General features: G+C 36.4%; 54 protein-coding genes and 1 tRNA gene (2 of these 55 running past the window's edge). 32 read left to right on the top strand and 23 right to left on the bottom strand.

All coding sequences use genetic code 11. The annotated features are described in order from the left end of the window. On the bottom strand, positions 1-780 hold the 5' portion of the coding sequence (locus SKC38_RS06035; protein WP_377976014.1) for a glycosyltransferase. It extends 312 nt beyond the left edge of the window; only the first 780 of its 1,092 coding nucleotides appear in the window; its start codon is at positions 778-780; the stop codon falls past the left edge of the window. 81 nt (positions 781-861) lie between these two features. Here SKC38_RS06035 and pheA point away from each other — a divergent pair, with 81 nt between their 5' ends. After that, positions 862-1,941: a prephenate dehydratase gene (gene pheA, locus SKC38_RS06030; protein WP_377976012.1), complete on the top strand. Its 1,080-nt coding sequence runs from the start codon at positions 862-864 to the stop codon at positions 1,939-1,941. Here pheA and SKC38_RS06025 read toward each other — a convergent pair. Genes SKC38_RS06025 through SKC38_RS05990 form a run of 8 tightly spaced genes read right to left on the bottom strand, consistent with a single transcriptional unit; the run spans position 1,915 to position 7,712 of the window. Beyond that, positions 1,915-2,856: a bifunctional riboflavin kinase/FAD synthetase gene (locus SKC38_RS06025; protein WP_377976011.1), complete on the bottom strand. Its 942-nt coding sequence runs from the start codon at positions 2,854-2,856 to the stop codon at positions 1,915-1,917. The genes pheA and SKC38_RS06025 overlap by 27 nt on opposite strands. Further along, the gene (gene truB / locus SKC38_RS06020; RefSeq protein WP_377976009.1) at positions 2,840-3,538 is read right to left on the bottom strand and encodes a tRNA pseudouridine(55) synthase TruB; all 699 of its coding nucleotides are present in this window, start codon (positions 3,536-3,538) and stop codon (positions 2,840-2,842) included. The genes SKC38_RS06025 and truB overlap by 17 nt, the downstream gene beginning before the upstream one ends. Beyond that, the gene (locus SKC38_RS06015; protein WP_377976007.1) at positions 3,523-4,314 is read right to left on the bottom strand and encodes an undecaprenyl-diphosphate phosphatase; all 792 of its coding nucleotides are present in this window, start codon (positions 4,312-4,314) and stop codon (positions 3,523-3,525) included. The genes truB and SKC38_RS06015 overlap by 16 nt, the downstream gene beginning before the upstream one ends. After that, positions 4,314-4,529 (bottom strand): DUF3098 domain-containing protein, encoded by a 216-nt coding sequence (locus SKC38_RS06010; RefSeq protein ID WP_377976005.1) that lies wholly within the window; start codon positions 4,527-4,529, stop codon positions 4,314-4,316. Before SKC38_RS06010 ends, SKC38_RS06015 begins: the two co-directional genes overlap by 1 nt. Before the next feature lies 1 nt (position 4,530). After that, a complete protein-coding gene (locus tag SKC38_RS06005; RefSeq protein WP_377976003.1) occupies positions 4,531-5,403 on the bottom strand; it encodes a cell division protein FtsX in 873 nt (290 codons plus the stop codon). Between the two features lies 1 nt (position 5,404). After that, positions 5,405-5,977, bottom strand: a complete 573-nt coding sequence (locus SKC38_RS06000) for a bifunctional nuclease family protein (RefSeq protein WP_377976001.1) — start codon at positions 5,975-5,977, stop codon at positions 5,405-5,407. A gap of 53 nt (positions 5,978-6,030) precedes the next feature. Beyond that, the gene (locus tag SKC38_RS05995; protein ID WP_377976000.1) at positions 6,031-6,978 is read right to left on the bottom strand and encodes an electron transfer flavoprotein subunit alpha/FixB family protein; all 948 of its coding nucleotides are present in this window, start codon (positions 6,976-6,978) and stop codon (positions 6,031-6,033) included. Continuing rightward, positions 6,975-7,712 (bottom strand): electron transfer flavoprotein subunit beta/FixA family protein, encoded by a 738-nt coding sequence (locus SKC38_RS05990; RefSeq protein ID WP_377975998.1) that lies wholly within the window; start codon positions 7,710-7,712, stop codon positions 6,975-6,977. Before SKC38_RS05990 ends, SKC38_RS05995 begins: the two co-directional genes overlap by 4 nt. Before the next feature lie 48 nt (positions 7,713-7,760). On the opposite strand from SKC38_RS05990, the gene SKC38_RS05985 reads away from it, so the two are divergent. Next, positions 7,761-8,069 carry a hypothetical protein gene (locus SKC38_RS05985; RefSeq protein ID WP_377975996.1) on the top strand — a complete coding sequence of 103 codons (309 nt, stop codon included), beginning with the start codon at positions 7,761-7,763 and terminating at the stop codon, positions 8,067-8,069. Here the strand turns inward: SKC38_RS05985 and SKC38_RS05980 are convergent. Further along, the gene (locus tag SKC38_RS05980; protein WP_377975994.1) at positions 8,066-9,940 is read right to left on the bottom strand and encodes a DNA topoisomerase IV subunit B; all 1,875 of its coding nucleotides are present in this window, start codon (positions 9,938-9,940) and stop codon (positions 8,066-8,068) included. The two genes, SKC38_RS05985 and SKC38_RS05980, sit on opposite strands and share 4 nt — an antisense overlap. Positions 9,941-10,080: 140 nt before the next feature. Here SKC38_RS05980 and SKC38_RS05975 point away from each other — a divergent pair, with 140 nt between their 5' ends. From SKC38_RS05975 to SKC38_RS05940, 8 genes are all read left to right on the top strand, one after another. Beyond that, entirely contained in the window at positions 10,081-12,702 is a 2,622-nt protein-coding gene (locus SKC38_RS05975) for an SLBB domain-containing protein (protein WP_377975992.1), read from the top strand. 4 nt (positions 12,703-12,706) lie between these two features. Next, on the top strand, positions 12,707-13,798 hold the full coding sequence (locus SKC38_RS05970) for a hypothetical protein (protein ID WP_377975990.1): 1,092 nt from the start codon (positions 12,707-12,709) through the stop codon (positions 13,796-13,798). Further along, positions 13,791-14,585: an ABC transporter permease gene (locus SKC38_RS05965; protein ID WP_377975988.1), complete on the top strand. Its 795-nt coding sequence runs from the start codon at positions 13,791-13,793 to the stop codon at positions 14,583-14,585. Before SKC38_RS05970 ends, SKC38_RS05965 begins: the two co-directional genes overlap by 8 nt. A 3-nt stretch (positions 14,586-14,588) precedes the next feature. Further along, positions 14,589-15,806 (top strand): ABC transporter ATP-binding protein, encoded by a 1,218-nt coding sequence (locus tag SKC38_RS05960; protein ID WP_377975986.1) that lies wholly within the window; start codon positions 14,589-14,591, stop codon positions 15,804-15,806. 3 nt (positions 15,807-15,809) lie between these two features. Beyond that, positions 15,810-16,877, top strand: a complete 1,068-nt coding sequence (locus tag SKC38_RS05955; protein WP_377975984.1) for a DegT/DnrJ/EryC1/StrS family aminotransferase — start codon at positions 15,810-15,812, stop codon at positions 16,875-16,877. A 7-nt stretch (positions 16,878-16,884) separates the two neighbouring features. Then, entirely contained in the window at positions 16,885-18,885 is a 2,001-nt protein-coding gene (locus SKC38_RS05950) for an ArnT family glycosyltransferase (protein ID WP_377975982.1), read from the top strand. Between the two features lie 88 nt (positions 18,886-18,973). Further along, positions 18,974-20,212, top strand: coding sequence for an ABC transporter permease (locus tag SKC38_RS05945; RefSeq protein WP_377975980.1), 1,239 nt, complete (start codon positions 18,974-18,976; stop codon positions 20,210-20,212). An 87-nt stretch (positions 20,213-20,299) separates the two neighbouring features. After that, positions 20,300-20,383: transfer RNA gene (locus SKC38_RS05940), tRNA-Leu, on the top strand. Positions 20,384-20,418: 35 nt separating this feature from the next. Here SKC38_RS05940 and SKC38_RS05935 read toward each other — a convergent pair. After that, a complete protein-coding gene (locus SKC38_RS05935) occupies positions 20,419-21,897 on the bottom strand; it encodes a xylulokinase (RefSeq protein WP_377975978.1) in 1,479 nt (492 codons plus the stop codon). Positions 21,898-21,911: 14 nt separating this feature from the next. Here SKC38_RS05935 and SKC38_RS05930 point away from each other — a divergent pair, with 14 nt between their 5' ends. Continuing rightward, positions 21,912-22,670, top strand: a complete 759-nt coding sequence (locus SKC38_RS05930) for an ATP-binding cassette domain-containing protein (protein WP_377975976.1) — start codon at positions 21,912-21,914, stop codon at positions 22,668-22,670. Here the strand turns inward: SKC38_RS05930 and SKC38_RS05925 are convergent. Then, positions 22,654-23,424, bottom strand: coding sequence for a TatD family hydrolase (locus SKC38_RS05925; RefSeq protein WP_377975974.1), 771 nt, complete (start codon positions 23,422-23,424; stop codon positions 22,654-22,656). The two genes, SKC38_RS05930 and SKC38_RS05925, sit on opposite strands and share 17 nt — an antisense overlap. Further along, a complete protein-coding gene (locus tag SKC38_RS05920) occupies positions 23,421-24,050 on the bottom strand; it encodes a polysaccharide deacetylase family protein (protein ID WP_377975972.1) in 630 nt (209 codons plus the stop codon). Before SKC38_RS05920 ends, SKC38_RS05925 begins: the two co-directional genes overlap by 4 nt. An 11-nt stretch (positions 24,051-24,061) precedes the next feature. Here SKC38_RS05920 and ruvC point away from each other — a divergent pair, with 11 nt between their 5' ends. Next, positions 24,062-24,637: a crossover junction endodeoxyribonuclease RuvC gene (gene ruvC / locus SKC38_RS05915; protein ID WP_377975970.1), complete on the top strand. Its 576-nt coding sequence runs from the start codon at positions 24,062-24,064 to the stop codon at positions 24,635-24,637. Here the strand turns inward: ruvC and SKC38_RS05910 are convergent. Then, positions 24,630-26,552, bottom strand: coding sequence for a thioredoxin domain-containing protein (locus tag SKC38_RS05910; protein WP_377975968.1), 1,923 nt, complete (start codon positions 26,550-26,552; stop codon positions 24,630-24,632). The two genes, ruvC and SKC38_RS05910, sit on opposite strands and share 8 nt — an antisense overlap. Before the next feature lie 44 nt (positions 26,553-26,596). On the opposite strand from SKC38_RS05910, the gene SKC38_RS05905 reads away from it, so the two are divergent. From SKC38_RS05905 to SKC38_RS05890, 4 genes are read left to right on the top strand one after another with little or no spacing between them, the layout of a single operon-like run. Then, positions 26,597-28,168 (top strand): NAD(P)/FAD-dependent oxidoreductase, encoded by a 1,572-nt coding sequence (locus SKC38_RS05905; RefSeq protein WP_377975966.1) that lies wholly within the window; start codon positions 26,597-26,599, stop codon positions 28,166-28,168. A 1-nt stretch (position 28,169) separates the two neighbouring features. Continuing rightward, positions 28,170-28,733, top strand: coding sequence for an NUDIX hydrolase (locus tag SKC38_RS05900; protein WP_377975965.1), 564 nt, complete (start codon positions 28,170-28,172; stop codon positions 28,731-28,733). Positions 28,734-28,742: 9 nt separating this feature from the next. After that, on the top strand, positions 28,743-31,514 hold the full coding sequence (locus tag SKC38_RS05895; protein WP_377975963.1) for a DNA gyrase/topoisomerase IV subunit A: 2,772 nt from the start codon (positions 28,743-28,745) through the stop codon (positions 31,512-31,514). Between the two features lie 2 nt (positions 31,515-31,516). Beyond that, a complete protein-coding gene (locus SKC38_RS05890; RefSeq protein WP_377975961.1) occupies positions 31,517-32,824 on the top strand; it encodes an MFS transporter in 1,308 nt (435 codons plus the stop codon). Here SKC38_RS05890 and SKC38_RS05885 read toward each other — a convergent pair. Then, on the bottom strand, positions 32,811-33,734 hold the full coding sequence (locus SKC38_RS05885) for a hydrogen peroxide-inducible genes activator (protein ID WP_377975959.1): 924 nt from the start codon (positions 33,732-33,734) through the stop codon (positions 32,811-32,813). The genes SKC38_RS05890 and SKC38_RS05885 overlap by 14 nt on opposite strands. A gap of 109 nt (positions 33,735-33,843) precedes the next feature. Between SKC38_RS05885 and SKC38_RS05880 the strand changes: the two genes are divergently transcribed. Together SKC38_RS05880 and SKC38_RS05875 are read left to right on the top strand one after the other, a co-directional pair. Continuing rightward, complete coding sequence (locus tag SKC38_RS05880; protein ID WP_377975957.1) at positions 33,844-34,392, top strand: peroxiredoxin; 549 nt, start codon at positions 33,844-33,846, stop codon at positions 34,390-34,392. Positions 34,393-34,439: 47 nt separating this feature from the next. Continuing rightward, positions 34,440-35,012 carry a carboxymuconolactone decarboxylase family protein gene (locus SKC38_RS05875; RefSeq protein ID WP_377975955.1) on the top strand — a complete coding sequence of 191 codons (573 nt, stop codon included), beginning with the start codon at positions 34,440-34,442 and terminating at the stop codon, positions 35,010-35,012. Positions 35,013-35,050: 38 nt separating this feature from the next. Here the strand turns inward: SKC38_RS05875 and SKC38_RS05870 are convergent, their stop codons facing one another. From SKC38_RS05870 to rpe, 4 genes are read right to left on the bottom strand one after another with little or no spacing between them, the layout of a single operon-like run. Then, positions 35,051-35,800, bottom strand: coding sequence for a glycosyltransferase family 2 protein (locus SKC38_RS05870; RefSeq protein ID WP_377975953.1), 750 nt, complete (start codon positions 35,798-35,800; stop codon positions 35,051-35,053). Beyond that, positions 35,800-36,924: an acyltransferase family protein gene (locus SKC38_RS05865; RefSeq protein ID WP_377975952.1), complete on the bottom strand. Its 1,125-nt coding sequence runs from the start codon at positions 36,922-36,924 to the stop codon at positions 35,800-35,802. Before SKC38_RS05865 ends, SKC38_RS05870 begins: the two co-directional genes overlap by 1 nt. After that, the gene (locus SKC38_RS05860) at positions 36,921-38,945 is read right to left on the bottom strand and encodes an OmpA family protein (RefSeq protein ID WP_377975950.1); all 2,025 of its coding nucleotides are present in this window, start codon (positions 38,943-38,945) and stop codon (positions 36,921-36,923) included. Before SKC38_RS05860 ends, SKC38_RS05865 begins: the two co-directional genes overlap by 4 nt. Before the next feature lie 4 nt (positions 38,946-38,949). After that, a complete protein-coding gene (rpe, locus tag SKC38_RS05855) occupies positions 38,950-39,606 on the bottom strand; it encodes a ribulose-phosphate 3-epimerase (RefSeq protein WP_377975948.1) in 657 nt (218 codons plus the stop codon). 80 nt (positions 39,607-39,686) lie between these two features. Here rpe and ligA point away from each other — a divergent pair, with 80 nt between their 5' ends. From ligA to SKC38_RS05835, 4 genes are read left to right on the top strand one after another with little or no spacing between them, the layout of a single operon-like run. Continuing rightward, positions 39,687-41,687 (top strand): NAD-dependent DNA ligase LigA, encoded by a 2,001-nt coding sequence (gene ligA / locus SKC38_RS05850; RefSeq protein WP_377975946.1) that lies wholly within the window; start codon positions 39,687-39,689, stop codon positions 41,685-41,687. Positions 41,688-41,690: 3 nt separating this feature from the next. Beyond that, positions 41,691-42,590: a 4-hydroxy-tetrahydrodipicolinate synthase gene (gene dapA, locus SKC38_RS05845; RefSeq protein ID WP_377975944.1), complete on the top strand. Its 900-nt coding sequence runs from the start codon at positions 41,691-41,693 to the stop codon at positions 42,588-42,590. Beyond that, positions 42,590-42,892, top strand: a complete 303-nt coding sequence (locus tag SKC38_RS05840; RefSeq protein ID WP_377975942.1) for a Dabb family protein — start codon at positions 42,590-42,592, stop codon at positions 42,890-42,892. Before dapA ends, SKC38_RS05840 begins: the two co-directional genes overlap by 1 nt. Beyond that, on the top strand, positions 42,873-43,325 hold the full coding sequence (locus SKC38_RS05835) for a hypothetical protein (RefSeq protein WP_377975941.1): 453 nt from the start codon (positions 42,873-42,875) through the stop codon (positions 43,323-43,325). Before SKC38_RS05840 ends, SKC38_RS05835 begins: the two co-directional genes overlap by 20 nt. Here the strand turns inward: SKC38_RS05835 and SKC38_RS05830 are convergent. Next, the gene (locus SKC38_RS05830) at positions 43,291-44,721 is read right to left on the bottom strand and encodes an alpha-L-fucosidase (RefSeq protein ID WP_377975939.1); all 1,431 of its coding nucleotides are present in this window, start codon (positions 44,719-44,721) and stop codon (positions 43,291-43,293) included. The genes SKC38_RS05835 and SKC38_RS05830 overlap by 35 nt on opposite strands. Then, positions 44,711-47,170: a M14 family zinc carboxypeptidase gene (locus tag SKC38_RS05825; RefSeq protein ID WP_377975937.1), complete on the bottom strand. Its 2,460-nt coding sequence runs from the start codon at positions 47,168-47,170 to the stop codon at positions 44,711-44,713. The genes SKC38_RS05830 and SKC38_RS05825 overlap by 11 nt, the downstream gene beginning before the upstream one ends. A gap of 92 nt (positions 47,171-47,262) precedes the next feature. Between SKC38_RS05825 and fucP the strand changes: the two genes are divergently transcribed. From fucP to SKC38_RS05775, 10 genes are all read left to right on the top strand, one after another. Beyond that, on the top strand, positions 47,263-48,600 hold the full coding sequence (fucP, locus tag SKC38_RS05820) for an L-fucose:H+ symporter permease (protein ID WP_377975935.1): 1,338 nt from the start codon (positions 47,263-47,265) through the stop codon (positions 48,598-48,600). Then, positions 48,590-48,928: an L-rhamnose mutarotase gene (locus SKC38_RS05815; RefSeq protein WP_377975933.1), complete on the top strand. Its 339-nt coding sequence runs from the start codon at positions 48,590-48,592 to the stop codon at positions 48,926-48,928. Before fucP ends, SKC38_RS05815 begins: the two co-directional genes overlap by 11 nt. Position 48,929: 1 nt before the next feature. Next, complete coding sequence (locus SKC38_RS05810) at positions 48,930-50,576, top strand: UxaA family hydrolase (RefSeq protein WP_377975932.1); 1,647 nt, start codon at positions 48,930-48,932, stop codon at positions 50,574-50,576. A gap of 90 nt (positions 50,577-50,666) precedes the next feature. After that, positions 50,667-51,404 (top strand): SDR family NAD(P)-dependent oxidoreductase, encoded by a 738-nt coding sequence (locus SKC38_RS05805; RefSeq protein ID WP_377976598.1) that lies wholly within the window; start codon positions 50,667-50,669, stop codon positions 51,402-51,404. A 4-nt stretch (positions 51,405-51,408) separates the two neighbouring features. Beyond that, a complete protein-coding gene (locus SKC38_RS05800; RefSeq protein ID WP_377975930.1) occupies positions 51,409-52,086 on the top strand; it encodes an SGNH/GDSL hydrolase family protein in 678 nt (225 codons plus the stop codon). 3 nt (positions 52,087-52,089) lie between these two features. Continuing rightward, a complete protein-coding gene (locus tag SKC38_RS05795; protein ID WP_377975928.1) occupies positions 52,090-52,935 on the top strand; it encodes a fumarylacetoacetate hydrolase family protein in 846 nt (281 codons plus the stop codon). Continuing rightward, positions 52,935-53,753: an amidohydrolase family protein gene (locus tag SKC38_RS05790; RefSeq protein ID WP_377975926.1), complete on the top strand. Its 819-nt coding sequence runs from the start codon at positions 52,935-52,937 to the stop codon at positions 53,751-53,753. The genes SKC38_RS05795 and SKC38_RS05790 overlap by 1 nt, the downstream gene beginning before the upstream one ends. A gap of 1 nt (position 53,754) precedes the next feature. Next, positions 53,755-54,534 (top strand): L-fucose dehydrogenase, encoded by a 780-nt coding sequence (locus tag SKC38_RS05785; RefSeq protein ID WP_377975924.1) that lies wholly within the window; start codon positions 53,755-53,757, stop codon positions 54,532-54,534. Further along, positions 54,531-55,586: an alanine racemase gene (locus SKC38_RS05780; protein WP_377975923.1), complete on the top strand. Its 1,056-nt coding sequence runs from the start codon at positions 54,531-54,533 to the stop codon at positions 55,584-55,586. The genes SKC38_RS05785 and SKC38_RS05780 overlap by 4 nt, the downstream gene beginning before the upstream one ends. A gap of 1 nt (position 55,587) precedes the next feature. After that, positions 55,588-56,646, top strand: coding sequence for a dipeptidase (locus tag SKC38_RS05775; RefSeq protein ID WP_377975921.1), 1,059 nt, complete (start codon positions 55,588-55,590; stop codon positions 56,644-56,646). On the opposite strand, the gene SKC38_RS05770 is transcribed toward SKC38_RS05775, so the two are convergent. Both SKC38_RS05770 and SKC38_RS05765 read right to left on the bottom strand, forming a co-directional pair. Beyond that, positions 56,643-57,395, bottom strand: a complete 753-nt coding sequence (locus tag SKC38_RS05770; RefSeq protein ID WP_377975919.1) for an SDR family NAD(P)-dependent oxidoreductase — start codon at positions 57,393-57,395, stop codon at positions 56,643-56,645. The two genes, SKC38_RS05775 and SKC38_RS05770, sit on opposite strands and share 4 nt — an antisense overlap. After that, positions 57,395-57,671, bottom strand: the 3' end of a protein-coding gene (locus SKC38_RS05765; RefSeq protein ID WP_377975917.1) for an IlvD/Edd family dehydratase. Its footprint extends 1,436 nt past the window's final position; the window shows 277 of its 1,713 coding nt (coding positions 1,437-1,713); its start codon lies beyond the right edge, outside the window; it ends in the stop codon at positions 57,395-57,397. Before SKC38_RS05765 ends, SKC38_RS05770 begins: the two co-directional genes overlap by 1 nt.

Here is a 57,671-nt window from a genome sequence, read left to right as displayed (position 1 = left end):
ACTTGGGAGCGAAATAATAACTACATGTTGAAATTTGGGCAATAGAAGTTTAAGTTTAACCCATTCTGAGTACGCTGATTCATCGAATTTACCAAACCAATACAAGGTAAACTTATCAGCATCTAATTTTTCGGCAATTTCTAAAAAACGATCAAATCCTTTACGATAACAAATTGTTCCAGCGCATGCAATTTTATATTTTTGAGAGCCTACCAAGTGATCATTTTCTAAAAGGCCATTTAAATCAAAGTTTTTAAAGCTGGGAACTGAATTTATTTGATTGATTTTTTTTGTATATATATCTCCATACAGATTTGTGACTAAATCAGAGCAAGTAACTAATTCATCTGTCAGAAGAATCATGTTAGAAAAATCCTTTTTATCTAAGGAATTTAATCCCATTAACAGTTCATGTATATGAAGGATTTTTACAAGGTTAAATTGAGAGATATAGGGTAATAAATATGCATTATTTACGGTGTTTAAATATGCTATATCGGGAGGTAATCCGCTAAATAGTTTCATTAGCTTATACTTAAATACATTTACCCCGACCTTGAAAAGTACCCTTTCTACGAAAGAAAAATCCTTATTAAAAGACTTAAATACAATATCATTTGTTAATTCTAATTCAGACTTAGACTTTTTACTAGTAGTAACAATAAATATTTTATAGCGATTATCTTTACTTAAATCAGAAATAAATTGACTTAACAATGTCTCAGAACCAGTTAAACCAAAATCATTTACAAAAAAATATATCCTTTTTCTCCTCATCATTCCTTTTAATATAAATGTTACATTTAACCAATATTTAGGCCAAATGTACTAATTTTGTTAAAATATAGCACATAAAAATTAATGGACAATATAAATTCTCTCCGTGAAAAAATAGATTTAATCGATGATTCTATTTTACAATTATTAGTTAACCGGATGAATATTGTTGAAGAAATCGGAAGTATTAAAAAACAAAATAGTACCGCTATATACCATCCTGATAGAGAAAAAGAAATAATCGATCGATTAGCAAGTAAGCCAACAGGGAAATTAAAAAAAGAGGCGATTGAAGCTATATTTTTAGAAATTTTCGGCGTATCTCGAAATTTAGAACTTCCAGAAATAATTAGTTTTTTAGGGCCCGAGGGTAGTTTTACGCATCAGGCAGCTGAGTCCAGATTCGGAGCGGTAGCTGATTACATTTCTTTACCTTCCATTAAGTCCATTTTTGATTCTGTAGACTCAGGTAGAGCCAAATATGGTATTGTTCCTATTGAGAATAATCAAGAGGGCATGGTCAAGGAAACACTTGATTTGCTAAACGAAAAATCACTTTTTATAATATCGGAAATCATTATTCCAGTTAATTTTTGTTTGGCAACGAAGGAACACGATATTAACGCCATCTCGCGTATATATTCTAAAGATATTGCGTTCAACCAATGTCAAGGTTTTACGCAAGATTACTTTGCTGCGAAATCTGATGACTTTTTTGTTCAAGTAGACTCAACATCCAAAGCTGCTAAACTAGCCTCTGAAAATCCAGGTACGGCTGCTCTTTGCTCGCACATAGCCGCAAAGATTTACCATGTACCCATTTTGTTTGATAATATTCAAGATAACGATAGTAACCAAACACGCTTCATTATCATTTCTAAAGTTGAAAACTTAAAGAAAACCAATCGAGATAAAACGACTTTAGCTGTCAAATTAAAGGATGATGATAAGCCGGGAACTCTATTGAAATTATTAAAGGAGTTTGAAGAAAAGAAAATCAATTTATTGAAAATTGAATCGAGACCTCAGAAAGATACCAATGAATTTAAATTCTGGTTCTTTATCGACGTAGAGGGAAATAAATTAGATGAAGAAATCAATACTATTTTGCAATCAAAAGCTGATGAAATTAAATTTCTAGGAAGCTATATGAATTTGTGCTAACAACGCTTTGGCGTGTATTTGATCCTTCTTTAATTGGTCAACTAAAGCAGGGAAGGAGTCAAATTTCTTTTCATCACGTAGTCGGTCGAGAAATTCAACTTTGATATGCTCTCCGTAAATTTCCATTTCGAAATCAAATAAATGTGTTTCGATTCTAAGTTCCCGACTATTTGTTACTGTCGGGCGAACTCCTATATTGGTCATACCAAAATATTCTTGTCCTAAAATAAAGGATTTAGTCAAGTATACACCAAATGCGGGAATCAATTTTTCAGCATTTGAAAGTTGCATATTTGCTGTAGGAAAGCCAATAGTTCTACCTAATTGATCTCCTTTTATAATTTGGCCAGCTATTGAATACGGATAATTCAATAAAACTGCAGCTTGACTTACCTCGCCTAGGCTAATTTTAGTTTTAATTAACGAGCTACTAACAACTTCATTATTTAGAATTGATTCCTGAATTCGATGAGTCTTTATGTTCGGGAAATTTGAGTCAATATATGACTTTGAACCCTCTCTATTTTGCCCAAAATGATTATCGTAGCCGAAAACAATATTACTGACATGCAATAAGTCGATCAAGATAGAAGTGGTAAACTGATTAGCGCTCAAGCTGGCAATAAAAGAATCGAATGGAATTGCGATAAGAAAGTCAATTCCTAATGCCGCTAATCGCTCCGTTTTTTCTTCGAGATTTGATAATGAACTAATCGGAGCATTCGGATTAAAGAATGATTGCGGATGATTAGCGAAACTTAAGACAACAGAAGGAATATTATTTAACTTGCTAATTTCTAAAACTTTATTCAATACACTCATGTGACCAAGGTGTAAACCATCAAACATACCTACGGTGATGACACAATCAGTGAACTCGACATCAATTTCGTTCAGATTACGATAAACTCGCATAAATTTCTTTATTAAAGGATTCGACTGATTGTGCATTCTTTACATCATATTCACCAATTTTGGTTCGAACAAGTTTCTTTAAATATGCTCCTGATTGCAATAATTCACCTAAATCACGTACGATAGAACGAATATAGGTCCCTTTAGAACATTCAATTTCAAAGTCAATTTCAGGGAAATTTGCCGTATTAATGTCAAATCTGTAAATACTAGCATCGCGAATCTTGATGTTTAATTCTTCCTCTTGAACCCCTTGTCGCGCATGAGTATACAAGCGCTTTCCATCCAATTTAATGGCCGAATAAATAGGAGGGACCTGCTTAATATCTCCACTCAGTTTCGTTGCAATTATATGCTGAATCAATGATGTATCAATATGATCGACAGGGAATTCTCCATTGAAATCCGTTTCTAAATCAATAGAGGGAGTAGTTTTTCCTAAGACCAACGTTCCAGTATAGGTTTTAGGTAAACTTTGAAAATAATCGATTTTCTTTGTGTGCTTTCCTACACAAATAATCAACAAACCTGTAGCTAAGGGATCAAGCGTTCCAGCATGACCAATTTTTTTGAACCGGCCTAGATTTTTCAACTTTTTAACCACATCAAATGATGTCCACGTAAGTGGTTTATCTATCAAATAAAATTGGTTTTCTATTCGTTCCTCTACAAGTTCATCCATAATGCTAATCCAAGAAGAACGCCAGCTATTATTCGGTAATAGCCAAAATATTTAAATCCATATTTTGAAACAATATTTACCATAAAGCGTATGGTCAATAATGCAATGATAAAACTAATCACAAAGGAAATACCTAATACAGGCAAATGATCTAAGTCTAAGAATTGCGGTACATCAGAACGATAATCCCAAATTTTCTTCGCACAGGCCCCAAGAATAGTGGGAATTCCCAATAAGAAAGAATATTCAACCGCAGCTTGGTGACTTAATCCTGAAAGCCGAGCTCCTACAATGGAAGCGCCTGATCTAGATACCCCAGGAATCATTGCAATACACTGATAGAATCCAATTTTGGCCGCTTGAATTATACTTAACTCTGTCACATCAATACAAGATGGCTTTTGATTGCGCATCCAAAAATCAATTCGCAATAAAATTATTCCACCTACTACCCAGGAGACCGCAATAAAGTAATATCCTTGAAATAGTGATTCTAATAAATCATCAAAGGCAACTCCTAGTATTATAGCTGGTATAAATGAAATACTGACAAAACGATAGATTGCAAAAGAACTCGTGAGTCGTTTAAAATACAAAAAAGGAACAGCTGCAATTGCTCCAAGTTGGATAAAAATGGTTAAAAAATTCAAGAAATTACTTGGGGGAATTTCCATGAAATACTCACCTATAATCAGGTGCGCAGTCGATGAAACAGGTAGAAATTCAGTTAGTCCCTCTATAATTCCTAAAATGATTGCTTCAAAATTATTAACCATTACTTCCTAATTCTAAATAACGCGAAAATCGGAATAATTACGCCTGCTAATACCAAAATAGGTCCCAAGGTTAAACCTAAAAATCCAAAGCCGAATGGCTCTTTATCTAAAGTCATAATGTAGAAACCAATAAACATGATGCTAATTCCTGTTAATAAAATACAAATGCTCTTTGTATCTAAAGGGAAAGCGGAATGGTTTGAATTTTTATTCATCTTAATAAAGGTTTGACCCAGATATTTTTAAATACTTATTTAAGGTTAACAATGTGCTCAATAAACTGAAAATAACTGCAATGACAAGGGTTCCAATCAGTATAATGACTTGATTAGTAACATTAAATAGATAAATGGTTAATTCTGGAATTTGATTATTAATGTAAAAGTAAAATACATTCGTTATTAAATAACCCAATATAGCACCTAGCAACCCTAGAATAACAGATTTTAACAAATAGGGTTTCATGATAAAACCATTTGTAGAACCTAATAATTGCATTGATTTAATCAATGTCCGATTGGCATGAATATGCAATTTCGTGTAGTTGCTAATTTGAAAATATACAATCAAAGCTATTAAACAGATAAAAATGATTGCAGCACTCGATATTACTTTAATTTTAGGAATGATTAGATCTAAATAGTTTTCTGGATAAGTAACTTCGTAAATACCCGTAGAACCTCTTAGTTCTGTTGCCAATTTTTCAAAACTTACTTTATTTCTGAATGATGGTTTTAATTCTAAAATAATTGAATTTTTAAAAGGGTTTATATCCCCCAATAATTCATCAAAATTTTCATGCGTTGTATTTAAGAAGTCTTTTGCAATAATTTGTTTATCAACAAATTGAATTTTTGCCGCATTGATTTCATTCCTTTTTTTAAGAACCTGAATTGTAGAATCTATTTGATTTGTTTGTAGAGAGTCATCCAAATAAACATATACTTTCATTTGTGATTGAATACTCTCACTCCAAGTATAAGCACCGCTTAGGAGTTGAAAAAGTAAAGAAATAATCACCGACAAGCAGGCAATACTGATTACGATAATTTGATTAGTCGCCTGAGCTTTCCCTTTCGAGTAACGCATATTATTTAGTTAATTGATTTAATTGGTCTCTTAAACGAGCTGCTTCCTCATAATTTTCCTCTGCTAACGCTTTTTCTAATGAAAACTCTAGTTCAGCCGTTATTTCACTTAAAGACTTCGTATTTATTTCTAAAATTTCATCATCATCTGAATGGAAAACATCCATCGGAATGGCAATTTCGGATAGCAAAGATTCAGAAATATAGATACCAACATTTAATCGTAAGCCAAGAGCTATAGAATCGGATGGTCTAGCATCAAGTATAAATTCACCATTCGTTGACTTCGCATGAATTTTAGCAAAAAATACACCATCATGAAATGATGTAATTTCAATAAATGAGAGTTGTATTGAAGATTCTTTGATAAAATTGGCAAACAAATCATGAGTCAAGGGTCTAGCAGGTACAATTTCTTCCATGAACATTGATATTGCCTGAGCTTCTGTCAAACCAATAACCATTGGAAATCCTAAATGCTTTCCTTCATCAGCTTGTAAAAACAAAATATAAGAGCTTGCTCCAGCAGCACTCGGACTTAATGAAACAACCTGCAATTTTATAAGCTCTCCCAATGTATTTTGATAAAATACAAAGATAAGCAAACAAATGCCTTATAAAGCCTCTTTTAAAGATTTTTTACAATTTCAGGAATAACATCAAATACATCTCCTACGATACCATAATCTGCATATTTGAAAAATGGTGCTTCCGGATCATTGTTAATAACTACAATTGTTTTTGAACCATTTACTCCTGCCAAATGCTGTATCGCACCTGAAATTCCGCAAGCGATATATAGTTTAGGCGCTATTTTAATTCCAGTTTGACCTACGTGTTCACTGTGGGGCCGCCAATTGATATCAGATACAGGTTTTGAGCAAGCTGTAGCTGCGCCTAATTTAGCGGCTAATTCCTCAATCATGCCCCAATTACTTGGATCCTTCAACCCTCTTCCTGCACCTACTACATAATTAGCATCACCTAAATTAGCGCCCTGAGGAACCTTATTGATGGTACTCACGGAAAATGAAGTTGAGTTGGGCAATGTTAACTTAACACTTTCAACTTTCATTAAAGACTCATGGAGAGGTTTGTACGCAAAAGATGGATTTAATTGTAGAACACTCGCATATCCTATTTTCAAATTACTTAAAGCTTTTCCACTAAAAATACTTTGTTTAATCATCATTTCAGATGGTGCCAAATTGATCGATACAATTTGGGGGATTAAAGGCAATTTTAACTCGGCACTTGCCCGCGCCATAATGGAATCCACAAGCGTAGATTTATATCCTAATAGTATATCATAAGCTTCACTACTAAATTTTGATATAATAGTATCCATTTGGTTTTTGGATAATATGCCAGAATCATTCAAATTAACTATTTCATGCAAAGAAACAGAGCTTACTGTGGGAATCTCTATTTGATCAATAGGACTGAACACGTATAAATCTACCTTAATCGGTGTTTCACTAACTTGCTGAAATCCTTGAATCAAATGAATTATTGACGCGGAACGTGAACTTAATTTTCCAGCGTTAATGTCAATGAATGCTGCTATATTTTTCATGCTCTTACCTCTTTTTTAATAATTTCAATTAATTCATTTAAGTTCTCTCGTTGGAACATTTGACCTTTTCGCTGTTGGTCATTAACCTCATCATTAATATAGGCTAATCCAAAACCAAATTGAGGTTCTCTTAAAACAATATTCTTTGCCCTTGCGGCCATAATTCCACGCATTGAAGGAATTTTCCATTCAGCGATCGGTTCTTGACAACCTAGTACGAGGGGTAAATCACTCGATAATTGAACCGTACCAACAGAAGATTCAACTTTAATGTTGCAAGTTGAATTATTGCTAATATCCAAATTCATGACAGGACTAAAATGATTCCAACCAAGTAGGGAAGCGGTATATTGATGAACGAGTCCCGTATTGTAATCAATAGACTCTTTACCCATTAATATCAAATCAACCGAATTTTCTTTGACGAAACTGGCAATTTCTTGAGCTACTTGAAATGAATCATTCGCTTTTGTATTAACTCGAACAGCTGAATCAGCACCTAATGCAAGACATTTGCGAATAATGGGTTCAGATGAATCCAGTCCGACATGAAATATCACAATTTCAATATTATTGGGATCAGCTTCTTTAATTTCAATAGCTCTTGATAAAGCATAATCCTCATAAGGACCCGAAATTAATGTCAATCCGTCAAGGTTAACAAAATTATTCGAACTTAAACTTATCTTTGAAGTTGTGTCCGGAACAGCGGAAATACAAACTAATATTTTCATAGGCATCAAATTGTTATGCAAGCATACTAAATTCTTTCTATTAAGACAATGAATCGGAGTGAATTTATTTTAAACGAAATCAAGGAAGATCCTCAAAATCCATTGAATTACTATTTTTTAGCAGTTGAGGAACGATCAATAGGGAATACGGAATCATGCATTTTGATTCTGGAGGATCTAATAAAGAACCATCCGGATTATCATCCAAGTTATTATACATTGGCTGAACTATTTTACAAACTTGATCGGATAGACGAAGGAACACATGTGGCGGAACTTGGCATAAAAAAAGCAAAAGACCTTCAATTGCTGAAGGTCTTGCACGAATTAGAACAGTTAATTTTGATAAATGATTAGGTTAAAAGTACTTCTTCCAAATCTTTCTCGATTACTAAGTTCTCAATAATGAATTTTTGACGCTCAGGTGTATTTTTACCCATATAGTAAGTCAACAACTGAGGAATAGTAAAGTCTTTCTCTAAAATAACGGGTTCAATCTTAATATTTTCGCCAATAAATTCACCAAATTCCTCTGGTGAGATTTCTCCTAATCCCTTAAATCGTGTGATTTCCGGTTTGGGTCCCAATTTTTCGATGGCATTTCTACGTTCTTCGTCTGTGTAACAATAGATGGTCTCTTTCTTATTTCTTACACGGAATAGGGGAGTCTCCAATATATATAAATGGCCATTACGTACTAGATCAGGAAAAAACTGCAAGAAAAATGTGAGGATAAGTAATCGAATATGCATCCCATCTACATCGGCATCTGTTGCAATCACAATTTTATTGTAACGTAAATTGTCTAAGCTATCTTCAATATCTAGCGCATGTTGCAACAAATTGAACTCTTCATTTTCGTAAACGATCTTCTTAGTCAGTCCAAAGCTATTTAAAGGTTTACCTCTTAAACTAAACACGGCTTGCGTTTGTACATCACGTGACTTGGTAATACTACCACTGGCCGAATCCCCTTCGGTAATAAAGAGTATTGTTTCTTGTCGAGCTTCTGCTTTATCATCTGTTAAATGGACCCGACAATCACGTAATTTTTTATTGTGTAAGTTGGCTTTTTTAGCCCGCTCATTCGCAAGCTTTTTAATACCTGCGATGTCTTTTCTTTCCCTTTCCGACTGCAAAATGCGTTTTAACATGGCATCAGCCACAGCAGGATTTTGATGGAGGTAATTGTCAAGTTCCGTTTTAATAAAATCACCAACGAAAGTACGAATGGAAGATGAAGATGAATCAGGTGAAATATTTGTTGACCCTAATTTAGTTTTCGTTTGTGATTCAAATACCGGCTCCTGAACACGAATAGCAATTGCTCCCACGATACTTGCGCGAACATCTGAAGGATCAAAATCCTTTTTGAAGAATTCTCGAACAGTTCGTACAATAGCCTCACGAAATGCCGCTAAGTGCGTTCCACCTTGCGTTGTATTTTGACCATTGACAAATGAATAATATTCTTCTCCGTATTGGTTATTGTGCGTAATTGCTAATTCGATATCATTACCCTTTAAATGAATAATTGGGTAGCGATTTTCTTCCGCATTTGTTTTCTTAGATAATAAATCCAACAATCCATTTTGGGAATAATATTTTTCCCCATTAAAATTAATTGTAAGCCCAGCATTAAGAAATGCATAGTTCCAAAATAAATTGTCAAGAAACTGTGGGATAAAATGATAATTCTTAAAGATGGTATTATCGGGTTCAAAACAGATAAAAGTACCACTCTTACTTGATGTGCTTTCTAATCCTTTGGATTCATTAATTAATTCACCCTTGCTGAATTCCGCCCATTTAGTCTGTCCATCACGATAAGATTGTACCTTGAAGTAGTTTGATAATGCATTTGTAGCCTTCGTACCTACACCATTTAACCCGACAGATTTTTGGAAAGCGCCTGAGTCGTATTTCCCTCCGGTGTTAATTTTTGAAACGCAATCAATGACCTTACCTAAAGGAATTCCACGACCGTAATCCCGCACTTCGACCTTTTGATCCGAAATTTTAATATCAATGTTTTTACCATTGCCCATCATGTGTTCGTCAATGGAGTTATCCATGATTTCTTTTACAAGGACATAAATACCATCGTCAACAGATGAACCATCTCCTAATTTACCAATGTACATACCTGGGCGTAATCGGATATGTTCTTTCCAATCAAGTGACCGAATACTGTCGTCGTTATAAATAGGTGTATTATTGCTATCCATTGATATGATTTAAAAAATGATTTTAAATTCAAATATAGCGCATTTTGAATAAATATTTTATGCTAACGCATGAATGAAAAATTGTTTTTTTTGAGTTACTTTGCGGACTAATTTGCTAAAATACTTTATTGAAAGACGAAATGAAAAAAATTCTCATTACAATATTTGTTTTGATTTACACGATTAATGTGTGGGCTCAATTGATGCCTTTCAATTCTCCCATTAATACAGCTAATCAAGGAACTAATGGAATCTATCAGCCTAAATCTCCTAGCAAATCAGCGAGGAGAGAAGTAATATATGCGCCTAAAGAACGAGTTACAAACGATAGCATTTCAAATGCAAGGTTATCATCGATTCAAAAAGCAAATGAATTAACAAAGTCCGACACTGCTATAATTAATTTAAGAAAAAAGATCTTCGGTTATTCAATTTTTAATAATAAGGGAGGAACTTTTGAGCCAAATTTAAAGATTGCAACTCCTCAAAATTATGTTGTAGGGCCTGATGATGAGATTATCGTTGATATTAATGGGTATTCAGAAGAACATTACAATTTAATTGTAAATCCAGATGGGTTTGTAAAAATTAATAAAATTGGAAACGTCTATGTAGCAGGCCTTACAATTGAAGAAGTGAAAGCACGATTAATTAAAAAGTTGTCGACAATATTTGTTGGATTGAAGAAAGCGGGTACAAATATGAGTTCAACAAATTTATATGCTAGTATATCATTAGGTAATATAAGAACTGTCAGTGTAACAATTCAAGGGGAGGTTTCTTTCCCTGGAACATATTCTGTTCCATCACTTGCACGTGTTTTTAACGTATTATATTTAGCTGGTGGACCAAACGAAAATGGAACATTCAGAGAAATACAATTAATTAGACATAATCGTGTAATTAGTACAATAGATTTGTATGATATTTTAACACAAGGGTATTCTAAGAACGACATGTTGATACATGATCAAGATATTATAAAAGTAGGTGTTTATAAATCAAGAATTGAATTAAAAGGCAAAGTCAAAAAAACAGGAATTTTCGAGGTTTTACCTACCGAAAAATTAGATTTTATTATTAATAATTTTGCGGGTGGCTTTACTGAAGATGCCTTTAAAGATAAAGTGAAAATCACCCGCTTCACCAATACAGAAAGAAAACTTATTGATTTAAATGCTGATGTATTAAATTCCTTCTTACCTAAGTCGGGAGATATTATACAAATAGATCCGATAAATTTTGACAGGTTTGAAAATCGCTTAGAAGTTATTGGAGAAGTTTTTAGACCAGGCGTATTTTCATTGGAAAATAATCCAACGCTAAAGAAATTATTGCAAAGTGCAGGTGGATTAAAAGAAAATGCATTTGTTGGAAGAATTAATATACAAAGACTTGGTGATGATTTAAATCCACAAAGTATATCTGTGAATTTCACAGATTTAATGGCTAATACTTCCAAGGATATTCCATTGAAACGTGAGGATAAAATATATGTTTATTCTAAACTAGATTTAAGAGAAACATATACTGTTACGCTGCATGGCGAAATCAATGGTACTAGGGAGACAAACAAAGACAAAAATAAGCAACGGACTAATATTACAAATTCAGAAAATATCGAATCGCCAAAGGATAATTTAAGTGGTAATTTGGAAAGTGATGTTAAAGATTTAGATGTATCAACAAATCGTGCTGTTAACATTGATGGGACAGAAGCTGTAAGTGAAATTTCTGAAGAATTAAAATCTAATAATGCAGCTAATTCCCTTTTGAATAGACAAGTGAAGTTAACACTACCTTTCATTGAAAAAATGACGGTAGAAGATTTAATCTTAAAAGGAGGAGGTTTACGGGAGTCTGCGGCTACAGGATATGTTGAAGTAGTACGAAGAAAGAAAAATACATCCATTGATAATAAGGATTTAATTAATTCTCAAATAGCAGAAATAGCTAAGTTCTCAATTAGCAAAAACCTTGAATTAGATAAATCATCATCTACATTTGAATTAGAGCCATTTGATGAAGTTTTTGTTCGATCTTCTCCCAATTATGAGTTGCAACAGTTTATCACAATTAAAGGTCAAGTATTTTATCCCGGGATTTATGGATTAGAGAAAAAAGACGAACGAATTAGTGATATCTTATCCAGAGCAGGCGGCCTAAATAGACAAGCATTTCCAGAAGGAGCTAAGTTACTTCGTATAAGCCAAATTTCTGAATCGGAGAAAAAGCAAAAAACGGAACAATTAGCGGAAATTCAGGATAACTTTTCAAATGTCAATATCAACAAAGAAAAAGCAGTCGTTTCAAAACACGAGACAATTGGAATTGATTTAGTTGATGCACTTAACAATCCCGGCGGAGTTAATGATTTATTTTTAAATGAGGGGGATATTTTAGATATCCCAAGAGAACCTCAAACGGTTAAAGTAACTGGTGAGGTATTATATCCCAATTCAGTTAAATTTACTAGCTCATTTGGAGTGAAAGATTATATATCTCAAGCTGGAGGTTTTACATCATCCTCAGCGAGAAAAAGGATTTATGTACTTTACTCTAATGGTTCTGTTAAACGTGCCAAAAATTTACTTTTTTTACGATTCTATCCCAAAATAGCGAAAGGAGCAGAAATTATTGTTCCACAGAAAGTTAAAGTAGGCAGTACAAGTCAACAAATTGTATCAATCGTGTCTGTTTTGACAGGGACTGTTACTAGTATCATTGGTATTATAACATTAATAAAAGCTACTGCTCAATAATTTTATGCAAGAAATAGAATCAAACGAAAATCAAAATAATTTAAAGTCAGTATTGATCCAAGTATTGGTTATTGTTCCTTTTCTTAAGAAAGAATGGAAAAAGATAGCTCTGGGGGTATTGTTAGGTTTATTGATTGGAATAGGCATTGAAATAAAAAGAAGTAGAGAGGGTACTGTTAAATCTAAGATTATTTTTATCCTTGAAAATGATAATGGTGGAGGTGGAGGTGGTTTAGCTGATATAGCCTCTTCCTTGGGAATTGGTGGGGCAACAGCTGGAACATCATTATTTAGTGGAGAAAATTTCCAAGAGCTACTTAAAACCAGAATTATATACCGAAAAGCCTTATTAACTAAGGTAAAATATGGTAACCAAGAGGATTATTTTGGCAATATTTTCTTGGAGCATTGCCAACTAAAAGATAATGAATGGGGGCATCTTCCTCCTCAGTTTTTTACTTATAGATTTAATAATCCGGATTTAAATTCGCTTTCTCCTGAAGATAAAAATTTATTGAATACGATTTATAGCTATTTAAAGGATAACACTATTGTAACACAAAGTAATTCTAAATCTAGTTTCCAGACGCTTAGTGTAGAAATGAAAAGCGATACGCTTGCCTATGTGTGGTCTAAGTTATTTCTAAAAACAGTAACTGATTATTACATTGAAACGAAGACCAAAAAATCCAAAGAGTTGCTTAAGGTCATGGAAAATAGAGTTGATTCATTACAATCAGCACTATATTACACGCAAGGTAAATTAGCTAATTATAATGATCAAAATCAGCAAATTATATTCCAACGAGCAAGAATAATTGCAGAACGATTACAAATGACAAGTAGTCAACTTCAAGGTTTATATTTTGAAGCCTCAAGAAATCTTGATAATCTGAAATTTTCATTAGTTAAGGAAGCTCCATTGTTAACTATTATAGAGGATACGGAACTACCAATATTAAGGGGTAATTATACGTATGGTCCTGTTACTTTTATAAGCGTTTTGATTTCGTTTATATTAACATGCTTCGTAATATATTTATACAATTTATATGTGGAATTTTATAGCAACAAGAAGCTAAATAAGAATGATTAAAAGTATTAAAGAAGTCATTGCTGAGAAGGATTTGCTTTTCATTTTAGCTAAACGTGATATTACGGTGAGGTATAAACAGACCGTACTAGGTATATTATGGGCTGTTATTAGGCCAGTAGCAACAATGTTTGTCTTTATTTTTGCCTTTAAACAAATACCCGCTTTATCATCTACTAATAAGTATCCATTTCAACTGATATTGTTCTCGGGAATTCTAGTTTGGAACTATTTTGCTAACTCATTTCAGGCAGTAAGTAATTCTTTGTTGGTGAATAGTAATTTAATTTCCAAAGTATATTTCCCAAGGCTAATTATCGCATTTTCATCAATTGCTGTTTCCTTGTTAGATTTATTAATTGGGCTTGTAGTTTATCTAATTTTATGCTTTTACTTTCAATACCCAATCACATTTAACTTTGTATATTTCCCGCTTGTAATCATTATTATTTCATTTTTCTCCATTGGATTAGGTCTTATTTTAGGTTCATTTTCAATTAAATATCGTGATATTTTACAAATCATACCTATTGTCGTTCAGTATGGTTTTTTTGTTTCTCCAGTTGTTTTTACTATTGATTCGTTGCTAAACAAAAGCTGGTTTATATACTACTTAATATTAAATCCGATAGTAGGATTAATTGAAATATCACGCTATATTTTATTAGAAGGGTATAAATCTATTAATCTATTGCAATTTCTAATAACCCTAACTAGTGCTTTTTTGTGTTTTATTATTGGTATCACTATCTTCAATAAAAGAGAAAATTCATTTGTTGATCATTTGTAATTTATGAAAATAGTAGAAGTTGAATCAGTTGGAAAAACATACAAATTATCTAACAATGATTCCCCAACTTACAAAAATGGATTAAAGAGTTTTTTTAGTTCGGAATCAAAGCAAGTTTTTAATGCTTTGACTGATGTTTCTTTTAGCATAAATAAAGGTGATAAATTAGGAATTATTGGAAATAATGGAGCAGGTAAGTCTACATTATTAAAAATTCTAAGTCGTATTACTCAACCTACTAAAGGAAATATATACGTAAGGGGTAAAGTTGCGAGTCTTCTTGAAGTAGGAACGGGTTTTCATCCAGAATTATCAGGTAGAGAAAACATTTTCCTTAATGGCGCGATTTTGGGGATGACTAAAAATGAAATAAAATCTCAATTCGATGAAATTGTAGATTTTGCAGGTCCTCAAATTGCTCAATTTTTAGACACCCCAGTTAAAAGGTATTCATCTGGAATGTATGTTAGGTTAGGATTTGCAATTTCAGCTCATTTAAACCCTGAAATTCTAATTGTAGATGAGGTTTTAGCTGTTGGGGATGCTGATTTTCAAAAAAAATCGCTCGGCAAAATGAAAGAAGTTGCTGCACAGGAAAAGACAATATTATTTGTCAGTCATAATTTAACAGCGGTTCAAAATCTTTGCAATAAAACTCTACATTTAGAAAATGGTAAAGTAAAACATTTTGGTGAAACAGGGGCTATATTAAATTCATATATGGCCGAAAATCAATCTAGGAAACTAAATCACGAATTTGAGAATTTTAACGATGCTCCTGGAAATGAAATTATTCGTTTAAAAAAAGCGGAAATTTTTCCTCAATTAGATCCCAATATAGATTATTGGACTACTCAAAACTCTTTTACCATAACATTTGATTTTTGGTCCTTGTTAAAGTCGGCTAATTTAAATATTAGTTTACATGTTTTTGCAAGCACAGGGGAGTGTATTTTTAATATTGGTAGTGAAATTAAAGAGTTTGAAAGTGGTATCATTGCCACTAAAATAGATATACCAGGAAATTTCTTAAATGATGGAAATTATTATATTTCTGTCATGGTCGTTCAAGATGGATCAAAGGTTCTATACAATTTTGAAAATTTGTTTGAATTCGAAATTGCAGATTACCGCGAAAACACCTCATGGTTTGGTAAATGGCCAGGGTATGTCAGACCTAATTTTCCAATTAACATTGTACAGTTAACAAAATCAAACTAGTTAATGATACATGTAACAAAATCGTTTTTGCCGGATATAAAGGAATATATTGCCTTATTGGAAGAAATATGGGCAAATGGCCAGTTGACAAATGATGGACCATTAGTCATAGATTTAGAGAAAAAACTTGCCGAGTATTTAGAAGTTGAAAACTTTATTTTTGTTTCAAACGGTACAATAGCACTTCAAATAGCAATTAAAGCTTTGGCTTTAGTTGGGGATGTAATCACCACACCTTTTTCGTATTGTGCGACTACGACTTCATTAATTTGGGAAAATTGTAATCCGATTTTTGCTGATATTTCACCCATTAGTTTAACGTGTGAAAATCAACAAATCGAGCAAGTAATTAATGAACATACGAAAGGGATATTGACCACGCATGTTTATGGAAATAGCGCAGATTTATCAGAACAAGAAAAATTAGCAGCATACTATTCAATTCCAATTATTTATGATGGGGCGCATGCATTCGGAGTAAAGCATCGAGGTCGATCTATATTTAATTACGGCACAGTTTCTACGTGTAGCTTTCATGCTACCAAAATATTTCACACCATTGAAGGTGGTGCTATAATTACCAAAGACTCTAAATTGGCTGATAAAATTAAAGGCTTGAGAAGTTTTGGACACAAAGGGGATAACTATTTTGATTCAGGAATTAATGGTAAAAATTCTGAATTCCATGCAGCGATGGGCTTGATAAATTTAAAACATTTTCCTCAAATTAAAGCTCACCGAAAAGTTTCCTCTGAATTATACGAAACTCATTTAACTTCTAAAGTTGAAAGACTAGCTTGGAATCCCGACAATTCTCGTAATTTTAGTTATTTCCCCGTAATTTTTCCTTCAGAAAATATTTTGCAAAAAGTAATAGTAGAATTAAATAAGTCAAATATTTTTCCAAGACGTTACTTTTATCCTGCACTTAATGAGCTTCCTTATTTAACTTATCAAGCATGCCCAATCGCGGAAGATATTGCGAAAAGAATTCTATGTTTACCTTTATCAGCAGAAATTAGCCAAGAGGATATTAACCAGATATGTTCAATTATTAACAGCATAATATAATACGTTGATGTTGCTAATCGTATTTATTTCTTATACTTTATTAAACTTTCGGATAGCATCAAAGGTATCGAATAAGCGTATTGAAGAAATTTTAATAACTGGAAATATATTTCAAGCCGCTAGTATCATAGTCAGTGGTTATATTCTTTCTGCTTTGAATATTTGGCACAGTGAAATAGCATGGTCAATCTTGCCATTTTTCATTTCATTTTTTATTTACTATTTATTTAAAGATGTTTTTTATTTACCGAAAACAGCATCCCAGTCGACTTTCAAATTAATAGGTTCAAGCATTCAGAAACTACATGAAGCTTTTATTAATCAAAGGAAAACAGAAAAAACACTATTTGCGGTTCTATTTATAGGGGTAGTGGTCGTATTATGTTCTCAATTATTTCTATTCTTCTCTGTACCTCCTAATGAGTGGGATAGTATGACTGGTCACTTAAATAGAATCTTATATTTTGTTCAGAATCATACGACAAATCATTTCATTGGTACAAATTGGAATATTGATACTTATCCAAAAAGTTTCTCCTCAATTCAGTTTTATCCATTCTTAATGACTGGATTTAATGAACATTTTTTTAAAATTCCCAATTTAATAGCGTTTTGGATATTGGCACTTTCCATTTATGCCATTTTAAAACAATTAAAATTTAATTTTAAATTAAGCCTTCTAATAGCTTGTTTACCCATTTTTACTCCAATTTTAATTATTCAATCGACTTCAACTGATACTGATATTGTCTTAGCATGCTATTTAAGTACCTGTGTATATTTTTTAATTAGATATCTAAATACGAAGGAGTCCTATTATCTGTACTTATTTTCATTTGTCTTTGCGATCGGATTAAGCCATAAGATTACTTGGGTTTTTTCTGTACCAAGTTTATTAGTTTTACTCGTTTATGTAATTACCCAAAATAAGCCTATAAGGACTCGTTTACTTTTTAAACATGGAATTGTAGGTATTGTATTTGTAACTTTAATAACACTCCCTACAGGTTACATTGCTAATTTAAAGTATTATAATCATCCCATTGGACCCGTAACAGCGACTAAGCATCAATCGATAGAAAGAGCTGGCAACTTCAAATCTTTACTATTAAACGGATCTAGGAATGTTGTCCGGTATACTTTCGACTTATTAAACTTAGATGGCTTAAGAAACATACCTGCCGTAGAAAAATTTCAAGATAAGATAAATGATAACTTTAGAAAAATAGATCAGTCATTACATTTAAACTTAGAAAATGAAAAAACATTTACAATAATTCCATTTTCATTTAATCGTCAATTTGAATTTGTGAATGGTACCCCCATTTACGGTAGCTTATTTATATTATTCTTAATTCCATCAATCGTTTTACTATTTTTAAGGAGAAGGCAACCGATTTTATACTTATTTTTCATAGCCTTTGTTCTACATTTCGCTGCTTTAGCTTTTACGGCCGCTTATGATCCATGGAAAGGAAGATATATGATAAGCTCTCTAGTCTTTTTATTACCCGTTTCAAGCATTTTCATAAATAAGTTAGTCAAGGCAAACAGGTACTCATTTTTACTTTTAGCTTACATATTGATTATTGCATCAGCTTGGTCTACGATCCTTTATCACGGACGTAGTGCTCTGATTTCAACCCATAACTTACCAACCATATGGGGTAAAACACGGATGGAATTATTAACTGTTTCGAGGCCTGATATAACGAAAGCCTATGCAAATTTTGACAAATTGGTACCTCAAAATGCTACGGTCGCATTGGCAACAATTAATGATGACTATGAATATCCTTTATGGGGTAAAAGATTTACAAGGAAATTGATTCCCATCAATCCTTTTGAACAAGGTTTGCAAGCAATTCCAAAGGAAGCTAATTACTTGTTCTTCAGTAAAAATGTTATCAAGCCGTTACCTGGTGATATTCGGTTAGGTACAGATACCACAATTCGCGAACACATCATTGTTCGTGGGGAAGATTATTATTTGCGCAAATTGAAATAGGAATATATGATTAGTGGATAATTTTCGATTACCACTGGTTTTATATACTTATATTTTCATGATACCTTGCACTAAGCAATTATAGCATATGAATATCAAAGAAAATATCGCAGAAGGTTTACGTTCAATCAAAGGTAATTTGCTTCGAACTGTTCTAACCGCATTGATCATTTCTCTTGGAATCACTTCACTTGTAGGTATTTTAACAGCCATCGATGGAATACAAAGTTCTGTTGATAATAGCTTCTCAGGTTTAGGAGCTAACTCTTTCGATATTCGAAATAGACCCGCCATGCAGGTTCGAAGAGAAGGGCAAAAAGAAAAACGATTTAAGAATATAGATTACCGACAAGCTGCTCGATACAAATATCTTTTTACTGCCAAAGGAAAAGTGTCTTTAAAAACCAATGTTTCCAATAATGCCATCGGTAAATACGAAAGCAAAAAGACAAATCCCAATGTTCGATTAATGGGAATTGATGATAATTTCATTGAATTAAAAGGCTATAAGATAGCAGATGGCCGTAATTTCTCAAGTAATGAATTCACAAATGCTGTCAATGTTTGTTTGCTGGGTGTAGATGTGATCGACCAATTATTTGAAAAGACTAACCCTATCAATCATGAAATCATCGTTAGCGGAATCAAATTAAAAGTGATTGGGGTTTTAGCTAAGAAAGGAAATATGATGGGTGGGGGAGATGACCGTGTTATCATGGTACCGCTAGAAACGGGTCGAAAAATGGCCATAGGCAAAAATTTAACCTTTGATATAACTACTTCATCAACTAAAGTTGACAATCTTGATGATTTCATGGAAGAGGCTCGCGGTGCCATGCGTAAAGTTCGTATGGATCCTATTGGAATGGAGGATTCCTTTTCTATTGACAGATCAGATTCTATTGCTAAGAGTTTTGAAAGTATAACATCAAGTTTGCAGCTAGGTGGGTTCGTAATTGGCTTTATCACTTTATTAGGTGCAGCAATTGCCTTAATGAATATCATGATGGTGTCGGTAACTGAAAGAACACGCGAAATTGGTATTCGGAAATCTTTGGGAGCAACACCCGCTCGTATCTTGCAGCAATTCTTAATTGAAGCAATTGTGATTTGTCTATTGGGTGGAATAGGAGGAATTGTTCTAGCTATACCTATAGGAAATTTAATTGCTCAAGGAATTAGTGCAGGAAATGCTAGTTTTATTATTCCTTGGTTATGGATGATGGTAGGAATAATAATTTGTGTGCTAGTAGGCTTATTTTCAGGAATTTATCCTGCTTTTAAAGCTTCCAAAATGGATCCAGTCGAAGCTTTGCGATACGAATAATCCATAAAATATTTTACGATTACTTGCTAAATCGTGAATAAAGGCATACTTTTGCATTGCAATTGAGCCAATTGGTTTGATTCAATTGCCCAGATGGCGGAATTGGTAGACGCGCTGGTCTCAAACACCCGTGGGTGCAAGCCCGTGCCGGTTCGACTCCGGCTCTGGGTACAAGCCTCTCAAGAAATTGAGAGGCTTTACCTTTTTTAGAGCTTTTGGTTTACTAATTCTTTCCAACTTTCATACGCAGTTTTCGTTTGCGACAATTCGGTTGCATTCGGGTTGATTGTTTTAATATGTTTAATATTGGCAACTGCCTCTCCTTCTGATTTATAATACCTTAGACCTAATCCAGCGCCTAATGCTGCACCAAACGCCCCGTCTGATTCTAATAAATCTACTGAAACATTAGCGGCATTGACGATTGTTTGAGCAAAGACATTACTTAAATACATATTAGCGAATCCTGCTTTTAATTTTGTTGGCTTTATTCCAGCATCCGCCAACATCTCTATGCCATATGCCATAGAGAAAGCAATTCCTTCTTGTGCTGAACGGATCATTTCAGCGCGACCATGCCGATTTAAATCTAAGTGTTCAAAACTGGCTCCAACCAATTTATTCTGAAAAATGCGCTCTGCACCATTTCCAAATGGAACACATAACAAGCCCTGTGACCCAATGGCTGTAGTTGCAGCCAGCTCATTCATTTGCACGTAATTAAGATCTGAACAAATCGTTTGCTTCACCCAACGATTTAAAATCCCCGTACCATTAATGCACATTAATACACCTATACGTTTAGCTTGTGTTGTATAATTCACATGCGCAAATGAATTGACCCGATTGTGCTTATCGTATTTAAGTTCACCACTAATACCATATACGACACCCGAGGTACCAGCTGTTGTGGCTATATCACCAGGTTGTAAAACTCCCAATGAAAATGCATTATTGGGCTGATCACCCGCCTTGTAGGTTACCTGAACCAGTTTGTTTAAACCTAAGGAATCAGCAACTTCTGCAACTATAGTTCCATGACTTGAAAAAACATCTTGAATAGACGGGAACAACGAATTGTCAAACTGAAAGTAGTTCAATACCGCTGAAGATATCGTATCAGATTGAAAATCATAAAAAATGCCTTCCGAAAGGGCAGAAGCTGTTGTTGTGAAATGTTTAGTTAGCCGACCAGCAATAAAATCACCTGGTAGCATAACATGCTTTATACGTGCATAAATTTCAGGTTGGTTTTCTTTAACCCAAGCTAATTTAGATGCGGTAAAGTTACCCGGCGAATTCAATAAATTAGTTTCACAATATGAACCTAAACTTTCATACGCTTTTTGCCCAATAGAAACGGCTCTTGAATCACACCAAATAATAGAAGGTCTTACTACTTGTTCTTCTGCATCTAAGACGACTAATCCATGCATTTGATAGGAAATACCAATGGCTGAAATATCAAGTGGATTATAGGTGTTACTTGCATTCGCTTTTAATATGGCCTGTTGTACACAATACCACCAATGTTCTGGATCCTGTTCGGCAAAACCTGGAGCCGGACTCGATATTTCATTTTCAATTTCCGGATACGAGGTTGAGTAAATTAATTGTTGGTTTGCAGCGTCAACTACACTAACTTTAATCGACGATGTGCCAACATCGATTCCACACAAAAGCATATTGATAGATTTAGATGTTAAAAATTTTCATACCAAGTTACCAAGTTAATCCTCATTTCGGTCTATCTAACGTAAAAATTGAGATAAAAGCTGGTGAAATTTACACGCTCGTTGGTAAAAGTGGCTCTGGAAAAAGCACAGTTGCTCATATAGTTGTAGGCTTAACCAAGGCAGAAGGTTCGTCGATATTAATTAACAAGAAAGAATTAAATGCAGGGGCCCTAGATAGATTAATTCCCCAATTTAAACAAGCAGGTTATGTTCCACAGAACTTGCATTTAAAACCTCATCATACCGTCTCTGCGTATTTGGATATGCTGTTCCAACGATTAACCGAAAAAGAACGACATAAAACCATTCAACATTATTTAAGACTTTTTCATATTCAACACCTTTTGCATGCGAAAATCATTCAATTGTCGGGAGGGGAGAGACAAAAAATTGCATTAATTGAGGCGGTGAGCCAGCCTATTGAATATTTAGTCTTAGACGAACCCTTTAGTCAATTAGACACCGAACAAAAAATTGAATTCATCCAAATCATTCAGGATTTAGTTGCTTATAAGCAAATCCCATGTTTGTTAATAAGTCATGATTTAGTTGACATTATTAAAATGAGTAACAAATTGGGAATAATTGAAAAAGGAAAGATTGCCTTTCAAGGTGATTGGGATAATTTTTGGGGCTCTACAAATAAAATCGCTCTCCGACTAAAACAAGCCATGTTAAATTGGAAAATTGAAACAGATACGTTGCTTAATAACCTGAAATAAGCTTCAATTGATTAGCATTTGCATCAGTTATTTGAATAAGCTCACCGAGTGATACTTGATATAAATCAGTTAATTTTTGAGCAATTAAAGGGATATATTTTGGTGTATTTGTTTGTCCTCGAAAAGGAACAGGAGTTAAATAAGGTGCATCAGTTTCCAAAACGATATTAGAAAGCGGAATATCTTTAATATCATTGAATAAAGTCGTGTTTTTATAAGTTATTACCCCACCAATACCCAATGTAAATCCCAAATCGACTAAGGTCTTCGCTTCTCGGGCATCACCAGAAAAGCAATGTATAATTCCTTGAAGCGATTTGTATTCTGACTTCTTAAGTATTTGAATTATATCGGCATAAGCCTTTCTGCAATGCACATCAATCCATAAACCTTGTTCCATCGCCCAATGACACTGCGTTTCAAAAGCAGCTATTTGTTCTTGCTTAAAAGTGATATCCCAATAATAATCCAATCCAATTTCACCGATCGCTAAAACTTTTCTTGATGCTAATATTTTAGCTAAGGAATTTAATTCTTCCAAGTAATTTTCTTTCACATAAGTTGGGTGTAAACCAATCATCGGCAATGCAAAATCAGGAAATTCTTCTGCTAATTCAACTAATTGCTGCCAAGTTGAAAGATCACAATTAGGTAACCATACCTCTGTTACACCAACAGCCTTAATATCAGTTATATGTTGTGTGATATCCGCTTTAAAGATCGGATCGTAAAGATGTGCATGGGTATCAATCATAGTAATTCAGGCTTAAAATTCTGTTGGCGACAATAATCTAATAAAGCAGGTAGTACAATTTTCAATCGTGGAAAGGCTTTTACACTATCGTGAAATACCAAAATTGAACCTGGTTTAATATGTTTAATTCCTGCTTGAATAATAGAAGATGCAGTTAAATCTTGGTTGTAATCGCCACTTAGAAACGACCACATATAAATAGGTGTGGTCAATGTCATATTTTGGTAAATAAATGAATTAATGCGTCCGTAAGGAGGTCTAAAGCCAACAGATTTGATATTCATTTGATCAAATACCTCTTCGCAATCGATGTAATTTTGCTGATAATCATCTATGCTATATTTCCATGCATTGGCATGATTCATCGTATGGTTGCCAATATGATGACCATTCGCTTGAATTTGTAAGGCAATCTGAGGATTCGCAACTACATTTTTACCAATACAAAAAAATGTAGCTTTCGCTTCATATTGAGCTAAACAATCCAACACAAAATTGGTAATTTCAAGGGTTGGTCCATCATCAAATGTAAAATAGACCGCATTATTTTTTTCCCCCACAGGATTTGACCAGATAAGTTTGGGTAGGAGTGTGGGGACAATACGCGGGATTTGATGAATGAACATAATTGAATAATATGACGCAAATTACAAACCTTGGTGCAGAAAAAATAATTCTTGGGATTGATCCAGGAACACGTTATTTGGGATATGGCTTAATTCGCATTACGCGTGACAAAGTTCATGTATTGCAATATGGAGTATTGAATCTGACAAAATACACAACCCAAGGTGCCAAATTCCTGAAAATTCATGAACGTGTTATGGGGATTGTGGAAGAATTTATGCCTGATGAAATTGCCATTGAGTCGCCTTTTTTTGGAAAAAACGTGCAATCGATGTTAAAGCTTGGCCGAGTACAAGGGATGGTCATGTCCATTTCATTTTCCAAAGAAATTCCTATTACAGAATATGAACCTAAGAAAGTTAAACAATCCGTGACGGGTAATGGAAATTCATCCAAAGAGCAAGTAGCTAAAATGGTTGAAATCATCAGCGGAATTAAACTTGATGGCAAATTACATGATGCGACAGATGCCCTGGGAATTGCCATTTGTCATCACTTCCATAATAAGAACATCAGTTCATCTGTAAAAGGTACACAGAAAGGTTGGGGCGCTTTCGTAAATGAAAACCCAGATCGCATCAAATAGTTGCCAATTGTTTTTTTAATGAATCCACATCTTCGCAAGGGGCTAAGCAATGGTCGCCTATACATACCAAGATGTTTTCTTTTAATTCATGCATCGGAATTAAAATAGCATTTAAACCGATTAAATCAGATCGTTTGATTCGCACGGGATTAAATTTAATAATCGCCTTCGGATTTTCAATCCATGTCGAATATACTCGCAACCAATTAGCAAAATAGATTGGATTTGCTTGTGCTTGTTCGAGAATGGCGGCCAACATATCTTTTCCTTGTAATGTACAAGCTACATTAGCATCTAAAAAGCCCATCCAAAGGTATAATTCGCAGACCATGGAATTTGCTGATGGGCAAACGGAATCCAAAATTTCAAATTTAGGTGCGATTAATGTGTCATTTTGATTCGAATGGAAATTGAATAAGGCATGTTGTTTCGTGTGAGAGGCTTCAATCTGCATAATCAATTGACGGGCAACTTTCAGATATTCCTCTTTTCCACTCAATTCAAAAGCTTTAACAAGTGCTAAACCTAAAGCTGCTTTGTCATCTAGAAATGCATAGATCGGTTTATCTGAAAAAGCTAATTGATGTAACACATTCTCTTGTCCAAAAGGAACAAATGCTGATATCAGTTGATTCAAGTGTTTAAAAGCACCATCTAATATCATTTCGTCTTTTAAAATGGCGCCAGCCTCTAGAAGTCCCAATGATGTATACGCATTCCATGCCAACAATTGTTTGTTATCCGTCGCAGGGCGAACGCGTTTTGACCTTACTTGATGTAATGCAGTAATTTCAGCTTGGTATAAGTCATTCAAAAGAGCATCCTTTTTAAATAGTATATTATATCCATGCTCCCAGTTTCCCAGTTTGCTCAACGAATAAGCCTTATAAAAATCCGAATGTTTATTATAAGGAATAATTGCATTTAACTCTTCAAAAGTCCAAACATAAAACAAGCCTTCCACACCCTCGCTATCCGCATCTAAAGAGGCATAAAAAATATCATTCTCACCTTTCAACTCACGATTTAAAAAATCGATGCTTTGCTTGACCACTTCTTTATATACAGGATTATTAGTCCTTTGGAAAGCAAGCGCATACACACGAATTAATTGACCATTATCATACAACATTTTTTCAAAATGCGGACAAAACCATTCTGAATCCACAGAATAGCGTGAAAATCCACCACCTACTTGATCAAAAATTCCACCACTAGCCATTTTGGTTAATTGTAAATCGGCTAATGAATCAAGTTCAATATCCATTAATAATTTCTCAGGGACTTGTTCCAACAATAACATTAAAGAGGGTATTGGAAATTTAGGTGCCTTATGCGTCCCACCAAAAACAGGATCTAAACCCGTTTTAATTTTAGCGAGTATTGAAGGAATCAGAGGGCCAATATTCGTTAATTCTAATGGATATAATCCAACATCAGTACCCTGTAAATTAGCCGCAAACCCGTCAGCCGATTGTTGCAACTCTGTTTGATGCTCGGAAAATGCACGTTGTATCGAATTCAACAATTGGATCCAATTAGCTTTTGGAAAATAAGTCCCCCCATAAAATGGTTTTTGATCTGGCATCAAAAATACATTGAGCGGCCAACCGCCTTGTAAACCCATGGCATGCAAGGCATCCATGTAGATATAATCGATGTCGGGTCTTTCTTCCCGATCAACTTTGATACATAAGAAATGAGAATTCATTAGCTCAGCTACCTCTAGATTCTCAAAGGATTCATGTTCCATCACATGACACCAATGACAAGCAGCATAGCCAATACTTAAAATGATTGGCTTATTTTCGGTTTTGGCTTTTGATAAAGCATCTTCGCACCAAGGAAACCAATCCACAGGATTGTTTCGATGTTGTAATAAATAGGGGCTTACTTGGTTTTGAAGCTGATTCATTCAATTGTTAGAAATAGATTAGTAAATTTGTACAAATTAATCCAATGCCTGAATATAAATCCTTCGTACTTGATCCTGCAGTAGCCAATTCACCTGAATTGTTACATGAATTTTTAATGGCTGAATTAGGTGCAAAGCTATTAAATTCGAGTCAGTATCGCATCGAAAAAAAATCAATTGATGCTAGAAGTAGACAAATTAAGGCTAATATCAAAATTGGTTTTTATCCCAAAGACCATAACTTTCAGTTAGATCTTTCTGATCGATTGCGCTTACCAAAGCTAGCAACAAATGCTAAACATGTGATCATAATTGGAAGTGGTCCAGCTGGGCTATTTGCTGCAATTAAGTTGATAAGATCAGGTGTTAAGCCCATTGTTTTTGAGCGTGGGCATAATGTTCGAGACAGAAGAAGGGATTTAGCGGCAATTAACCGACATAACATCGTTAATCCAGATAGTAATTATTGTTTTGGCGAAGGTGGGGCAGGTACCTATTCGGATGGCAAATTATATACTCGCAGTACGAAAAGGGGGGACATTGATTCTGTTTTGGAAACTTTTGTTGCTTTTGGGGCACATGCTAATATCTTATATGAAGCACATCCTCATATTGGTACCAATAAACTTCCGGGAATTATCGAAGGAATGCGAAATGCAATCATTGATGCTGGGGGAGAAGTTCACTTCAATACCCGCGTAACTGATTTCATCATTGAAAACAATCAGCTACAAGGAATCGTATTAGCTGATGGCACAAGCCATGGTGCAAAACATATATTGTTAGCGACTGGCCATTCTGCACGTGATATTTTCGAATTACTACAGTCAAAAAATATAGCTATTGAAGCAAAGCCTTTTGCAATTGGTGTTCGAATCGAGCATACTCAAAAAATGATTGATTCTAGTCAATATAAATTGCCTGTTAGGCCCGATTTTTTACCTCCTGCATCCTTTAGTTTAGTAACCCAAACGAAGTATAAAGGAATTCAACGAGGAGTTTTCTCCTTTTGTATGTGCCCTGGAGGGTTTATTGTTCCATCTGCAACGGAACAAAATCAAGTTGTCGTAAATGGAATGTCACCATCTCGACGTGATTCTAAGTATGCTAACTCAGGTATTGTTGTAAGTATTTTACCAGAAGATTTAGCGCAGTATAAAGAATTTGGTCCTTTGGCAGGCATGCATCTTCAAGAACAGTTGGAACAAAAAGCACACCATTTGGTAGGAGGGACCCAACAAGCCATTTCGCAATTAACTGGGGATTTTATCAAGCGGAAAGCTAGCCACACGAATCATGACACTTCCTATGTTCCAGGATTACAACCAGGTGAAATACGTGATTTCTTACCTGATTTCATTTCTGAACCCTTATCCATGGGTTTACAAGATTTTGACCGAAAAATTCGAAATTTCAGTAGCAATGTAGGTCAATTAATCGGCCTAGAAAGTAGAACCTCATCACCAGTTAAGATTCCGAGAGACCGCGATACGTTAGAACACCCAGTTTTAAAAGGCTTGTATCCATGTGGCGAAGGTGCAGGTTATGCAGGGGGAATCATGTCGGCAGCTTTAGATGGCATTCGCTGTGCCGAGGCAATTGTGTCGGCTATGTAATATGAAGAATCCTTTTGACCGATTGAAAGAAATTCAGACTCATATTAGACAAAATGAGCTTATACGACAATCGTCCAAGCATGCAGCTGTTGTTGCAATTATTATTCAAGAGCCTGATCAAGAGACTAAAATTGTTTTAATTAAGCGTAATACTTATGACGGTCACCACAGTGCACAAATGGCATTTCCGGGAGGCAAACAAGATGAAACGGACTTGAACCTAAGACATACCGCCATCCGAGAAGTAGCAGAGGAAATCGGGATACAATTAGCTGAAGATGATTTAACGGAGCTAGAACCGCATTGGGTAGAGGTATCAAATTTCTGGATTCAGCCCTATTACATCATTCTAAATAAAAACCTCAGCTACCAAGTAAATAAAAGAGAAATTAGTCGTATTTTTGAAATACCTGTAGCTTTTTTCAAACATCCTGATGCGATGGACTTTCATGAACTGCAGTACATGAATGAAGCCGTAATCGCACCTCGATTTTATTATGAATCGGAGGAAATTTGGGGAGCTACGGCGATTATGTTGTACCAATTAATTCAACTATTAGATTAACAAATACCAATGAGTGAAACGACAGAAGGGGCATTACAGAATCAAATCGCCGTTGCCGGCATGTATGAAAATTGGTTCCTTGAATATGCCTCATACGTTATTTTAGAGCGTGCCGTTCCAGCTGTAGAAGATGGACTTAAGCCCGTTCAACGACGTATTCTTCATGCATTAAAAGAAATGGATGATGGCCGTTTTAATAAAGTTGCAAATGTTATCGGTCAAACGATGCAATATCACCCACATGGGGATGCGTCTATTAATGATGCATTGGTTAATCTAGGACAGAAAGATTTATTATTTGATTGCCAAGGAAACTGGGGCGATAACCGTACAGGGGATAGTGCTGCGGCAGCTCGTTACATCGAAGTTCGTTTATCTAAATTTGCGAATGATGTAGTATTCAACAACCAGACTACTCGTTGGCAATTATCTTACGACGGCCGTAAAAAGGAACCGATCACATTACCCATTAAATTTCCATTGCTTTTAGCACAAGGAGTAGAAGGTATTGCTGTAGGTTTAGCTACAAAAATCATGCCTCACAATTTCTGTGAGATCATTCAAGCATCCATAGATTTATTAAATAACAAGAAAGTTATTTTATATCCTGATTTCCAATTAGGTGGAATGATTGATGTATCAAACTATAACGATGGATTACGTGGTGGAAGAATTCGCGTTCGAGCAAAGATTGAAGAATTTGACAAGAAAACCCTGTTAATCAAGGAGATACCTTTTGGAACAACAACAACTTCTTTGATTGATTCGATCATCAAAGCGAACGATACAGGTAAAATCAAGATTAAAAAAGTAATTGATAACACGGCTAAGGATGTTGAAATTCAAATTCAACTAGCACCGGGAATTTCGCCAGACGTAACAATAGATGCTCTATATGCATTTACGGATTGTGAAGTATCTATATCACCTAATGCCTGTGTCATTGTTGACGAAAAGCCACAATTCATAGGTATTGCTGAGATATTACGCGTCAGTACGGATCAAACGGTTGAATTGCTCAAACAAGAATTAGAAATTCGCCGCAATGAATTAATGGAGCGCTTATTGTTTAGCTCTCTTGAAAAAATATTTATTGAAAATCGGATTTATCGTGATATTGAGGAATGTGAAACCTTTGAATCTGTTATCGCGATGGTTGACAAAGGTTTAGAACCCTACAAAAAGGATTTTTATCGCGAAATCGTAGAAGAAGACATATTACGCTTATTAGAAATTCGTATTAAGCGTATCTCTAAGTTTGATAGCTTTAAGGCTGATGAAGCGATGAAGCGTTTGCAAGATGAATTAGCAGAGGTTGAGGATAATTTAGCTAACCTCATTCGCTATTCAATTGATTACTTCAAGCATCTGTTACAGAAATACGGCAAAGGCAGAGAGCGTAAGACAGAAATTCAAAGTTTCAATACCATTACAGCTACGGTTGTGGCCCAGGCAAACCAAAAGCTCTATGTGAATAGGGAAGATGGCTTCATCGGTTATGGCTTGAAGAAGGATGAATTTGTCATGGATTGTTCTGACATCGATGATATTATCGTATTCCGACAAAATGGAACTTGCGTCGTGACAAAAGTGCAGGAAAAAGTATTCGTAGGGAAAGACATCTTATACGTTAGCGTATTCAAAAAGAATGATGACCGTAAAGTATATAATGTCGTTTACTTTGATGGGAAGACTGGAGTTTCCTATGTGAAACGATTTAAGGTAACATCTGTAACACGTGACCGCGAATACAGAATTGTTAGCCAAGATAATAAATCGAAAATTTCTTACTTCTCTGCGAATGAAAACGGGGAAGCTGAGGTAATTAGTATCAATTTAACTGCCAATTGTACAGCTAAGAACAAGCAATTTGATTATGATTTTGCTAAACTAGCAATCAAGGGACGCGAATCCCTTGGGAATGTTTTAACGAAATATCCAGTTCGGAAGATTGTTCAGAAAAGTGCTGGAGTTTCTACATTGGGCGGAGTCGATATTTGGTATGACCCTACAATTGGCCGACTTAATAGAGACCAACATGGTGACCATGTAGGTAATTTTGAGCCAAATGATAATATTTTGGCCATCTATAATTCTGGTAATTATGAGTTAACCAATTTTGAACTTACTAATCGCTATCCGGCAGAAGAAATAGCACTTTTAGCTAAATTCAATCCGAATGGTATTATATCTGCTATCTATTTTGATGGTTCAAATAAAACGCATTTCATTAAGCGTTTTAAAATTGAGACTTCAACAGTTGATAAGAAGTTCTTGTTCATTTCAGATCATAAGGCATCTAAATTGGTTGCTTCTAGCATAAATTATGCACCCAATGTTCAGATAAAGCATAAGCCTGATGGCAAAACTTCTGAAATTGAGTTAATCCCAATTGATGAATTAGTTGACGTAAGAGGTTGGAAGGCAATAGGTAGTAAACTAAACTATCCCAAATTAACTGATGCGCAGTTTATTGATACGGAAGTAGTTATGCCCGAGTCAGAAGAACTGACTCAATCACCAATTAACGAAGTGGAAGAAGATGAGTCTACTGATAAAGAAACATTGCCAGTGGTAGAAGTTGAATCTATTCCAGTTGTAGAAGAGCAGCAAGAAGATGCGCCAGAGGAACCGGAAACAATTGTTGTGGGACAAACAATTACCTTAGAAGAGGAGCCAACTGAATCTAAAAGTGAAGATATTCCTTTAGAAATCAAGAATTACCCAACTGAACAAATTCTAAAGGATTCTACTAAAGGTGAACAACTTGGCTTATTTTAAGGATGAAAAACGAACTAAATAATCCCAAGGTTTTAAATGCGTGGGCATTTTATGATTGGGCGAATTCGGTTCATTCTTTAACCATTACGAGTGCGATTTTCCCGATTTATTATCCTTTCGCTGCTGTCAGTGCTTCAGGTAATAAAGAGATCGATTTTCTAGGGATGCATTTAAGTAATACGGTTATATTTTCATACACTGTTTCATGTGCATTTTTACTGTTAGCTATACTAATGCCATTACTTTCAGGAATAGCTGATTACAAAGGAAACAAGAAATCGTTTATGCGATTTTTTTGTTATTTAGGTTCATTTAGTTGTATTAGCCTTTACTTTTTCGAAAAAGGAAATTACTACATTGGAACATTTGGTTTTCTATTTTCCATCATCGGATGGGGAGGAAGTATGGTGTTCTATAATTCCTTTTTACCTGAAATCGCAAGCCCTGACCGTTTTGACCAATTAAGTGCCAAAGGATTTACAATGGGTTACATAGGAAGTGTTCTTTTACTTATCCAAAATTTAACGATGGTGATGATGCCGCAATGGTACGGCAATCTTTCTGGAGATTTAGCATCTAGAATATCATTTTTAAGTGTGGGAATTTGGTGGTTAGTATTTGCGCAAATACCATTTCATTATCTTCCCGAAGGCAATAAACGTATGCATCGAGGCGAAAACATATGGTTAGGCGGTTGGAAGGAACTTAAAAAGGTATATGAAGAAGTGAAAAATATTGGAGCACTAAAGCGCTTCTTGGCTAGTTTTTTTCTCTTCAACATGGGAGCGCAAACTGTTATGTTTTTGGGAGCATTATTTGGTAGTGAAGAATTGCATTTGCCAACAGACGCACTGATCATAACCATTCTATTGATTCAACTAGTCGCGATACCAGGAGCTTATTTTTGTGCAAAACTTTCTCAACGATTCGGTAATATACAAGCATTACTAGCTATCGTTATCGTCTGGGTTGCCATTTGTGGTTTCGCCTATACGGTAAATGATCAATTTAATTTTTATTTATTGGCCACTGGCATAGGTTTTGTGATGGGGGGGATCCAATCGAATAGTCGGGCGACATTCGCCAAAATGTGTCCTCCAAATGAACAAGACACGAGTTCCTATTTCAGCTTTTATGATGCATGTGATCGCTTATCAACCGTGTTGGGGACATTCATTTTTGGCTTAATCATCCAATTGACTGGCAACATGCGCTTAGGTATTTTGATATTAGGCCTTGTGTTTATAGCCAGTATCTATTTCCTTTTAAAAATAAGAAGAACCGAACAACTTCAAGCTATATTGGGATAATCGTTCGATCAGCAATAGACTGCCACTGCATCGGAATATGTGCTAATATCTCTAATTTAAGTGCATTAATAATAGCTTTACGTGAATAGGACTTCGCATGAACTAGTGAAACTTCACGAATTGGTGTAGGCTTGGGAAGTGGATGTACCTTCTCTTTTGATTTATTATCTAAATAATCGACAAACATTTGCGGAATAATTGTTTGACCAAATCCCAAATCAGCCATTCGGACTATCGTTTCTAAACTTCCCGTTTGATAAGTCAATGAATTAGATATTCGGGCACCTGCATTCAGGTTACAGATAGAATTAATTTGATTACTTAAGCAGTGTCCCTCCTCTAAAAGCCACAATTTAGTAGGATCAAGAGTGGCACTTAATTTAGATCCATCATCTTCCCAGACATTAGAATACAGGAATAATTCCTCGTAATAAAGTGGAATCTCAATCAAATTTGAATTTAAAGGGGTAACAAGTATGCCTATGTCAATTCGACCTTCAGCAATTTCATGCTTAATATTCTCTGTGGTAGTTTCCGAAACGCTAATAGTTAAATTGGGGTATTTCAATTGGAAATCAGCCAGAAAGCGTGGCATTAAATATGGTGCTATCGTTGGGATAACTCCAATTGCAAGATTTCCCGTAACCTGTGTAGACCAACCTTTTGTAAGAGAGAGTATGGATTTACTTTCCGAAAGAATGATTCGAGCTTTTGCTAAAATTTCTCTTGCTTCAAGTGTTGGTTCTAATGGCTTAGCCTTTCGATTAAACAAGGTCATGTTCAATTCATCTTCCAATTTTTGCACTTGCATGCTCAAACTGGGTTGAGATACACAGCAATAATCAGCTGCTTTGGAAAAACTTTGCAGGTCGGCGAGCGCGACGATGTACTCCAGTTGTGTAATTGTCATTATATAGTCAAAATCTATACAAATATAAAAAATATAGATTTGATTGATAGTTTTTAAACTACGATATTTGCAACATCATTTTAAACGAACAAACAAAACACTTATACAAATGGCAAATTACATGTTAGGTTTAGGAAGCCAATTTCCTACATTTTCAAAAACGGCAGTTGTTTCTTTAGAGCAAGGAAAAGAATTTGCGACAATTACTTCAGAAGATCACAAGAAAGATGGTAAGTGGTTAGTAATGTTTTGGTGGCCAAAAGATTTTACTTTCGTTTGCCCAACTGAAATTGCTGAATTCAACCGTCGTGCCGGTGATTTCGCTGACCGTGATGCAACATTGATCGGAGCATCAACAGATTCAGAATTCGTACACGCAGCATGGAGAAGAGATCACGATGATTTACGTGGTTTGAAATTCCCTATGTTGGCAGATACTTCTAAAAGCTTAGCTGAAGAATTAGGAATTTTGACAGAAGGAGAGAAGGTTGCATACCGAGTTACTTACATCGCTGACCAAAACGGTATCATCCGTTGGGCTTCTGCAAATGATCTTTCAGTAGGTCGTAACGTAGACGAAGTATTGCGTGTATTAGATGCTTTACAAACAGATGAGCTTTGCCCATGTAACTGGAAAGCAGGAGAAGCAACATTATAATATTCTTTTAGCCCCAGGGTTCCCTGGGGCTTTTAAAATCAACGACCATGAGTGAGACTAAAGATAATTTATTAGCAGAGATCAATATCCCTGCTACAGAATCCTTTGCCCTTTTAGACACTTTGGATGCTGCGGATCACCGTTACATCAAAGATTTAAAAATTAATGTTTCGAATGCATTACGAGCGCAAACATTGAACGAAAAAGAAGCAATTCTATTAGCGTTAGCAGTTTCAGTCAATCAGAAACACGAAAGAACGATAACTTCCTTAACGGAGTTAGCGTTAACAAAAGGAGCGACTGAAGCTGAAATCAATGAAATTCATGCCTTGGTTTCTTTGTTAAATGCTAACAATATTTTTTATCGTTTCAAGCACTTTGTAGATAAAGAATATTACAATACAGCACCAGCAGGTATTCGCATGTCCATCATGATGAATCCTGTTTTAGGCAAAGAGTTTTTCGAACTTGCTAGTTTAACTGTATCAGCAATCAATGGTTGTGAAATGTGTGTCTCATCACATGAGCAGTCGGTCAAGAACCATGGGGCTACAGAAGCACGTATCTTAGATGCCATTCGCTTAACGGCTATAATCAAAAGCTTAATCGTATTACTTTAATTAAAAAGGCTAATTCAGAATTGAATTAGCCTTTTTAATTATTTTTTAATCTCCTTCACCATTCGATTCAATGCGAACCGAAATGTGCTTAATTCTTTAAAACTTTGCCAACAAACCTTTAGAAGTTTCATGTGTCGAATAGACACTTCACCTGTTTCTCGTTCTTTGTGTAATACAGGAATATCAAATAAGGTTTGACCAGATTTCTTTGCCAATACAGCTAAGAAGATGTTGGGAGCGAAAGGAACTTGTTTGGGTAAAGCAGCAATTAGTTTCTTTAAAAAACTCGTACGAATCAATCGGAATGGAATATTCGCGTCATGAATATAAGTTCCGTATATGAACAATAAAGAAAATTTTAAAATACGAGTAATTAATAAGCGGAATGGATCATCATGACGAACTTCTCGAAATCCTAGAACAAAATCAGATTCATTACGTTTCTCCCAAAATTTATGAAAATCACGGGGATCAAACTGGTCATCTGAATCCGTTTGAAATACAAATGCTGGATTCATATCAATTGCCATTTGATAGCCGTTGTAAATCGCATTCCCATGTCCACCATTCAACTGATGTTTGGCAATTAAATTGGGATAAATACCCGTCAATTCATCTAAAATAGTACCCGTATTATCACGAGAACCGTCATTTATAATCAATAACTTAAATTTATCTTTAGGTATTATTTGACTAATCCCCTCAATCCAATTAGGCACCACTTCTCGTATACATGCTTCTTCATTGTAAGCAGGAATAACAACGATTAATTCTAACTCCTTTTGCATTAAATACGATTTTTATATTTGTTGATCGGCTGTTCTATTATAAACCAAGATAAACTTGATAAAAATACAAGAAATAAAAAGCTTATTATAAACTTGTAGATTGTAAAATTAACCAATTCTAAATGAAAATTTGGAAGATACTTATTTAAATAAAACCAAATTGTATTTCCTTCATCGTGGTAATAATTCATCACAACATTGTGATACAAATAAATCCCATAAGAAATTGAGCCTAAATAAGATACAGGTTTTGACTTCAAAAAAGCACTTAATATCCATGTGTCTTTCCGAATAGATAAGGCGATCAAGAAAAAAGAAAAAAATGCTCCGGAAATTCGTTCAAAAACAATGGACCAAATATTCGCATGTTGAAAAATGGTTAGCTCCCCTAAATTCAGAATTGCAAGAAATGCAATTAAACTAACTATTAAACCTACTTTAAGAAACTTAACAGATTGAAAGTAATTTTGTTTGTAATGAAATAAATAGGCCAAAATTCCACCCAAACCAAAGCAATCCAAAGCTGCAAATGGATTAACATACCACCACATCCAATTTTGCTCTTGCATCTCTGAACTAGCAAAGGCATAAAATCCAAATCGTGTTCCCAAACCAACCAAAAGCATCAAAATAAACAAAAGCGGATACTTGCGCGGAGCAAGTAACAAGACAAAATAGGGAAAAACGAGGTAGTACTGCTCTTCCACTGCTAATGACCAAAGATGATCCCAAATACCCAGCCAGGTTGCCTTTGTCATGATGTAAAAATTAGGCAAATAAAACACGAGGTAGGGCCACAAATTTTTAAAATTTGACAAAGAAAACACCAATCCAATCAATAACAGTAAAAAGTAGATAGGGAATATCCGCAAGGACCTTCGATACATAAACCGAATAATTTTCACCAAAATAGACGAATGATTTTGCCTACAATCATCTGCATTTTGAAATAAAATTCGTGTGATTAAAAAGCCACTTAACACAAAGAAAATCACAACACCTAAATGCCCTAAAAAGGAAAAAGGATTTATGGGGATCAGCCAATGATCCAACAACACCAAAAGCACCGCGATAAATCGGATACCATTTAATTGCTCAAAATAGATTGCTTTATTTTCGGTCATTGCACAACAAAAAAACTAAATTCAACCCGACGATTCAAACGCCTTTTTTCTTCCAGGGTACTTGTATTCAATGGTTTCGTACCACCCCAACCTTTTGTATCTATTCGATTAACAGAAATACCTTTCGAAATTAAATAGCTCTTAACTTGATTCGCACGCTCCAAAGAAAGTTTTAAATTCTCATCCCAGTCTCCTTGATTGTCGGTATGTCCTTCTACCAACAAATGTAATCCTTCGTTTTCTTGTAAAATCAAAACAATTTCATCTAAAGCAGGGTAGGACTCCTTCGAAATTTCGGATTTACTTTGAATAAAGGAAAGATTGGGAACCTTATATTGCTTATTCATTTCAATGGGAACTAAACCCAATAATTGAACCGATTCGAAGTATTTGGCTTGATCCCGAAAATCAAAATTCTCCCGCCGAGTCACAAATCCTTTTGCCCTTATTTCCATGTAGAACGGTTTTTTCGTTGGCCACATGAAACTAAAATCCCCTAAATAGGGATCATAATCAATTTGCATCGTATCTGACGAGACCCTTGATTTTACTAGTATTTTCGCTGGAATTGCTAATTTACTCAATTGGTTTATCACTTGCCCCGAAACCTGAACCAATGTCTGTGGTTTTACTTTTTCCGGAATTTTGATGCGGTAAATATCTTCAGCACCCATGGAGTTTTCCACTGAACTAAAATAGGCATAATCCCCTTGCGCAGACACGGTAAAATATCCATCCCATTGGTTTGTGTTAACTACTGGACCAACATTTTCCGGAATGGACCAATTGAGCCAACTATCATCTAATCTACGCGTAAGAAATATATCGTTATTACCATAACCAACATGTCCACTTGATGAGAAATACATTGTCTGACCATCAGGAGCAATAAAAGGCGTACTTTCAGACTCACCTGTATTAACCGCAGCTCCAATATTCTTAGGTTCTGTCCAAGTATCGTCTGATTTTAAAAACGAGACATAGATATCTTTTCCGCCATAAGAATCCTTCATTTCAGTGGTCATTAATAGAACCTTACCATTGGGGGCCAACGTATATTCTGAATATTCTGATTTATTTTTAAAGTTTTGAATCCGAATCGGTTTAGGGAAACTCCATTCACCAGTGCGCAATAAAAATGATAGCGAAACACCTTTTTCCATTTGGCCATCTTTGCCATAAACATTATTTAGCAACATGGTTTTACCATTTGGCGAAATACCACAAACGGCATTATTTTCCTCATTATTGATAGGTGCGGGAAATAGCGTCGCCTTTTCCCATTGTTTCTTATCCTTTAAATTAGACACCCAAATGTCTTGATTTTTATTAGCCCCTAAATTATCAGGATGTTTCCACCGAGTGAAATAGAGTTTTTTGCCATCAGGACTAACCACCGGGCAAATCTCATTAAACTTTGAATTAATAGCCGTTCCTAAATTTTCTTTGACCAAATAGGCATTCGGATCAACTTCCAATTTAATCCGATCTTCAATGGGAGAGTCACCGTCCGATATTACTACAGCATCCAACTGGGAATAACCTGAAACACGCAAAGAGTTCATTGTAATCTTAATGGATTTCACTTTGAATGAGGTCGGATTAGCCAACCGTATCCGCGTTATTTGTCCGTTGGCTTGGGCATAGCCAGCATTAAATTCTTTCAACAAATATAATTTATTGTTTTCATCCAATGCATCAACGCGAGTAATTGACCCCGCACCAAAATTTTCAAAAATCGCTACTTGCTTTACGACTTTGGCTGTATCAAATGAAACAATGATAAATTCGCCGCCTGGATTATCAGGAGTCAAAGATTGCCAAGCACTAGGAGTGGCTGAAAATTTAGGGTATTTACTTGGTCGGCCTAAAATATGAATCGCCCGATATTCTTTTCCCAACAAGGGATCTGAATATTCGCTAGAAAAAGACATCACCTTACTTGCCCATTGAACCGATTGAGCCTTTGAGGTCAAAAGCGTCAAACAAATTAATGAAAAGAGGAGAATACTTTTTAGCATAAACTTAAGCCAAAGTCATTAATTCTTGGATAGTAGCCTTCGGATCCGCTGAGGCAAAAACAAAACTTCCTGCTACAAGCACATTTGCACCTGCATGAATTAATGCCCCTGCATTTATTTGATTTACGCCTCCGTCAATTTCTAAATAAATATCTTTCCCTGTAGAATCAATCAATGCTTTTAATTGAGTGGTTTTTCGAACAGAATTTGGGATAAATTTCTGTCCACCAAATCCCGGATTAACAGACATAATTAATGCTAAATCTAAATCCCCGATAACATCTTCTAAAACAGAAACGGGAGTACCAGGATTAAGAGCAACTCCTGCAAGGCAACCTTCAGCCTTAATTTGTTGGATAGTACGATGTAAATGCGGACAAGCTTCAGCATGTACCGTTATCATATTGGCACCACTAGCGGCAAATTGACTGATATAACGTTCAGGTTTTTCGATCATCAAATGACAATCCAAAAATTTCGTAGTATGCTTGGCAATTGCCTCTAAAACAGGAAAACCAAATGAAATGTTCGGGACAAAGACTCCATCCATTACATCGATATGAATCCAAGCCGCAGCAGATTCATTTAACATTTGAGTTTCTTGAGCGAGGTTGGCAAAATCAGCGGCCAACACAGAGGGTGCAATGATTAATTTTTCCATTTTACAAAGGTATGAAAAATATTGGCTAAGGCTTATTTCTGATGAGATTCGGATTAACTTTGTATGTCAATTTATCGCGTATGGATATTCAAAAAAAGATGCAGGAATTGGTGGATCAAATTAACCACTACAATCATGCATATTATCAATTAAATGAAAGCTTAATTACAGATGAGGCATTTGATAAACTCCTCGCTGAATTGCAAAAATTAGAATTCGAAAATCCATTATTTGCCGTTCCTAATAGTCCTACACAATTCGTAGGTGGTACCATCACTAAAAATTTCAAATCAGTTACCCATCAATTTCCCATGCTATCATTGGGAAATACCTATAATGAATCAGATTTACGCGATTTCGACGAGCGCATTCAAAAAGCATTAGGCGAAGAAAAATACGAATACATCTGCGAATTAAAATTTGATGGTGTAGCGCTTTCCTTTTGGTATGAAAACGGAAAATTAATCAAAGGAGTTACGCGTGGAGATGGAACACGTGGGGATGATATTACCAATAATGTTAAAACCATCAAATCAATTCCGCATACGATACAATCGCAGGATTTTCCAACAACTTTTGAAGTAAGGGGAGAAGGTTATATGCCCATCAGTTCTTTTGAAAAAATCAATGCAGACAAAATTTCCCAAGGTGAGGCTCCTTTAGCAAATCCACGTAATGCGGCTTCAGGAACATTTAAATTGCAAGATTCGAGTATTGTGGCCCAAAGAAACATGGCGTGTTTTGTCTATGCCTACCTCGGAAATGAGATCCCTTTTCAGACCCATGAAGAAGGGTTGATGTTAATGGAAAAGAACGGATTCCCCGTTTCCAATACCTATCGAAAATGTGGAAACATAGACGAGGTAATCCAATACATTGAAGATTGGGAGGAAAAACGCCACGATTTACCCTTGAATACAGATGGCATTGTCATAAAAATCAATGATTTAGGACAACAAGAGCGATTGGGTTTTACAGCCAAATCACCACGATGGGCTATCGCTTATAAATACCCTTCCGAAATAGCGCATACCAAAATAGAAAGCGTATCCTACCAAGTGGGCAGAACAGGGAATGTAACTCCTGTAGCTAATTTACACCCCGTGTATTTGGCAGGCACTGTTATCAAGCGCGCATCCATTCACAATGCGAATGAAATGGAACGCTTGGATTTACATGAAAACGATACGGTATACATAGAAAAAGGGGGGGAGATTATCCCTAAAATTACGGGGGTTGATGCAAGTAAACGCCTACCAAATGCAGCCAAATTCGAATTCCCTACACATTGTCCAGCTTGTGATCAAGCATTAATCCGTGAAGAAGGCGAAGCAAATCATTACTGTATAAATGACTCACATTGCCCACCTCAAATTAAAGGAAGAATAGAACATTTTATTCAGCGAAAAGCCTTAAACATTGAAAATTTAGGGACAGAAACCATCGATTTATTAGTTGAAAAAGGGATTATTCACAATGCTGCCGATCTATATGACTTGAACGAAGAAAGTTTCTTTGGATTAGAAGGCTTTCAACAAAAATCCATTTCCAATATCCTTACCTCGATAGAAAAATCGAAGCAAATACCTTTCCGACAAGTATTATTCGGAATAGGAATTAGACATGTGGGAGCAACAATCGCAGAAAAGTTAGTTTCGGCTTTTCATCGGATAGAGGATTTGCAAAATGCGACTTACGAGGAATTAATTGCCGTACCTGAAATTGGGGATCGCATTGCCTTGAGTATTCGAGCGTTCTTTGAAGTTGAAGAAAATATTCAATTCATTGATAAATTAAGAAGCTCAGGCGTTCAATTATCTGAAGAAATCCAAGAAATAGTCTTGGAAGGGCAGGCTTTAGTCGGAAAAAGTTTCGTAATTTCGGGAGTCTTTGAAAACTTCGAACGGGATGACCTTAAGGCTAAAATTGTAGCCAATGGTGGAAAAGTAGTTTCCAGTATTTCATCCAAACTCGATTACCTAGTAGCTGGCAACAACATGGGGCCTGCTAAATTGGAGAAGGCTACTCAATTAAATATCAAAATTCTAAGCGAAGAAGACTTTTTAGCGCTTCTTTCATAATGTATGCAATCACAAACATTACCTAAATTTCATGGCGTTGCTCCAGCATTAGTAACTCCGATGTTTGCAGATCGTTCCATCGATTGGAAAGGATTAGAAAAACTTATTGCTCATGTCAGCCAAGGTGGCGTTGATTATCTTGTTGTCCAAGGAACCACAGGAGAATCGGCAACGACTACAGCAGATGAGAAGAAACAAATTGTTTCAACAATTCAAACGAGCAATTCTCGTAATCTGCCTATCGTTTATGGATTGGGAGGAAACAACACCGAAAATCTTTTAAAGCAAATTAAAGAGACTGATTTTTCAGGCATCGATGCGATCTTGTCTGTTTGTCCCTATTACAATAAACCAAGTGCACGTGGCGTTATTGCCCATTATCAAGCCATTGCTGATGCTTGCCCAGTACCTGTTATCATGTACAATATTCCCGGAAGAACGGGAATTAATATGTCGGCTGAGACAGTGTTAACTTTAGCGGAGCACAATAATATCATAGGCGTTAAAGAAGCATCTTGTATTATTGAACAATGTATGGAAATTGCGTTTCACAAACCGGAAGACTTCTTATTGATTTCGGGTGATGACGTACAAGCTGTGCCTATTATTTCGATTGGTGGAGTAGGTGTTATGTCAGTCATTGCGAATGCATTTCCACGTCAATTTACTGATATGATTCACGCGGCTTTGGCTGGTGACTACAAAACAGCACAAAAAGCATTGGCTGCATTCTTAACCATTGATCCTTATTTATATGAAGAAGGTAATCCGGTAGGAGTTAAGAAAATTCTTGCATTGCAAGGAATGATTCAAGGACAGGTTCGTATGCCTTTAGCAGAAGGATCTGATGCACTTGGCAACAAGTTAAAAGAAATTATTACTCAAGTTAAATTATCCAACTAATGTTCGTACACGTAGTAAACTTTTGGTTAAAGAAGGGATTATCGCAAGAAGAAATCCAAAAATTTGAAGCAGGTGTTAGTTCACTTGCCGACGTAGATACAGTTGATGTATTTAGTGTAGGAAAACCTGCTAAAACAGATCGTCCAGTCATTGATCGTTCATACGATTATTGTTTATTAACAACTTTCGAAGAAGAAGCAGGACACGATGTATACCAAACACATCCTATTCACTTAAAATTCATTGACGATTGTAAAGAACTTTGGGAAAAAGTATTGATTTATGATTCAGAAAGCATCTAAATACGCAGTAGGAATCCTACTGATAAGTACTGCACTTAGTTGTTCAAAACATGTTCAGCCAAGTACCTATTATAGCCCCAACTTCAAAGATGGGGGCACTGAACGTCATGACGGTTTGGGATTCGAAATACCTGTTAAGTATGCGATTGATATCTTTTATTTCAATGAGCAGCCTAAACAAAGCTTTGCTGTGATAGAACCGATTTCTTTTTCGGATGAAGTTCCATTGTCATTAGACCAAACACAAAATGGCAAAATGCTCAATCGAGGTATTCATCAAAATAAGAAAAAAGAAATCCTTGATAAAATGGTAGCTAAAGCTGAAGAGTTAGGAGCTTCTGCTTTAATGGATATCAAATATCAAGTTTACACAACAAAAGACGCAAATGGCTACACGTTTAGTGGTACAGCGATTCGTTATGTGTTGAAGTAAGATATAGCAAATCAAAATTCGACAAGAGAACTTGTCCTCGAGCATCCAAGAAATCAACTTGGATGCTTTTTAGTTTACGCGCTTTAAATGTCAAGATGCGCTTATTGCCAATCGTATGACCCTGTAAAACCTCAGATCTACTATCTTGATCTACCAATTTAACTTCAAAACGCTTGACGCGCTGACCTAAAGCTATCGGTTCTTGCATTTGAATGGCATTAACTAATCGAGAATCAGCTAAAGACCAAGTAAGCCGTGGAGACTTATCCGAAACATTAGCCGCCCAAAAAGTACGTGGACTTACATCGTATAATTTGTCAGATCCATAACCCTTCATAGAACTTGAAACCTGAATACCGTCCGTCTTTTTACGAAGACTTCTCAAGCCAGTGTTCATTAGCGATTTCAAACCCATTAATGCGGCAGAATCATTGGGATGAATTAATCCACGAGTATCAACGGGAATATTGATTAATAAATTGGCATTGCGACCAACCGAGGCCACATATATACGCATCAAGGAATCAGGACTCTTAACTAAATTATCTTGTTCAGGATGATAATACCAACCCGGTCGAAGACTCACATCTACCTCTGGGGCAACCCAATGGCTACCATTTTCTTGTCCTTGTCGGTAATCGTCAAACTTAGGATAACCCGGATAAATCTCATCTTTGTTAATAGGGGACCACATGGTTTCGTAAGAATAACCCCGTTCATTACCAACCCAACGAATGTCTGGTCCATTATCTGAAAACTGTACAGCATTCGGTTGGTATTTATTGACCATCGAATGAAACAATTTCCAATCATACACCTGCTTTTTTCCATTAGGTCCTTCACCGTTGGCACCATCATACCAAAATTCAAAAATCTGCCCATACTGTGTCAAAAGCTCCTTTTGCATATTGGCATAAACCTGATTGTAATTATCAGTCCCATAGGCTGGATGAAAACGGTCCCAAGGAGACAAATAAATTCCCAGTTTTAACCCATAACGTTTACAAGCATTGGATAACTCACGAACTACATCACCTTTCCCATTTTTCCAAGGTGATTTAACAACGGAATGATCTGTAAATTTTGATGGATAAAGGGCAAAACCATCATGATGCTTTGCAGTAAGAATCAAACCTTTCATCCCGGCAGCCTTTGCAATTCGAACCCATTGATTGCAATCCAATGCCGTTGGGTTGAATAATTTAGGATCTTCTTTTCCTTCGCCCCATTCTACATTCGTAAAGGTGTTCATGTTAAAATGAACAAAACCATAGTAGGATAATTCTTGCCAAGCCAATTGCTTCGCACTAGGGATAGGATAGACGGGCTTAATTGTTTGACTAAATGAATATTGGAATCCACAAGCCAACAAAAACAGGATAAGTTTAATTCGCATGATATAAAAGTGCATTTTCAAAGAGTTTAATGGATTGCGTTGGAATCGCACGGAATAAAGGGTTGAATCCAAACCAAATATAATTTCCAGCACCTAATCCGTAATTTGCCATCCACAAGCTATTATTAACTTGTTTTTTTACCTGATTACCAACAAATCCGTAAATCTGAGCGGAGCTATTTGTTTTGACAATTGATTTCCATTGGGTATGTGGCTTTATTAATCGTTCCGCTTGATTCAAAATAATTATTTGGTCCTGATTGATTCCAAAAGCCAAAGGATGCGATTTTTCTACTTGGCCTACCAATAAATTACCGGTCAATGTTTTGGAGATTTCATGTCTCTCTGAATCTTCATAAGGTGTTTGATTCACTAAACTATCCTTTAATTCTTTTTCAAAAAGCGCAATTTCCTTATCGGAAATGAAACTAGTAGCCTTTTCAAAAAGAATAACTTGTCCACCTTTCTTTACATAATCATCCAATAAAGTTTGTTGGCTTTTTGCAAGTTCAGCCGACTTCCCATTGGGGATTATGATATGGCTATAATCACTTAAATTCGCCCGAAATAGCTGTGTTAAAGGCACAAAGCTAGGTTTCAAAAGCATATTCTTCGTTAAATGATAAGCCAATTCACCTTGTTGGTTTACATCAAAACTAGGATCGACCACAACAGCAATGCGTGAAGTTTTCACTTGAATAAAATGCGTTGAGCCTAAATCTGCTCCCGATTCAGAACGGTATGACCGAATACCCTTCAACGCAATATGCGCCGAATTAGCTGCTTCAGCTAAAGGTTCCCAAGATCCTCTTTTCTTTAGTACCCAAAGGTAACCCGGTGCATAATCCGTTCCTTCAAAACGAACTTGCTTATCATTAAAAACCACTAAATAACCCTTTGAAATCAAGGTATTAGCAAATTGAATTGACTTCGCGTCCGATTTAAATACATAAGCTACATGCGCTTCATCAATTGATTGATTCAACCAGCTGCTTTCCTTGCAATCAACTCCAGTCAAGCGCTCCTTAATTCCATAGGCGCGAATTCCGTGTAATTGGAATAAATTCCACGCTGTAATGTCGTAGGTTAAAGAATCCTCTAAAACCGGGGTAGGGTCCAAAAGTGCTTGAATCATCGGTGCCGCTGATTGATACGCTGAAATAAGCAAATCACCGGAGGACGCTTTATAAACTTGATTTTTTTGATCCTGAAAAGAGAAAGCATTGAACGTACCGTCCTTGTCCACTTGGCTCAATTGAATACGATTGGATTTTAATAAACGAATCAATTCTGCTGATTTACCTATGTCAGCTTGAGGTATTACATACGATTTGTAAAGGTTAGTTGGTGTATTTCGTGCATTCGCATGATTTTGATAGAAACTAGCCTTTACCTGTTCATTATTACTAAGAGACCATTCCACCAAATTGACGGCTAATGCACGATGATGCCGCACTCGATCAACAAAACGTATCGTATCTCCATTCGATTTTTGAGCTTGCAAGCCCCCACGAATTCCACCTTGTTCTAATGTCATTCCTAGAGCACCATTTAATACAGGATAGGTATCGCCATAACCTGGATAAAACAAATCATAAATTTCAGATGTAAAATAAGGCCATTTATTTTGATCAAACAATTTAGCAAATGACTGACCTACAGATGATTGCAATGCCAAAGTTGAATTAGAAATAAACTTCAAATAAGGTTTGGCTGCTGGTGGGAAATAGTACGAATGCTGAAAGCTTTGTTCATGAAAATCGGCATGTAACATAGGTAACCAAGACTGAAAAAAGGCTAAACGTTGTTTCGACTCTACTTGCGTCTGCCAAACCCAATCCCGGTTCAAATCAAATGAAAAGTGATTATAGCGACCTGATGTAGAACCTTCAAAATGCTCTTGGTCATTGGGATCTGCATTTCCGCCCGCTGTAAAATTACGACGGTTGAATTGAGTAACATAAGCATCCCGACCATCCGGATTAATGCATGGGTCCATTAATACAACAAAATCCTTTGATGAATTCATCAATAGACCGCCATCTTTCACCAAATCATAAATCGCACCTAAAGCCGCTTCTGATCCGGCTGCTTCGTTTCCATGAACATTAAAGGATAAATTAATAATAACAGGTAATTCATTGCTCGGCTGTATTTTTCCCTCAATTACTTGTTGGTGAATAGATTTCACCTCATCCAATTTGGCCAATAAATGTGGATTTGTTAAAGTCAAAATACCCAATTCCCGGCCTTCGTTTGTTTTCCCGTAAGATTGCCAACGTGCCATAGAAGGACGCTGTGAGGCCACATGTTTGCAATAATCAACTAATTGGTAGTGGTAGGTAAAGCGTGTTCCGAGCGGATATCCTAAGAATTCGTCTGGACTTTTTAGTTGGGCCATACCCATAAAAGAAAAAAGACAAGCGAATACGGAAAGAAGAAATTTCATGAAATAGATTTAGTTTGTTAAGTGTTTTAAAATTAAGGAAAAAAGAAGGTAAATTGAAAGGACTTTTGACTTTACCTATTAAACTTATTCACATGGCATTACCTTCATCAGATCAGAACTCCGTTCATGTTCATGCTGACAACAAAACCAACTATACCATTCCATTAATACTTGTAACAAGTTTGTTTTTCCTTTGGGGCCTAGCGAATAGTTTAAATGGAACACTAGTCAAGCAATTCCAAACGGCTTTGGATCTCCAACGATGGCAAGCCAACATCGTTGAAACGGCATTCTATTTAGGCTATTTTGTCATGGCATTACCTGCGGGAATCGTGATGCGAAAATATGGTTATAAAATGGGGATACTGCTCGGCCTAGTCTTGTATGCTGCGGGAGCCTTCCTTTTTTATCCTGCTGCTGATGTAAGATCTTATTCATTTTTCCTTATTGCCTTATTTATGATTGCAAGTGGCATAGCCTTTTTGGAAACTGCTGCTAATCTGTACGTAACTGTATTGGGTGATCCAGCCAAAGGAGATTTTCGCTTAAATTTTGCGCAATCTTTTAATGGAATGAGTATCATTTTAGGTCCTGTGATTGGGGGATTTTTCATTTTCTCTGATAAAGAATATAGCAGGGAAGTACTAGCAGCCATGCCAGTAGCTGAATCTGAAGCCATTCGTGCAGCCCATGCAGCATCCGTCCAAAGTCCCTATTTAATCATTGGTTGCGTCGTAACATTTGTAGCTATTTTATTCGCACTTACGAAAATGCCTGAATTAAAATCTGCCGAAGAACAGAACTCAAATGTGCGAATTAAAAACTTGCTAAAGCATAAGCATTTAGTGTTGGGAATCATTGCCCAGTTTTTAAACATAGGTGCTCAAGTTACTCTGTGGGGCAATTTTGTTGATTTGAAACTAGATTATGCGCCAGATACCAACTTATGGATTGTTGAGAAAATATATCAAATCTCATCGGGGATGTCGGCTACCCAAATGGCCAGTTTTCATGCCTCATTCGCATTTATTCTATTTTTACTAGGTCGGTTCTTAGGCACATTCCTGATGGGTCGATATAAGTCCAATCAAATATTAGGTTTATATGCAATAGGGGCCGTTGTTTCATTAATTGTCGCCATGTTGGGTGGTGGAATTAGCGCAGTAGTGGCCTTAATGTTGGTATATTTTTGTCAATCGATTATGTTCCCAACCATCTTTGCGTTATCCTGTAAAAATTTAGGTGAAGGTTCAAAATTGGCCTCTTCCTTGATTATTATGTCAATTGTAGGTGGAGCGATTATTCCTCCATTCACCGCATCATTATTTAAAATCAATACCAATGTGGCCTTAACAATACCTTTGATATGCTTTGCATACATTGTTTTTTATGCATACAAAGGTTCAAGTGTAAGATCCGATGAAGCATAAGTATATCTTGATTTTAGATTTAGTGGACGAACAGGCTTCCATAAAACAGTATGAAGCTTACCACGAGCAAATACCTGATGAAATAGCCAAAAGCATCTCGGATTCAGGTATCGAATCCATGGAAATTTATCGCTATGGAAATCGTTTGGTCATGGAAATTTTAGCCAATGATACTTTTTCATTTGAAGCCAAAGCGAAAGCAGATCAGAACAATGAAGCGGTGCAAGCATGGGAATCCTTAATGGATAAATTTCAACAACGCATCCCAGGATCTAAAACAACAGAGAAATGGGTATTAACAAAACGAATTTTTAGCTTAAAAAATTAACATGTCAAGTACTTTTTTACAAATCAATCCTACAGATAATTTACTCGTAGCCTTACAGGACCTTAAAAAAGGCGCTATTATCAAGCACGCAGGGAACGAAATTACCTTGCAGGATGATATTGCAGCCAAACATAAATTCACAACTGAGGCGATCCCAAAAGATGGTAACGCCTATATGTATGGTGTGTTGGTTGGCCATGCGAGCCAAGATATCCCGAAAGGTGGATTAATCCATACTTTTAATTTACACCATGCTTCGCAAGATTTCGTGGGTAAACAAAAGGAATATACGTGGTCAAGTCCCGATGTTAGTAAATTCCAAAACAGAACATTTAACGGCTATCATCGTGCAGATGGCCAAGTTGGCACCCAAAACTATTGGTTAGTCATTCCACTTGTTTTTTGTGAAAATAGAAACATTGAATTATTAAAGAATGCATTCATTCAAGGCCTTGGCTTTCAAAAGAATGATTCAGTGACCAACCAGGTTATCACTTTACGCAAACAGTTTGAAGCAGGGGAAAAACTACAATTAGGGGATAGTTCATCTGACGCTTTTATTTCAAAAAGCCCTTTGTTTCCAAATGTAGATGGCATCAAATTTTTGACACATGAAAGTGGTTGTGGTGAGAATAAAGATGATTCCATGAATCTATGTGCATTATTAGCAGGTTATTGTGTAAATCCGAACGTAGGTGGAATAACGATTTTAAGTTTAGGTTGCCAACATTCTCAAATCGAGGTTTTCAAACAAAAATTATCCGAGAAAGATCCGAATTTCAGTAAACCCATCCATTTCTTTGAGCAACAACAAGACGAAGGAAGTGGCGTGGAAAAAATCTTAAATGAGGTTGTCTTAAAAACCTTCGAAGGTTTGATTGAAATCAACAAATTATCCAGAAAGCCGGCACCTTTATCCGCTTTGCGATTAGGCGTTAAATGTGGAGGATCTGATGGATTTTCAGGCATTTCGGCCAATCCAGCCATCGGTCATACGGCTGATTTATTAGTGGGTTTAGGTGGAACGGTCATGATCGCTGAATTCCCAGAACTCTGTGGCGTAGAACAAGAATTACAGAACCGGTCTGTGACTGCAGAGGTTGCCAATAATTTCGGGCTCATGATGCGAGAATATGCCAAACGTGCTGCTGCAGTTGGCGCCGGTTTTGATATGAATCCATCACCAGGAAATATCAAAGATGGTTTAATCACTGATGCGATTAAATCGGCAGGAGCAGCGAAGAAAGCTGGATCTTCACCCATTGTTGATGCATTAGGTTATGGTCAATATGCAACAAAAATAGGCTTAAATTTAGTTTGTACGCCCGGAAATGATGTGTTGGCGACAACTGGTATGGCAGGAGCAGGTGCAACGATTCAACTGTTTACTACGGGTTTAGGAACTCCAACGGGTAATCCGATTAGTCCGATGGTTAAATTATCAACCAACACTCGGCTAGCTGAGAAACTTCCTGAAATCATTGATATCGATTGTGGCCCCATCATTCGAGGAGAAAAATCAGTAGAAGAAATGGGTGAAGAAGTTTTGGAATACATTATCCAATTAGCTTCAGGAGAAATCACAACCAAAGCAATGGATTTAGGACAGGACGATTTTATGTTCTGGAGAAGAGGGGTATCGCTATAGACGTTAGACATTAGACTTTAGTCATTAGAAGTTGGATTTAATAAAATGTAGAGACGCGATACTTCGCGTCTATTAATTAAAAAAAGAATGATATTCTCATTAAAAGGAAAAAAAGTAGTGGTAACGGGTGGCTGCTCCGGAATAGGGGAGTCTATAGCTACCTTGTTCCAACAACAAGGCGCTGAGGTACATGTCATAGACTTATCTTTACCAAAGGACCCTAAGCCTAAAATCAATTACCACCAAGCGGATATCACCAATTTCGAAGTGGTGGAACAAATTGCTACACGTATTTCACCGATTGATATTTTGGTCAACAATGCAGGAATTCCCCAAATTGGAAATCTAGAAAAAACCAGTCCTGCTGATTTTCAAAAAATTTTTGACGTAAACGTTAAAGGAGCCTATCATTGTATGTTGGCCTTCATTCCCTTCATGGTCACAAAGCAATCAGGTGTGATTCTAAACATGGCTTCCGTAGCTGCATCCGTAGGAATTCCGGATCGTTTTGGATATTCGATGACCAAAGGAGCCATCAAATCTATGACTCAATCGGTTGCGAAGGATTACATTGACAAAGGAATTCGATGTAATTGCATCTCTCCAGGTCGCGTACATACACCCTTTGTGGATGGATTTATCGCCAAAAACTATCCTGACAATCAAGCAGAAATGTTTGAAAAATTATCCAAAACGCAACCCTTAGGCCGTATGGCACAGCCTTCTGAAATTGCTAATTTAGCCTTATATTTATGTTCGGATGAGGCATCCTTTATTACAGGTTGCGATTATCCTATTGACGGTGGATTCATTTACTTAAACAACTAAACCTATGAAATCGAAAATTTTAAGCATTATGTTATTGCTTAGCTTAAGCCTAAGTTCATTCAAAACAGCAGAAAACCCAATACGTATCGTATTTTTTGGCGATTCCATCACACAAGCTGGTGTAGGTAAAACCGGATATATCACCAAGATGGCTGAAATGATAGGCACATTAGGCTTAGCTAGTAAATATGAATTAATCGGTGCCGGCATTGGTGGAAATAAAATCTATGATTTATACCTACGTCATGAGGAAGATGTAATCGCTAAGAAACCTAATATCGTGATTATTTATGTGGGTATTAACGATGTTTGGCATAAAACGACTTCGAGAACGGGAACAGATGCCGACAAGTTTGAACGTTTCTATAACGCTTTAATTAAAAGGCTACAAAAAGCTAATATTCAAGTAGTTATCTGCACACCAACGGTCATCGGAGAGAAGTATGATGCTACCAATGAGAACGACGGGGACCTGAATGCATATTCCAATATCATCCGCAAAATTGCTGCAGATAATCAATGTAAATTGATCGATTTACGCAAGGCATTTATGACTTACGAAGAGAAAAACAATATTGAAAATAAAGCCTCAGGCATTTTAACTACTGATCGCGTTCACTTAACGGAAGCAGGAAATCAATTCTTAGCTGAAACGATGTGGGAAACCATTAAATCTTTATAATCCATGCAATTAGTTAGAATAGGTGCTTTTGAACAAGAAAAACCAGCTGTATTAATCGATGGCCGCTATTTGGATGTTTCGGAACACATCAGTGATTATAATGAAGCATTTTTTGCTGCAGATGGTTTGGGAAAATTGGCACATATCCTTGCAACCAAGGATTTACCTGAAATAAAAAATCCAACACGTATTGGTTCATGTGTTGCTCGTCCTTCCAAAATCATTTGCGTAGGACTTAATTACGCTGATCATGCCCGTGAAACAGGGGCTGAGATCCCTCAAGAACCCATCCTTTTCTTCAAAAGTACAACGGCTCTTTGTGGGCCAAATGATCAGGTCATCATACCCAAAGGTTCAGAAAAAACAGATTGGGAAGTGGAATTAGCCATTGTCATTGGTAAAAAAGCACAATATGTTTCGGAGGCAGACGCATATGATTATGTTGCAGGATATTGCTTACACAATGATTATTCAGAACGCGAATACCAATTAGAACGTGGGGGGAACTGGTCAAAAGGCAAAGGATGTGATACATTTGCCCCTTTAGGGCCTGTATTGGTCACAAAAGATGAAATTGCCGATGTCCATAATCTTTCTATGTGGTTGGATGTCAATGAAAAACGCTTTCAAACATCGAATACCGACCAATTGATTTTCAATGTCCCACAAGTCGTATCTTATATTTCTCAGTTCATGACTTTATTACCTGGCGATGTTATATCAACAGGTACGCCTCATGGCGTGGGATTAGGCTTTAAACCTCCTATTTATTTGAAAGCTGGGGATGTCGTAACACTAGGAATGGATGGTTTAGGTGAACAAAAACAAACAGCAGTTGCCTATTCATAATGATTGATTCGCACCAACACTTTTGGAATTTTGATGCGGAACGCGATACTTGGATAACTGCCGAGATGGCAGTGATTCAAAACGATTTCTATCCCGATGAAACGCTATTTAAATCCAAAGGAATTGAAAGTTGTATTGCAGTTCAAGCTTCATCATCCGAAGAAGAAACTTTGTTTCTATTAGCCTTAGCTGAACAATCCGACTTCATTCAAGGCGTGGTGGGCTGGGTAGATCTCCAACAAGCGAACATAGAAGATCGTTTGAGTTACTTTTCGCAATTCGAAACAATAAAGGGCTTTAGGCATATTGTTCAGGGGGAAAAAGACCCAGAATTTCTACAAGGTGCAGCATTTAAGCGTGGAGTACGTGCATTAAATGCCTTTGATTATACCTATGACTTACTGATTTTACCGCATCAATTAGCTGCTGGGATAACTTTTTGCCAAGCATTAGAACAAAAAATCGTCTTGGACCATTTAGCAAAACCACCGATTAAATCGGGAAGCATTCAACAATGGAAGCAAGATATTCAGGCTTTCAAAGAGTTGGAACATGTTTCAGCGAAAATATCGGGCTTAATTACGGAGGCCGACTGGAATTCATGGAAGCCATCGCAAATTAATGAAGTAATTGATGTGGCTTTAGAGGTATTTGGAACAGACCGACTGCTATTTGGAACTGATTATCCCGTGGTAAAAGTAGCGGGCGAATTAGACGATTGGATTGCAGTTTATCAATCAAGCGTTGCTGCATTAAGCGAAAATGAACGAGCAAAAATCAACGAACATAATTGTAAAAACTTCTACGCATTAGACTAATATGAATTTAGGACTCAAAGAAAAGGTCATTATTGTAACAGGAGGTGCCAAAGGCATCGGTGCTGGAATCAGTCAAGCACTTGGGTTAGAATCAGCCATGGTAGCGATAGTTGGTCGGAACGCCGCTGATAATCAAGCCTGCATCGATATCATTCAAGCAACGGGCGGACAAGCTTTTTCATTTGTTGCGGAACTGACCCAACCGGATGAATGTACACGCGTGGTTACTGAAATCGTAAATATGTTTGGCCGAATCGACGGATTAATCAATAATGCAGGGGTAAATGATGGGGTAGGTCTTGCCAATGGAAACTATGAAAAGTTTATGCAGTCCTTACATGCAAATTTAGTTCACTACTATTTAATGGCTCAAGCATGTTTACCGCATTTGATTAAAACCAAAGGAGCGATTGTCAACATCGGTTCCAAAACAGCTGAAACAGGGCAAGGTGGAACTTCTGCTTATGCAGCGGCAAACGGCGGTCGGAATGCGCTTACACGTGAATGGGCCGTGGAATTATTGCCCCACAACATTCGAGTTAATGCTGTTATTGTAGCAGAGTGCTACACGCCACTTTATGAGAAATGGATTCAAACACTTGAAAATCCTGCATCAAAACTAAAAGAAATTGAGGCAAAAATTCCTTTGGGAAATCGCATGACTACGGCTGACGAAATAGGAGCGATGGTTGCCTTTTTATTATCACCCAAATCAAGTCATACAACTGGCCAACTCATCCACGTAGATGGCGGTTATGTTCATTTAGACCGAGCATTATGATCAACTTCACCAACATTGAAAGTCCAGGATTAATGGTAAATCCTGAGATTGTCAAGAAAAACATTCAATGGGTTCTTAATCAAGTAGATAAGAATCCTTCAAGATTAAGACCTCATATTAAAACGCATAAAACGCGCGAGGTAAATCAATTACTTTTGGCAGCTGGAATAACCAAATTTAAAGCTGCTACCATTGCAGAATGTGAATTACTTGCCTTAGATGAAGCACCTGATGTGCTTTTGTCCATGCAACCCACAGGAACCACATTGCTTCGTTTTATTGAACTACTGAATAAATACCCCAAAACATCCTTTGCTTGTTTACTCGATGATGCCCAAGCGGCACATTCATTGAATGCTGTTTCAAACAATCAGCGTGTATTTGTCGACTTGAACATGGGGATGAATCGCACGGGAATTAAATCGGAAGATTCTTTACCCTTGATTGAACTCATCGAGGAATTACCGAATTTGATATTGTCTGGTTTGCATGCTTACGATGGACATATTCGTGACGTGCAAATCGAGGAACGTCAGCAACATGTCGAGCAAGATTTTCAATCATTTTATGCACTATTGCCTCAAGTCCGTAAGGATTTAGAACTAGTGGTAGGAGGAACGCCAAGTTTCTTAGTGCATCATTCCAATCCTAATTATGTCTGCAGTCCTGGAACCTTTGTGTTCTTTGATACGGGATATGCCAAATTATATCCTTCAAATAGCCTTGAATTAGCCGTTCAGGTGATTGGACGTGTTATTTCAATCCCAACAGGCCATACAATCTCAATAGATGTTGGCCATAAATCCGTAGCCCCCGAAAACAGCATCGATAATCGTTTACAATTTATCGATCACCCGGAATGGAAGCTGTTGAGCCAAAGCGAAGAACATGGCATTGTGGAAGTAGGCGATAGTTCTACATTAAGCATTGGCGACGTCGTTCGAATGTATCCCTACCATATTTGTCCTACAGTTGCATTACATCAGTATTTACAAGTGGGAGATGGAAGCGTTTGGAAAGTAGTAGCACGTGACCGAAAAATAACAATATAAGATGTTTATTGTAGATGCCCATTTAGATTTAAGCATGAATGCGCTAGAGTGGAATCGTGATTTACGAGATTCTATTCAACAAATAAATGCGCGTGAACAACATTTGACTGACAAGCCTGATAGAGGCCTAGCGACTGTTTCATTAGACGAACTAAGAAAAGGAAACATCGGATTAGTTGTGGCGACCCAGATAGCGCGGTATGTATCCAAAGGCAATTCACTACCTGGTTGGCATTCTCCAGAACAAGCCTGGGCCCAAACTCAAGGCCAATTAGCTTATTACAAAGCATTGGAAAAAAGTGGAGATTTACGTCCCATTCGGAATCTTCCTGAATTGTATGAACATTTAGCCATTTGGCCTACGGACCAACAAACCATCGGTTATATCCTAAGTCTAGAAGGGGCAGATTCCATTGTATCACTCGAATATTTAGAAATGGCGCATGAATCAGGTCTACGCGCTTTGGGACCCGCTCATTATGGACCGGGACGATATGCACAAGGAACGAATGCGACGGGTGGATTGGGACCAATGGGGCGCGGTTTATTGCGTAAAATGGAAGAATTGAATATCATTTTAGATGCTACGCATCTCTGCGATGATAGCTTTGAAGAAGCCATGGAGCATTTCAATGGACACGTATGGGCGAGTCATCATAACTGCAGAGCCCTCGTAGATCACAATCGGCAATTCACCGACGAACAATTTAAGTTACTCATTTCACGTGGGGCTGTTATTGGTTTACCGATGGATGCCTGGATGATGGTTCCCAACTGGGAACGGGGAAAATCAACACCACAATCCATGGGAGTGACCTTGAATACAATGATCGATCATTTGACCCATATTTGTGAATTAGCGGGAAATACGGATCATGTTGGATTAGGTACCGATTTAGACGGAGGATTTGGAAAGGAACAATGTCCGTCGGATATTGAGACCATTGCCGACTTACAAAAAATTCCCGATTTATTGCTTAAACGCGGATTTAGTTCAGATGATATCAAAAAAATCTGCCACCAAAACTGGTTGAATTTCTTAGAAAAAACCTGGGCCTAGTGCCTAGGAGCAGGACTAACAGAAGTCCATCCACCATCCACAACAAGTGTTTGGCCAGTAATGTGTTTGGCTTGATCTGATAAAAAGAATAGGGTAGAAGCAGCAATATCGGAAACATCAGCCGCCTTACCTAAAGGCGTAATTTCAGCCCAATCGGATTGATATTCTTTGTTTTGCAAGGTCCGTTCTGTTATCGTCGCACCCGGTGAAATCGCGTTAATCCGAATCTGAAAAGGTGACAAATCAATTACTAAATTCTGAACCAATTGATTCAACGCAGCTTTTGTCATACCATATGCGGCTAAATCGGGATGCGCCTGATGGCCCGTAACCGAGGACATCACAACAATTGATCCGGGCAATTGATGCTCTTTTAAATAACGAGCCACTAATTGAATCAAAAAGAAAGTACCCGAAATATTCACATGTAAAATCTGGTCCATCGATTCTTTGGAATAGCTCCAAAAATCGCCAAAAGTCGTAATTCCAGCATTGCAAACGACACCCGCTAATTCACCTGGGCTTGAATCCAAAACCTTCAATAATTCAATACGGAAAATATCAGCTGCTGCATCCGCATGGATACCGATAAACTGTCGCAATCCATGTTTATTTAATTCTTTAGAAGCTTGTTCAAATACGACTGAATCAATCTCATTCCATATCACAAAATGCCCTTGGCCCAACAATTGTTTGACCAATTCAAAACCAATTCCTTGGCCAGCACCTGTGACAATATACTTTTTCATTAGTGCGAATCTCGAGTTACAACAGAACCTGAACCACCTTTCAAGAAATCAAAATCAGCACCCTGATCTGCTTGTTCCACATGATCAATAAATAAACCTACATAACCACGTGGCATAGAAGGAGGAACAAACGGATGTGCTAATTTACGAGTAGCTAATTCCGCTTCGCTAACTTCCCAATTGATCGAACGACTTTCCACATCCAAAGCAATGTAATCACCATTCTGAACCCAATTCAAGGGGCCTCCTGCGGCTGATTCAGGTGAAATATGCAAA

This window comes from Aquirufa echingensis (genome assembly GCF_042714525.1).
GTDB lineage: Bacteria > Bacteroidota > Bacteroidia > Cytophagales > Spirosomataceae > Aquirufa > Aquirufa echingensis.
This window is presented reverse-complemented; position numbering and strand designations above follow the sequence as displayed.

What these genes read in the sequence shown, in the direction of transcription:
- pheA (WP_377976012.1), top strand. Translation starts at nt 862, where the DNA reads ATGGACAATATAAATTCTCTCCGTGAAAAAATAGATTTAATCGATGAT.
- SKC38_RS06025 (WP_377976011.1), bottom strand. Translation starts at nt 2,856, where the DNA reads ATGCGAGTTTATCGTAATCTGAACGAAATTGATGTCGAGTTCACTGAT.
- truB (WP_377976009.1), bottom strand. Translation starts at nt 3,538, where the DNA reads ATGGATGAACTTGTAGAGGAACGAATAGAAAACCAATTTTATTTGATA.
- SKC38_RS06015 (WP_377976007.1), bottom strand. Translation starts at nt 4,314, where the DNA reads ATGGTTAATAATTTTGAAGCAATCATTTTAGGAATTATAGAGGGACTA.
- SKC38_RS06010 (WP_377976005.1), bottom strand. Translation starts at nt 4,529, where the DNA reads ATGAATAAAAATTCAAACCATTCCGCTTTCCCTTTAGATACAAAGAGC.
- SKC38_RS06005 (WP_377976003.1), bottom strand. Translation starts at nt 5,403, where the DNA reads ATGCGTTACTCGAAAGGGAAAGCTCAGGCGACTAATCAAATTATCGTA.
- SKC38_RS05995 (WP_377976000.1), bottom strand. Translation starts at nt 6,978, where the DNA reads ATGAAAAATATAGCAGCATTCATTGACATTAACGCTGGAAAATTAAGT.
- SKC38_RS05990 (WP_377975998.1), bottom strand. Translation starts at nt 7,712, where the DNA reads ATGAAAATATTAGTTTGTATTTCCGCTGTTCCGGACACAACTTCAAAG.
- SKC38_RS05985 (WP_377975996.1), top strand. Translation starts at nt 7,761, where the DNA reads ATGAATCGGAGTGAATTTATTTTAAACGAAATCAAGGAAGATCCTCAA.
- SKC38_RS05980 (WP_377975994.1), bottom strand. Translation starts at nt 9,940, where the DNA reads ATGGATAGCAATAATACACCTATTTATAACGACGACAGTATTCGGTCA.
- SKC38_RS05975 (WP_377975992.1), top strand. Translation starts at nt 10,081, where the DNA reads ATGAAAAAAATTCTCATTACAATATTTGTTTTGATTTACACGATTAAT.
- SKC38_RS05970 (WP_377975990.1), top strand. Translation starts at nt 12,707, where the DNA reads ATGCAAGAAATAGAATCAAACGAAAATCAAAATAATTTAAAGTCAGTA.
- SKC38_RS05965 (WP_377975988.1), top strand. Translation starts at nt 13,791, where the DNA reads ATGATTAAAAGTATTAAAGAAGTCATTGCTGAGAAGGATTTGCTTTTC.
- SKC38_RS05960 (WP_377975986.1), top strand. Translation starts at nt 14,589, where the DNA reads ATGAAAATAGTAGAAGTTGAATCAGTTGGAAAAACATACAAATTATCT.
- SKC38_RS05955 (WP_377975984.1), top strand. Translation starts at nt 15,810, where the DNA reads ATGATACATGTAACAAAATCGTTTTTGCCGGATATAAAGGAATATATT.
- SKC38_RS05950 (WP_377975982.1), top strand. Translation starts at nt 16,885, where the DNA reads ATGTTGCTAATCGTATTTATTTCTTATACTTTATTAAACTTTCGGATA.
- SKC38_RS05945 (WP_377975980.1), top strand. Translation starts at nt 18,974, where the DNA reads ATGAATATCAAAGAAAATATCGCAGAAGGTTTACGTTCAATCAAAGGT.
- SKC38_RS05935 (WP_377975978.1), bottom strand. Translation starts at nt 21,897, where the DNA reads ATGCTTTTGTGTGGAATCGATGTTGGCACATCGTCGATTAAAGTTAGT.
- SKC38_RS05930 (WP_377975976.1), top strand. Translation starts at nt 21,912, where the DNA reads ATGTTAAAAATTTTCATACCAAGTTACCAAGTTAATCCTCATTTCGGT.
- SKC38_RS05925 (WP_377975974.1), bottom strand. Translation starts at nt 23,424, where the DNA reads ATGATTGATACCCATGCACATCTTTACGATCCGATCTTTAAAGCGGAT.
- SKC38_RS05920 (WP_377975972.1), bottom strand. Translation starts at nt 24,050, where the DNA reads ATGTTCATTCATCAAATCCCGCGTATTGTCCCCACACTCCTACCCAAA.
- ruvC (WP_377975970.1), top strand. Translation starts at nt 24,062, where the DNA reads ATGACGCAAATTACAAACCTTGGTGCAGAAAAAATAATTCTTGGGATT.
- SKC38_RS05910 (WP_377975968.1), bottom strand. Translation starts at nt 26,552, where the DNA reads ATGAATCAGCTTCAAAACCAAGTAAGCCCCTATTTATTACAACATCGA.
- SKC38_RS05905 (WP_377975966.1), top strand. Translation starts at nt 26,597, where the DNA reads ATGCCTGAATATAAATCCTTCGTACTTGATCCTGCAGTAGCCAATTCA.
- SKC38_RS05900 (WP_377975965.1), top strand. Translation starts at nt 28,170, where the DNA reads ATGAAGAATCCTTTTGACCGATTGAAAGAAATTCAGACTCATATTAGA.
- SKC38_RS05895 (WP_377975963.1), top strand. Translation starts at nt 28,743, where the DNA reads ATGAGTGAAACGACAGAAGGGGCATTACAGAATCAAATCGCCGTTGCC.
- SKC38_RS05890 (WP_377975961.1), top strand. Translation starts at nt 31,517, where the DNA reads ATGAAAAACGAACTAAATAATCCCAAGGTTTTAAATGCGTGGGCATTT.
- SKC38_RS05885 (WP_377975959.1), bottom strand. Translation starts at nt 33,734, where the DNA reads ATGACAATTACACAACTGGAGTACATCGTCGCGCTCGCCGACCTGCAA.
- SKC38_RS05880 (WP_377975957.1), top strand. Translation starts at nt 33,844, where the DNA reads ATGGCAAATTACATGTTAGGTTTAGGAAGCCAATTTCCTACATTTTCA.
- SKC38_RS05875 (WP_377975955.1), top strand. Translation starts at nt 34,440, where the DNA reads ATGAGTGAGACTAAAGATAATTTATTAGCAGAGATCAATATCCCTGCT.
- SKC38_RS05870 (WP_377975953.1), bottom strand. Translation starts at nt 35,800, where the DNA reads ATGCAAAAGGAGTTAGAATTAATCGTTGTTATTCCTGCTTACAATGAA.
- SKC38_RS05865 (WP_377975952.1), bottom strand. Translation starts at nt 36,924, where the DNA reads ATGACCGAAAATAAAGCAATCTATTTTGAGCAATTAAATGGTATCCGA.
- SKC38_RS05860 (WP_377975950.1), bottom strand. Translation starts at nt 38,945, where the DNA reads ATGCTAAAAAGTATTCTCCTCTTTTCATTAATTTGTTTGACGCTTTTG.
- rpe (WP_377975948.1), bottom strand. Translation starts at nt 39,606, where the DNA reads ATGGAAAAATTAATCATTGCACCCTCTGTGTTGGCCGCTGATTTTGCC.
- ligA (WP_377975946.1), top strand. Translation starts at nt 39,687, where the DNA reads ATGGATATTCAAAAAAAGATGCAGGAATTGGTGGATCAAATTAACCAC.
- dapA (WP_377975944.1), top strand. Translation starts at nt 41,691, where the DNA reads ATGCAATCACAAACATTACCTAAATTTCATGGCGTTGCTCCAGCATTA.
- SKC38_RS05840 (WP_377975942.1), top strand. Translation starts at nt 42,590, where the DNA reads ATGTTCGTACACGTAGTAAACTTTTGGTTAAAGAAGGGATTATCGCAA.
- SKC38_RS05835 (WP_377975941.1), top strand. Translation starts at nt 42,873, where the DNA reads ATGATTCAGAAAGCATCTAAATACGCAGTAGGAATCCTACTGATAAGT.
- SKC38_RS05830 (WP_377975939.1), bottom strand. Translation starts at nt 44,721, where the DNA reads ATGCGAATTAAACTTATCCTGTTTTTGTTGGCTTGTGGATTCCAATAT.
- SKC38_RS05825 (WP_377975937.1), bottom strand. Translation starts at nt 47,170, where the DNA reads ATGAAATTTCTTCTTTCCGTATTCGCTTGTCTTTTTTCTTTTATGGGT.
- fucP (WP_377975935.1), top strand. Translation starts at nt 47,263, where the DNA reads ATGGCATTACCTTCATCAGATCAGAACTCCGTTCATGTTCATGCTGAC.
- SKC38_RS05815 (WP_377975933.1), top strand. Translation starts at nt 48,590, where the DNA reads ATGAAGCATAAGTATATCTTGATTTTAGATTTAGTGGACGAACAGGCT.
- SKC38_RS05810 (WP_377975932.1), top strand. Translation starts at nt 48,930, where the DNA reads ATGTCAAGTACTTTTTTACAAATCAATCCTACAGATAATTTACTCGTA.
- SKC38_RS05800 (WP_377975930.1), top strand. Translation starts at nt 51,409, where the DNA reads ATGAAATCGAAAATTTTAAGCATTATGTTATTGCTTAGCTTAAGCCTA.
- SKC38_RS05795 (WP_377975928.1), top strand. Translation starts at nt 52,090, where the DNA reads ATGCAATTAGTTAGAATAGGTGCTTTTGAACAAGAAAAACCAGCTGTA.
- SKC38_RS05790 (WP_377975926.1), top strand. Translation starts at nt 52,935, where the DNA reads ATGATTGATTCGCACCAACACTTTTGGAATTTTGATGCGGAACGCGAT.
- SKC38_RS05785 (WP_377975924.1), top strand. Translation starts at nt 53,755, where the DNA reads ATGAATTTAGGACTCAAAGAAAAGGTCATTATTGTAACAGGAGGTGCC.
- SKC38_RS05780 (WP_377975923.1), top strand. Translation starts at nt 54,531, where the DNA reads ATGATCAACTTCACCAACATTGAAAGTCCAGGATTAATGGTAAATCCT.
- SKC38_RS05775 (WP_377975921.1), top strand. Translation starts at nt 55,588, where the DNA reads ATGTTTATTGTAGATGCCCATTTAGATTTAAGCATGAATGCGCTAGAG.
- SKC38_RS05770 (WP_377975919.1), bottom strand. Translation starts at nt 57,395, where the DNA reads ATGAAAAAGTATATTGTCACAGGTGCTGGCCAAGGAATTGGTTTTGAA.